Consider the following 55,989-nt stretch of genomic DNA (forward strand, 5'->3'; position numbering starts at 1 on the left):
GCGTGTCGGCCAGCAGATCCGCGACCTCGAGGTCGCGGAGGCGCACGTCGATATGGCGCAGCGTGTAGATCGGGTCGCCGCCCGCCGTCGCGAGATCGCCGACGGGTGTCGGGTCGAACGAGAAGAGGCTTCCGACGTCCGGATTGGACGCCGCCTCGATGTAGACGTCCACGTGGCCGTCGTGGTCCACCGCCTCGGCGACGGCGTTGTTGAGCGGGGCGATCCCTCGAACGGGTCTGCCGGCCGCATCCCACACCATCGCCTCGCACTGGAATCCCGGCTGTCCCTCGGTGAAACCGAGATCGACCACGAGCTCGGCGCGCGTGCGCGACGGCAGAGAGCCCTCGGCATCCCGCCACGACGCGGGGACGACGCCCTGCAGGCGGAACCACGTCGTCCCCCACGGGCGCCCCCACAGGTCGCCGGGAGCGATCGGCGTGTACTCGCTGGCCGCAGCCTCCGCGAACGGCACCGGCTCGCCGGCGGCGTCCCAGCGTGCGGTTGCGATCGGCGCGGATGCACGGTGGATGCGAGTGCGCAGGCGCTCGCGGATGAAGCGATCGACGCGGAGGAGGGCGAGTCGGGAACGGTCGTGCATGGAGGCTCCTTAAGGAGGTGAGGGGTCGGGGTCAGCCCTTGACAGAACCGGCGAGCGCGAATGACGAGCCGGAGAGCTTCTGGACGATGACGTACAGGACGACCATCGGTGCCGCGTAGAGCACCGAGTACGCCGCGAGCTGGCCGTAGGCGATCGAGCCGTACTGTCCGAAGAAGTTGAAGATGGACACGGCGGCGGGAAAGCGGTCGGACGTGAACAGGAGCACGAACGGGACGAAGAAGTTCCCCCACGCGCCGGTGAAGACGAAGATGAACACCACGCCGATGCCCGGCCGCATGAGCGGCACCACGATGCGCGCCAGCGCCTGCATCGAGCTCGCGCCGTCGACCCAGGCTGCCTCTTCGAGCGAGATCGGCACGGAGTCCATGAAGTTCTTCAGCATCCAGATCGCCATCGGCAGCGACGTCGCCGACATGAACACGATGACGCCCCACGTGGAATCGAGCAGGCCGAACGACACGAACAGGGAGTACACCGGAACCATCATGGCCGTGATCGGCAGACCGGTGCCGAAGAGGATCGCGTACATGAACGGCTTCTGGTACCTGGCCGCGTACCGCGACAGCGGGTAGGCCGCCAACAGCGAGACCAGCACGGTGATGACGGCGGTCCCGAGGGATATCAGCACCGAGTTGAGCAGCGGCAGCCAGGTGAGCTCCCACGTCATGACACCCGTGTAGTTGTCGAGCGTCCACGACTCGGGCACCCGCATCGAGACCGTGGCATTCGCATCGAACGACGCGAACACGACCCACAGGAGCGGAACGAGGAAGAGCACGCCGATGATGCTCAGGATGATGGATGCCGTCACCGTGTGGGCTCGTCTGCGCGGGGCCGCCACACTCAGCGACTTCCGCCCGGGGGCGACGAGCGTGCGCGTCTCGGTCATGGTCTGAACGGCCATCTCAGTCGACCTCCGGCTTGAGCACACGAATGTAGATGATGGAGAAGACCGCACCGATCAGGAGAGTCACGGTGGCGATCGCCGTGCCGTAGCCCACCTGGGCGAATTTGAAGGCCTCCTGGTACGCGAGCACGGGCAGCGTCGCGGATGCCGTGCCGGGCCCACCGCCGGTCATCACCCAGATGAGCGTGAACACCCCGAGGGTCTGGAGGGTCGTCAGCAGCAGGTTCGTGGAGATCGATCGTCGGATCACGGGCAGCGTCACCTGGATGAACCGCTGCCAGGCCGACGCCCCGTCGATCGTCGCCGCCTCGATGAGGTCGGGCGGCACCTCGGCGAGCGCCGCGTTGTACACGAGCATCGAGAAGGCCGTGCCGCGCCAGATGTTCGCGACGATGACCGACAGCATCGGAAGGTAGTAGAGCCACGCGGTCTGCTCCATGCCGAACCAGCCGAGCACTGAGTTGAGCGTGCCGTCCTTCGCGAAGAAGGCGTAGAGCGCGAAAGCCGCCACGATCTCGGGGAGCACCCAGGCCAGGACGACGATCCCGCTGACGAAGGATCGCACGGGCCGCGCCGAGTTGCGCATGAGCACGGCCAGGAGCATTCCGAGCACGTTCTGTCCGATGACCGCTGACGCCAGGACGAAGACGACAGTGAGGACGACGGAGTTCCAGAACTCGGCGGAGCCCAGCAGCTCGATGTAGTTGTCGAGTCCGACGAACTGCGGGTTCGCCGCACGCGGTCCGGTGAGCGCCCGATCGGTGAGCGATCCGTACAGCGAGTACACGATCGGACCGAGCATGAAGGCGGCCAGCAGCAGCACCGCAGGGACGAGCGGCAGAAGGCGGAAGAGCGCGCGGCTCGGGCTGCGCCCGGGCCGCGCAGCGGCGACGGCGGTCATGAGACGATCAGCCCGCCTGCGTGTTCTCTTCGCCGACGATCCCGATGAGCGCCTCGTCGTACGCGCGTTGCGCGTCCTCCGGTGAGGACTGCCCCGTGATGACCGACTCGGTCGCCACCGGGATGTTCGATGAGATCTGCGAGTAGTCGGGCGTGGCCGGCCGGAAGTGCGTGTACTCGACAAGCGACGAGAAGAACTCGAAAGAAGGGTTGTAGTCGAGGTACTCCTGGCTCGAGGCCACGTCGGAGCGCACGGCGATCTGTCCTGCCTCCTGGTGGTAGGTGAGCGCGTTCTCGGGCGTCATCGCCTGGGCGATGAAGTCGAATGCCGCCTGCGGGTCGTCGGCATTGGCTCCCACGGCGAGCGTCCATCCACCTGACATGGAGGTGAAGCCGTCGCCACCGCCGTCCTGGGTCGGCATGGCGGCGAGCCCCATGGTGTCCTCCCACTCCGGCCATGCGTTGTCGCCTGCGATCCATCCGCTCGGAAGCCATGAGCCGTCGATCGCGATCGCCAGCTCGCCCTGCGGGATGAGCTCGTTCTGGACCTTGGATCCCCATCCGGGATCGAGTGCCTCCGCGGGATCAGGAGCCAGCCCCTCGTCGAAGGCGGTCTGGTAGAAGCCGAGGGCGTCGAGGAATCCGGCCGATCCGGTCACCCACTTGTTCGACGATGAGTCCATGAGTTCGTCGCCGGTGCCGTACATCAGCATCTCGAACCCCTGCATCGACGTGGCCTCCCCGAGGGTCTTCGATGCATAGATGTTCAGCGGTGTGACATCCGGATTGCTCTCCTTGATCGCGCGAGCCGCGTCGAGGATGTCCTCCCAGGATGTGGGCTTCCAGTCGGTGGGGAGATCGGCGGACTCGAAGAGATCCTTGTTGAAGTAGATGCCGCGGGTGTCGGTGCCGAGAGAGACCCCGTACGTCTTGCCGTCATCGCCCACACCGGCCTGCTTGGCGCCGTCGTCGTACAGACTCCAGCCGTCCCACTCGGTCAGGTAGTCGTCGATCGGAAGGAGGTAACCGGCCGCGGCATCGGAGCGGATCTGGAACGTGTCCTCGTAGATGACGTCGGGTGCGGTGTCGGGCGAGCCGTTCATGAGTGCGAGTTTGGTGAAGTACTGATCCTGCTCGGCTTCGATCGGCACGAGCTCCACCTTGCGGTCGGGATACTCCTTCTCGTACTCGGCCTTGACCGTCTTCATGAGGTCGTCCATCGCTGTGAAGGACGAGGTCTTCTGGTACGCGATGCGCAGGGTGTCGTCGCCGCTCGACGCGCCGCCCGAGCAGCCGCCCAGGGCGATGGTCAGGCCGCCGACGGCGAGGATGCTCAGTCCGGTCAGTGATTTCTTCATCGGAGCTCCTTTGCTCACTCTTGGAACGCAACATCGCGCCTGCATTATTCAAACATATTTATATATTCTGTCAAGCCTCATCATGCGTGCGCAGCCCGGTGTCAGCGCGCGCTGATCATCAGACCCGATGCACGGGCGGTGAACGCACCATCCAGCACGAGGCAGGCCGCTCCCGCTGCGGCCAGATCCGTGCCCAATCGCGCCTCGACGAGGCGAAGGGGACGCGTCGTCGTGATCTGCGGGATCGTGGGCAGAACAGCGCGCAGCACCGGTTCCAGCTGTTCGCCGAGCCGGCTCCACACAGGGCCGCCGATCACGAAGGTGCCGGCATCGAGCACGTTGTTCATCAACACGATCGCTCGCGCCAGCACCTCGGCCGCATGGGCGCAGACCGCGAGCGCGCGGGAATCCCCGCCCTGTGCGCGGGAGCGGAGATCGTCGATGGCTTCGCGCCTCGCTCCCCAGGGGACATCGAGCGAGGTGGTCATCCCTGCTTCGAGGAGGAGTCGCTCCGGGGCCACGGTGACCCCGAGGCAGCCGTGCCGGCCGCAGTGGCAGAGGGGACCGTCCGGGTCGACGACGAGATGCGCGATGTCACCCGCATTGCCCGTCCGGCCTCGCACGGCGTCGCCGTCGATGGCCACTCCGAGGCCGATGCCCGCTCCGTAGTACACCAGCGCGGCATCCGTGAGCGCGTGGTCCGCATCCGCCCAGAGTTCGCCGACCATGGCAGCGACCACGTCCTTCTCCACGACGACCGGCAGCCCCGTCGCCTCGATCAGGAGATCGCGCACCCGGGTGTGGTGCCAGTTCGGGAGCAAGGGCGGCGTCAGCAGCATCCCCGTCGCATCGTCGATCGGGCCGGGCACTGCGGTGCCTATGCCGAGAACCCGCTCAGGCGGCACGTCGGCTGATCTCAGGAGCGCATCCGTGTTCGAAGCGAGGGCGGCGATCAGGTCCGGAGTCGAGTCCGTGTCCTCTGGCGGAACCTCCATGTGCGCGACGACCGTCCCCGAGAGATCGAGCACGACGTACGTGTCCATCGACGGGTCGAGATGGATGCCGACGGCGAACCGTGCGCTGCTGTTCAACCGGAGCAGGGTCCGCGGTTTGCCGGGGCCGGCGACGACCCGCTCGCCTTCGACGATCAGCTCTGCGTCGGTGAGCCTGCGGGCGACGTTGCTGAGTGTCTGCGCCGACAGGCCGGTGAGCTCCGCGAGCTCGATCCTGCTCACGCCGGACGGCGACCGACGGATCATGTCGAGCACGAGGGTCTGGTTGTACGTCCCGACGGCGGGCATGTTGGATCCGCGTCTCATGGTTCCTCCCGAGCGCGCACTGTCGCTCTCGCAGACACTACCGTCACGCGCGGAATCAGACGCGACGGCGGGAGTCGAACCCGCAACGCCCTCAGGTATGAACTGGAGCCCGGGACCACCCGGATCGCCGCGATGTCATCGACGTTACCCGGCCGTGACTTTTCTGACCAGGGTCCCAACCTGAGATAACCGTATGAGTCACCGGATGTCGGCGCATTTCGGTGCGATCTAGACTGGAGGGATGAAGTTGCCACCCCTCCTCGTCTACTCCGTGCTGCGGCTACTGGCGTTCCTCGTGCCGCTCGCGGTGATGTGGCTCTTCTTCCCGATCATGCGCGAGCTCTGGTGGCTCACGGCGATCTTCGCCGCGTTGATCGGCATGAGCATCTCGATCCTGTTCCTCCGCAAGCCTCTCTCAGGGGCGTCATCCGAGATCTACCAGCGTCGCGAAGCCCGCTCGACGCCCGGCAGGCAGAGCTCCGCCGCGCAGGATGCCGACGCCGAGGATGCTGCGCTCGACGACGCTGCGGGCGACTCATCCGGCACTGCATCGAGCAACGCCGCGAAGAACGAGTGACCGCTCAGCCCACGAACGCCCAGTAGAGCGCACCGGCGTATGCGAGCGCGGTGAGCGATGTGAGCCCGAGCGCGACGACGAGCTCGCGCGACTGCCGATACGTCCACACGATGATGATCGCGGGGATGCCGGCGAGCAGGGCCATCAGCGACAGCCACGCGATCGGGTACAGCAGCGCGATGAACGCGGCGATCAGGAACGGCACGACCATGAACAGCGTGTAGACGATCTTCGTCGCACGGCGGCCGATGAGCACGGTGAGCGTGCGCTTTCCGACCGCACGATCCTGGTCGATGTCGCGCAGGTTGTTGGCCAGCAGCACCGCGCATGCGAAGAGCCCAGCGGCGACGGCTCCGAGCCATGCCTCCTGCGGCAGCTGGAACGCCTGCACCCATGTGGTGCCGAGCGTCGCCACGAGCCCGAAGAACACGAACACGAAGACCTCGCCGAGGCCGAAGTATCCGTACGGGCGCTTGCCGCCGGTGTAGAACCAGGCCGCGACGAGGCACACAGCGCCGACCGCCAGCATCCACCACTGACCGGTGCGGATGACGATCGCGAGGCCCACGAGGGCCGCAAGCGCGAAGAACGCCAGGCCGATGATCAGTACGGTGCGCGGACGCACACGACCCGAGGCGGTGAGTCGCGCAGGCCCGACGCGGTGGTCGTCGGTGCCGCGGATGCCGTCGCTGTAGTCGTTCGTGAAGTTGACGCCGATCTGGATAAGCACTGCGACGGCGAGGCACGCGAGGGCTATGACCCAGTGCAGTTCACGGTCGGCGAGCTGTGCAGCGCCGGTACCGATCACTACTGGAGCGACGGCGAGCGGCAGGGTGCGCAGTCGCGCAGCTCCGATCCAGTCGCGGGCCGTGATCGGCGGAGCTTCGACGATGGGCCGGCGGGCCGGGTTGCCACTGGTGCGCACCGGCTTCCGCCTCGGTGCCGATCTCTTGCGCTTCGAGGATGCTGCCACTCTCGAGATCTTAGTCGGCGCGCCGATGCGCCTACTGGTTGGGGTTGCTGTCCTTGCCGTCCAGCCACAGGGTGTCCACGGCATCCGCGTGAGTGCCACCGCTTCCGACGTGCTTGGCGCTGATCTGCGGGCCCTTCGTGATCACATGCACGAGCGCCATGCCGTGACCGCGGCCGAGGTCGTAATCGGCTTTCAGCCATTCGAGGATGGGCGTCGCCTTGGTGGACGCGTCGAAGCCCTTCTCTCGTGCGATGTCGACGAGCTGGCGGGGAGTGAGCCCGGTCTTGGTCTCGACGGCGTCGAGGTAGGCCTGAAATGACATGTCGTGTTCTCCTGGTCAGTCGAGGAACGTCTGGATGATGGTGGGCGATGAGTGGATGCCGAGGATGCGGAGTGCGCCCTCGCCGATGTTGGTGAAGCAGTGCGGCACGCGCGCAGGACCTGTGGCCGTGTCACCTGCACGGGCGACGAAGCTCTTGTCGCCGACGGTGATGCGCGCGAGGCCCTCCAGCACGACCCAGGTCTCGGAGTAGGGATGCCAGTGCAGGCCGGGGCCCTCGCCGGGCTGATTCTCCACATAGAAGTATGAGACGTCTGCTCCGTGTTCCGCACCCTCGAACCGGCGCGAGCGACCGGTACCGATGCGGATGTCGCCCGCGGCGACGAGTCCTTGTGCGACTGATGCGGTGTTCATGCGTCCAGTCTCGACAGCACGACGGCGTCGCCCTAGAGTTTCGATGTGGATCGAAACATCTCGCTCGATCGTCCGATCGAGGGCGTCGAGTCTCCCGCGCATCGAGTCGAGTTCGAACTCAGCCCTGGCGACATCCAGTCCGTGCGCTTCGGCGTATCGCCCGGTCACGAACTCGCGCATGCCGTGCGCGTGCTGCTGCGGCCGGAGCAGCATCCGTTGCAATGGGGTTGGCTGCGCGAGGTGCGAGATCGACTCCCCCGCGAGAGCTTCGCACTGCTCGCGGCAGTCATCGGCCGCGACGGATATCTGCCGGACTTCCTCACCGCCGCACCGCGCTGGGACATGACCCCCGAGGCCGAGCTCGACGCGTTGCGGTCGGCACCCCTCGATCCGATGCGCGTCGACTTCGAGAAGATGGTGCGTCGATCGACCGGATCCCGCCAGCGCGCCCTGCGGGAGATGCAGAAGCGACCGGCGCGCGCGCGAGCGATGATCACCGAGGCATGGCGGGACGTCTGGGATGCCGTGATGGCACCGGTGTGGCCGCAGCTCGAACGACTGCTGCGCGCCGACATCGCCGTCCGGTCGCGCACCATCGCCGCATCCGGCATCTCCGCGATGGCCGACGGCCTGCATCCCGATGTCAGCTGGGGCGAGGGAGCCGTGCGAGTGAGACTGCGCAGGCACAGCGAGCATGTGGACTGCCGGGGCAGCGGACTCGTGCTCGTGCCCTCGGTCATGTCGTCATCGGGATGCATGGTGCTCACAGAACCGCCCGCGCAGCCGACCCTGTTCTACCCGGCGCGCGGAGTCACGGCGGGCTGGGCGCGCAGCGCGACCGAGACCGCTGACGCGCTCGGTGCACTGCTCGGACCCGCTCGCGCAGAGATCCTGCTCGCGGCCCGCGACGCACGCACGACGTCGCAGGTCGCGCGGGATGCCGGCATAGCCGTCTCCACGGCGTCCCACCATCTGACGGTCCTGCGTGCCGCCGGACTGATCGCCAGCGAGCGCGACGGCGCACGGATGATGCATCTGCGCACTCCGCTCGGGGAGGCGATGGTCGGGGCGGGACTATGAGCCGGACTATGAGCCGTTCGACGGCTCAGGATCGGCGGGTTCAGGGACCGCCGTCGACCGCGATCGGGCGATTCTCGTAATACGTCTGCAGCACGACGGTGGTGTGGGTGCGCACGTTCGCCGCCAGGCGCACCTCGTTCACGAGCTGCTCGAGCGCGCGGGGCGATGCCACCCGGACGAACAGCATGTAGCTGGCGTCTCCCGCTATCGAGTGGCACGCCTCGATCTCGGTGAACGGCTCGAGCAGCTCAGGGGCATTGTCGGGCTGGCCCGGATCGAGCGGCGTGATCTCGATGAACGCCGACAGCGGTCTGCCCAGCGCCTCGGCGTCGAGGATCGGACGGTAGCCGCTGATCACGCCGCGGGATTCCAGCCGGCGCAGCCGCGATTGCACCGCCGAGCTCGAGAGCCCGACGGCCTCTGAGAGCTGGGCGAGAGTCGCGCGGGCATCGCGCGAGATCTCCGTGATGATCTGACGGTCGACAGCATCCTCCATAGTGGAATAATATCGGCATACTCACTATTTCGCCGGATATTTTCCGCTGAGCCATCGATCGGAGGTCCCGATGTCCACTCCTCTTCACACCACTGCCATCATCGGCGAGCCCGAGGTCGTCGAGGACGCCACTCGCGCGGAGACGAGCGATGCCTGGCTGAGCGTGAAGAGCGCCGCGCTCGCGCTGCGCGAACTGCAGATCAAGGACGGTTCGATCCCCGTCGCCGACCACCATGCAGACGCCCGCGCGCACGTGGCGGCGATCGTCGCCGGGATCCGGGCCCTCGCGCCGGCGTTCCCGCACGACGCGGAGTACCTCGCAGCATCCGTCCTCGACTTCGAGCGCTGGGCATCCGAGGGATTCGGCGTGCCGGACTTCCTCGATTCGCTGGTCGCCTTCCAGCCGCAGCAGCATCGCGTCGACGGCATCCGCCACCTCGTGGTCTTCCCGATGTACACGCAGAACGGCTCGCCCGACAGGCTCGTCGAGGCGCTGATCGTCGAGGCGATCTGGCCCGGGTTCATCGCCGAGCTCGAGGCCGGCGACTACGGAAACAAGCTGTTCGTCTCGCTGCGGCTGGTCGATTTCACACCGGGGTACGACACGAACTCCGCGGTGCTCTTCCCTGAGACCGTCGCGATGCGTGAGATCCCCACGTTCACCTGGGGCGCCATCTTCCAGGACCGCGAGGCCGCCCGCTATCGGCGGGTGGTGCGCGCGGCAGCCGAGATCACCAAGCTGGACCTTCCGGAGCCGGCGGCGCGGATGCTGGATGACCACGATCTCACGGAGAAGACGTTCGTGATGTGGGACATCATCCACGACCGCACGCACATGCGCGGCGATCTGCCCTTCGACCCGTTCATGATCAAGCAGCGGATGCCGTACTTCCTGTACTCGCTGGAAGAGCTGCGCTGCGATCTGACGGCTTTCCGCGAGTCCGTCGCGATCGAGAAGCGGCTCGCCGTGCGCGACGATCTGACCGCGACCGAACGGGAGACGCTGGAGCACGCCGGGCTCGTGCAGTACGCGGTGATCTTCGACCGGATCTTCCGCTTCGCGATCACGGGCTCGCGCGTGCGCAACTACGACGGTCTCGGCGGGCAGTTGCTGTTCGCGTGGCTGCACCAGCGCGGGGTGCTGCACTGGACCGACACGCAGCTCGCGTTCGACTGGGCAGAGGTGCCGGATGCCGTGATCGCGCTCAGCGACGCGGTGAACGAGCTGTACTGGCGTTCGATCGATCGACCGAAGTCGGCGCACTGGCTCGCCGCATACGACCTGGTGCGCTCGGTGCTGACGCCGCATCCGGCATCCGTGTGGGCGCGCGGGCTGTCCGACGAGGTGCTCTCCGGAGCGCCCAAGGGGTACACCGACCAGGTGCTGGACGACGAGTTCCCCCTGTCGATGTTCTTCGAGGCGCTGGAGAAGAAGATGCGTCCGGTGATCGAGTCGACGGCGGGGATCAGGGCGTCGGATGCGTAGCCACGGCGTGCACGTTCTTCGGAGAACTGCAGCTTCTTCGGAGGAATCGGGCCGATTCGTCCGAAGCACGTGCAGTTCTCCGAAATTGTTGCGCGTGCGTGGGGACGCCGAACTCAGACCTGGTGTGAGGGAAGAGTAACCATGACAGTGAACGGACGCGTCGTCGTGCTCGCGGGGGCGACGAGTGCTTCAGGGCTCGCCGTCACGCGTGCGCTGGTCGCTGCCGGAGCACGGGTGATCGCGACCGGGCGCTCGGCCGACCGACTGGCGGCACTGGCGGATGCCGGAGCCGAGGTCGTGATGGCGGATGCGACCTCACTCGCAGACATGACGACCCTGGCCGCGGATCTGCGCCAGGTCGATGGTGTCGTGTCCCTCGTCGGAGGGTGGCGTGGCGGCGGTGGACTCGCAGGACAGACGGACGAGGATTTCGACGCACTTCTGCCCGCGCTGCAGGCGGTGCGGGCGACGAGCCGCGCCTTCGATCAGGCACTGCAGGCGTCGGATGCCGGGCGCTTCGCGATCGTGTCGTCCACCGCCGTCGCGCGCCCGCTCGCTGGCGGGGCGAACTACGCTGCGGTGAAGGCGGCGGCGGAGGCGTGGGCGCGCGCCGTGTCGCACGGGTTCGCGAAAGCAGCGCGAGATGCCGGAGAGCCACTGAGTGCAGCATCCGTCGTCTTCCGTGCCAAGGCATTGGAACCAGTGGCGCTCGCGCGCGCCGTCGTCGGGCTGTGGGATGCGGATGCCGCGGCGCTCAACGATCGGGTGATCGAACTCGATTGAATGCGGACGCTACGCGCTGCAGTTCGTAGCACGCGCGGCACCGATCGATGTAGCGCCTGTCACAAAGTGGCGCGCAGGCCAAGACGTCACACGTGACCTCAATCGCGTGGGCTCGGGAACTCGGGAGCGATTCCGCGCACGGGTGGCGGCGCTTCCAGTCCCGCATCGTGAGATCCCGGGGCGTCCGTCACTGCCCCGGTCTCGGCGCCCTCGACCACGGTCCCGCTTTCAGCACCGGCGTCTGCCCCGCCGACCGGCTGAGCCGGCGCGTGCGCGTAGAGCTCGGTGAGCTTGCGGTACGAGCGGGTGAGGAATGCCAGCAGCGCCGCGACGACCATGATGAGACCCGCGAACAGGCAGACCAGCGCGATGCCGCGCGCCTCGCCCTCGCCCAGCAGCCAGCCCCACTGCTGCTGCCCGGCGTTCGAATCCATGTACGGGATGATCGCGAACTCGGCGATCGGCGCGATGAGGAACGCCGTGACAGGGGCGGCCGCGGCCTCCATGGCCGCCGCGACGCCGAACACGCGCCCCTGACGCTGGAAGGGCACGACCTTCTGGATGATGGTCTGCTCCGACGCCTCGACCAGCGGTATCAGCATCATGTAGAGCCAGATGCCGGCCGCGTACAAGGGCCACCACTCCCTGATCATGAACACCGCGCCGAGCAGCCCCATCACGATGACCGCGAGCAGCAGCGTGCGCATCGGCCGTTTCCCCAGGCCGAACTTCGCGATGAGCGCCCCGCCGATGAGGAACCCGGTGGACGTGACGCCCAGCACGATGCCCCACATCTCGACCGAGAACAGGGTCAGACCGTAGGGGTCCATCAGTGCCATGTACACGCCGCCGATGAGGTTGTTGAACGTCGAGAAGATGATGAGGGCGAACAGTCCGGGTGCGAGGCGGATCGCCTTCACGCTGCCGCGAAAATCGAGAGCGCTCGGAGAATCGGGATCGGGTTCGGGAGTGCCCTCCGGGATGCGGACGAACAGCAGATGCACGAAGCTGACACCCATCGCCACGATCGCGATCACGAGGGTGCCGCCCATGCCGAGGAACCCGATCGAGAGTCCGGAGAACACGCTCGTGACCATGAAGGCGATGCCCTGCACCGTGCCGACGAGGCCGTTCGCGTTCGCCCGCTTGTCCTCCTCGACCAGGAGCGTCACGGTCGTGGAGAGCGCGATGTTGCGCAGCTGCTCGATCACGCCGCCGAAGAGGATGATGCCGGAGAAGAGCCAGAACCAGGGTCCGCCCAGATTCAGCAGGTCGCTCTCGGGGAAGGAGAGGTACAGCCCGCCGGCGATCGCGAACGCGACCGCGGAGACGACGCTGGACAGCAGCATGACCGAGTGCTTGCGGTGACGGTCGACGATCGTGCCGAACACCATCGCGAAGAAGGCCACGAACAGCATGTACGCGCCGCCGATGATGCCGGTGGCCAGCACGGACTGCGTCTCGATGTACACCCAGAAGGTCAGGGCGAACCAGAGGAAGCTCGTCGTCACGTTGGCGATGAGCGTGTTGATGAGGACGTTCGCGAAAGCCGTTCCTGCGGCGGTGCGCTTCATGGGACACAGCGTATTCGCCACCGCCGACATCCGACATAGGCTGGTGCGGTGAGCACACTGCATGACCCCGCGATCCGGGGATTCGCGTCGGACAACTACTCCGGCATCCACCCCGAGGTCCTCGCGGCGATCGCCGCGGCGAACGACGGCCATCAGATCGCCTACGGCGAGGACGAGTACAGCGAGCGCCTGCAGGAGGTCTTCCGCGGCCACCTCGGCGACGGCGTGGAGGCCTTCCCGGTCTTCAACGGCACAGGGGCGAACGTGGTCGGACTGCAGTCGATGCTTCCGCGCTGGGGCGCCGTGATCGCGGCATCCACCGCCCACATCCATGTCGATGAAGGCGGGGCTCCCGAGCGGATCGGCGGCATGAAGCTGCTCACGGTGCCGACGGACGACGGCAAGCTCACCCCTGAGCTCGTCGACCGCGAGGCGTGGGGATGGGGCGATGAGCACCGCGCGCAGCCGCTGGTCGTCTCGATCACCCAGTCCACCGAACTCGGAACCCTCTACACGGCCGACGAGATCCGCGCGCTCGCGGACCACGCGCACGGCCACGGCATGCACCTGCACATGGACGGCGCGCGCATCTCCAACGCCGCTGCCGCACTCGATGCTCCGCTGCGCGCATTCACCCGCGACGCCGGCGTCGATGTGCTGAGTTTCGGCGGCACCAAGAACGGCGCGATGCTCGGCGAGGCGATCGTGGTGCTCAACCCGGAGGCATCGACCGGGCTGATCTTCGGCCGCAAGTACAACATGCAGCTGTCGTCCAAGATGCGTTTCGTCTCCGCGCAGCTCATCGCGCTGCTCGAGGGCGACCTCTGGCTGCGTAACGCTCGGCACTCGAACGCGATGGCGGCGCGACTGCGCGCGGGCATCGAGGCCGGTCTCGCGAACGGCTCCATCCGGGGTGTCGGGTTCACGCAGCCGACCCAGTCGAACGGCGTTTTCGCGACGCTGCCCGAGGGCGTCGCCGACCGGCTGCGCGAGTCGTTCCGCTTCTACGACTGGGATGCCGCGCGCAACGAGGTGCGCTGGATGTGCAGCTTCGACACGCAGGAAGCCGACGTCGACGCGTTCATCGCGGAGCTCGGACGCCTCACGACTTTGTGACCCGATCCTCCTCGCCGAGGCCCCCTCTGAACGCCGACGCCCCCTCCTGTCCACGTCAGCCCGAGGGGGCGTCGGCGACAAGAGGGGGCGTCGGCGATGGGAGAGATGGCCGGCGGTCAGTGTCCCGGTGTCGGGGCCTTGTCGTCGAGCAGGGCGTCCGCCTTCGCGCTGAAGAAGCGCGTCGCCCACATCATAGCGGCGGCGAGGAACGCGAACACGCCGAGCGAGACCACACCCCATGCGCCGCTCTCGGTGGGGACGGCCTCGTTGAAGCCCGTGCGCATGATGGGCGCCACGAAGCCGCCGAGGTTGCCCAGCGAGTTGATCAGGCCGATCCCGGTCGCCGCGGCCGCACCGGTGAGGAACGACGTCGGGAACGACCATGTGATGGGTCCTGCAGCGAGGAACGCGGACACGGCGATCGTGATCGCGAGCAGACCGATCAGTCCCTGACCGTTCGCACCCGCCCACGCCGAGACGAGGATCGCGACGCCCGTGATGACGAAGAACCAGGCGCCCCATTCCCGGCGGCGCTTGATCGTGTCGGCGTGCTTGCCGGCGTAGTAGCAGGCGAACAGGCCCACCGCCCACGGGATGGCGGAGACGAGGCCGACCTGCCAGCCGACATCCTGCCCGATCAGGCCCGAGACCTGCTGCGGCAGGTAGAACGTCGTGCCGTAGACGGCGATCTGCAGGCAGAAGTAGATGATGGTGAAGTACCAGACCTTCCAGTTCACCATCGCCGCGCCGATGCCACGGGGGCCGTCGGTCTCCTTGACGGCGTCCTCGTGCTCCATCACGACCCGCAGCGCGTGCTTCTCGTCGTCGGTGAGGAACTTCGCCTTCTGCGGCGAGTCCACCAGGAAGAAGAACGCCGCGATTCCTGCCACCACGGCCAGCATGCCCTCCACGAAGAACATCACCTGCCATCCGGCCCATGGCGTGACCTGCTCGCCGAAGCTGATCAGTCCGCCGGAGAGCGGAGCGCCCAGCATCTGCGAGAAGGGCTGCGCGAGGTAGAACAGGGCGAACATCTGCACGCGCCGCTTGTTGGGGAACCACTGCGAGAGGAACATGATCACGCCGGGGAAGAGCCCGGCCTCGGTCACACCCAGCAGGAAGCGCAGGATGATGAACATCGTCTCGCCGTTGACGAACGCGAACGCCGCCGCGACGATGCCCCACGTGATGGCGATGCGGGCGAGCCAGAACCGTGCGCCGAACCTGTTCAGCAACAGGTTCGAGGGGATCTCGAAGAGCGCATAGCCGATGAAGAAGATACCGGCGCCGAGCGCGTACGCACCGGCGGAGATCCCCCGGTCGGTCTCCAGCGCCGCTTCGGCGAAGCCGACGTTCGTGCGGTCGAGGAAGGCGACGAAGTACAGGATGATGAGCATCGGCATCAGGCGGAAGGTCGCCTTCTTGATGCCGCTGGCGAGATGAGGACTCGCCAGCAGGGACGGCGCGGTGGCGCCGGGAGTGGATTCGGACACGAAGAACTCTCCTTTGAGCGGGGTTCGGTTGTACGGCGTCAGCTGCCCAGCGCGGGGATGATCATGAAGAGGCCGGCGGCCACGCAGATCACTCCGAGCACCAGGAAGGCGATGCGGCTCTTGGACCATGGTCGAGTCATGATGAAACCCTTCAGTGCATGTAGAGACCGCCGTCGACGTTCAGGGTCTGACCCGTCACGAAGCCGGCGTTCTCGCTGATGAGGAAGGCCACCGCTGCGGCGATGTCCGTCGGTGTGCCTATGCGCGGCAGCACACCGTCTGCCGCCATCGCCGTCTTGCGCTCCTCCGTGAGGGTGCCGCCCATGATGTCGGTGTCGATCGGACCGGGCGAGATGACGTTGGCTGTCACGCCGAGCGGGCCGAGCTCGCGGGCGATCGAGCGCATGAGGCCGATGACGCCGGCCTTCGACGCCGAGTAGGGCGTCTTGGAGAACGTGCCGCCACCGCGCTGCGCGGACACGGATGAGATGCCGACGATGCGGCCGAGGCCGTTCTCGGCGAGGGTGCGGGCGACGCGCTGGGTGATCCAGTGCACGCCGTCGAGATTGATCGACTCCACGCGGTGCCATTCCTCAGGGGTGACCTCGAGGTACGGCACGGGCGATGACACACCGGCGAAGTTCACCACGGCGACGATCTGCGGAAGCTGGGCCTCGAGAGCATCGACGGCTGCGACCGCCTGCTCGCGATCGGCGACGTTCGCGCCGACGCCCACCGCGTGCACGCCGTGCGCCTCGGCGACCTCGGCGGCTGTCTGCGCCGCCGCCGCAGCGTCGACGTCGATGATCCCGATGCTCCAGCCGAGCTCGGCGAGGTGGAACGCCGTGGCGCGGCCGATCCCTCGGGGGCTCGCGGCGCCGGTCAGGATGACGGTTCGTTCAGCGGGGAATGTCGTGGACATCGATGGTGCTCTCAGTTCGAGGGGTGGATGGGCGCGGGGCCGAGCTCGTCCATGAGCTTCTTGATCGCGACGTACGCCTTGTTGCGGTACGCGATGAGCTCCGGCGTCCGCTCCGCCGGCACGTCGAGGAACCCGGCCCCGGACTTGGTGCCGAGCTTCCCGGCCGAGACGAGGTCGGAGAGCACCTTCGGCGTGGCGAAGCGCTCGGGGAACTCGGTCTGCAGCGAGGCGTAGCAGAACGAGTAGACGTCGAGTCCTGCCATGTCGGCGATCGCGAACGGGCCGAACACCGGCAGGCGGAAACCGAACGTCGTGCGCACGATCGTGTCGATGTCCTCCGCGGTCGCGACGCCCTCCTCGACCAACTGGGTCGCCTCGTGGAAGAGCGCGTACTGCAGACGGTTCAGCACGAAGCCTGTGGCGTCCTTGACCCGCGCCGTCTCCTTGCCTGTCGCCGCCACGATCGCCTCGACCACTGGGAGGATCGCCTCATCGGTCGCGGCGTGCGGGATCAACTCCACACCCGGGATGAACGGTGCGGGGTTGGAGAAGTGCACACCGAGGAAGCGCTCGGGGTTCACGACCGCTTCGGCGAGCTTTCCGATCAGGATGGTCGAGGTGTTGCTGCCGATGATCGCATCCGGCGCCGCCGCCTCCGAGATGCGCCGCAGTGTCGCGTGCTTGATCTCGATCTTCTCCGGCACGGCCTCCTCGATGAACGAGGCGCCGGCGACGGCATCCTCGATCGTGGCGGCCGTCACGCGCTCCGCGATGATCTCGGCTGCGCCAGCGGGGAACAGATCGTCGGCGACGAACTGTTCGGCCTCGGCGATGAGGCGGGCGCGGTTCTGCGTCGCGATCTCGATGTCGACGTCCGCGATGCGCACATCGGCGCCGGACATCGCGAGGCACTGGGCGATGCCGCCGCCCATGTATCCGCTGCCGATGACGGCGTAGACGGGGCGTTCCTGATCGGTCATGGTCTTCTCCTGGATCGAATTTCGGATGCGTCGAGTAGCGGGTGCGGCTCAGGCGCGAGCGGGCTCTGGCAGAAGCGTGCGCAGGTAGTCGCGGTTGGTAGCGCAGACGCCGAGGCTGTCGCCGCCGTACTGCTCCATGAGGAACGGACCCGTGAAGCCGAGTTCCACGGCACGCGCCACCATGTCGCGGTAGTTGATCAGGCCGAGTTCCATGCTGGTGGGCACGGCGGTCTGCCAGCTGCCGTCGCCGGCCTCATCGCGGATGTAGTTCTTGACGTGCCAGTAGTTCGCGTACGGGAGGGTCTTCTCGTGCATCTCGCGCCAGTCCTCGATCGGACGGTGCAGGCGCACGAGGTTGCCGATGTCGGGGTTGAGGCCGACGTTGTCCAGACCGATCTCCTCGATCAGCCGGACCGCGCTGTCCGCGGTGCCGAGGTAGGTGTCCTCGTACATCTCCAGCGCCATGGGCAGCCCGACGGATGCCGCGTGCTCACCGAGTTCGCGCAGTCGCTTCACGGCGAGCGCACGGGTCTCCGCGTCGTCGGGGTCGACAGGGCCCTGCGCGGTCCAGAACCACAGCGCCTTGCGCTGCGCGGCGCTGAACGGCTGGTGCAGACCGGTCGAGAACACCTGCATGCCGAGCTCGGCGGCGGCGTCGATGGCCTGGTGCGCATACGCGAGGTTCTGCTCGCCCTTGCCCGGCTCGATCACGCTCTGGCGCTGCACGTGCACCGAGACGAGCTGCACAGCGTGAGATGCAGCGATCGACTTGAGCTCGTCGCGCCGCTCCGGGGTGAGCTCGGACGGGCGGATGTGGCTGTCCGCGATCTCGATCGCGCTGAAGCCGAGTCCGGCCACGCGGCGGAAGACGCCGTCCCAGACCTCAGCCGGTGCATCGTGCAGGCGTGTGCCGTCGGCGGTGACGGGAGAGAACCCGTGCATGCAGACCGCGATCGGCCAGTTGTCGCTGTTGAGAGGGTGCGGCGTTGCGGTCATGACGACTCCATTGACGTGTTCATTCCGAAAGAAGATCTAAGCTTCCTAGATCCTATAGGAAATAGGCCACGCGTCAAGGCGTGCGAATCCGGCGCCGCCACGGGCGTGGCCCGCCGGCGGGATCAGCCGCGTTCGAGATCGAGAGAACGCGATCGCACCTGCTCGATGTGCCGGCGCATCTGACGCTCAGGCGCATCGTGGTCACCGCTCGCGAACGCGTCCACGATGGCCTCGTGCTCCGCGATCGCCTCTCGCACATCCGTGACGCCGTGCAGCACCGACTGCCGCATGCGGTGCAACTGCGCGCCGAGCGACTCGGACATGGCGTCGAGATAGCTGTTGCCGCAGTGCTGGAAGACGACACGATGGAAATCGGCATCCGCGGTGAAGTAGGCAGTGGTGAGCTCGACGGCCGGAGCACCAGAGCGCATCGAAGTGATCACCTGCTCCCCTGCGGCGCGATGCGCCTCCTCCGCTGCGCGCAGCTCCTCGAGCATCAGCGGTGCGGCCGGCGTGGCGAGCCGAGCAGCCGTCGACTCGAGCATGATGCGCGCCTCGAAGAGTTCGGCGAGCTGGCCCGCGTCGAGCGGCGGAGCGACACGGTACCCCTTGAGAGCCTCGCGGGTGACGAGGCCCGTGCGCTCCAGCAGCACCATCGCCTCGCGCACGGGTGTCGGCGAGACATCGAGTTGACGGGCGATCGTGTCGATCGACAGCCTCGCACCGGGCGAAGCGTCGCCGCTCAGCAGCAGCTGCAGGATGCGGTCGTATACGTGATCGCGCAGGCCGCGGCGCTCGATCGTCGCGTCCAGGCCCGACAGACGGCCCTCGAATTCGATCGTCATGTGTGCTTCTCCCTCGCCGTCGGCTTCTCAGGCGCCCAACAGTGCGGCTTCATCGAGAATGTCACGGATGGCCGTCGGATCGTGCGCGAACCTCCATCTTCAGGCTCACGCCGATGAGCATGGACGCGTCGGTTCTCAGGCGCCTTCGTAGGCGCAGATCTCCTGCACCTTCTCGGCCGAGGCACTGCTCGGATCGAAGGTGTACGTCAGCCACTCGCCGGCGAGGCGCCTGGCCAATTCGACGCCGATGACCCGCTGACCCATGCAGAGCACCTGCGCGTCGTTGGAGAGCACTGAGCGCTCGACGCTGAACGAGTCGTGCGCCGTGACAGCGCGGATGCCCGTGACCTTGTTCGCGGCGATCGCGACGCCGAGGCCGGTGCCGCAGATCAGGATCGCGCGGTCGGCGTCGCCGGCCGCGACCTTCTCCGCCGCGTTCGTCGCGATCCGCGGATAGTTCGTGTGCCCGTCCGCATCGACGCCGACGTCCACGACGGATTCGACGAGGGGGTTGGCGAGCAGGTCCGCCTTGATGCGTTCCTTGTAGTCGAAGCCCGCGTCGTCCGAGCCGATCACCAGTCGAAGTGCCATGTCAGTCATTCCCCTTCAGGATGTCGAGAACCGTGTGTGCGATGAGCGCGAACGAGACCGCGCCGGGATCGGGGGTGCCGAGACTCTTGTCGCCGTGCGAGCGGGCACGTCCGAGCTTGGCGGTGAGGTCTGCGGTGTCCTTGGCGGCTCGGTCAGCGGCCGCGGCGGCGTCGGACCAGGCGGCGATGAGCTCGGTACCTGAGCCGACGAGCTCATCGAGACGATCGGCGAACGGGACGATCGCGTCGATCATGGTCTTGTCGCCGACCTTGGCCTTGCCGAATGACATCACGGCGTCCTTCATGGCCGTGACGCCGGCGGCCGCGCGCACCGGGCCGACGTCGGCGTCGTCACCCAGCGTGGCGCCGAGCGCGACGAGCATCTCGCCCCAGATGGCGCCGGAGGTTCCGCCGCCCTTGTCAGCCCACGCGTCGCCGGCGTGCTGCAGCGCGGTGCGGGCACCGGCGCCTTCGGCCACGACGGCGGATGCCGCGGCAGCGGCCGCACGGCTTCCGCGCTGCATCCCTATCCCGTGATCGCCGTCTCCGGCGATGCGGTCGATCCGGCCGAGTTCATCGGCTTCGGCATCCAGCATGGTCGCGATCGCCGTCAGCGCGCGATCGATCGTCGCGGCCGCACGGCGAGAGTCATCGCTCGCAGGCCCGATCACGACCTCCTCCTCGACGACCTCGACCGCGTCGACCATCACGCGCCCTTCGACAGCGCCGCGCCGGAAGGCCGCGGTGTCGCACGATGCGTGCCAGAGCGGCTCGAGCTCGTCATCGAGCCACAGCAGCGTGAGGGAGGCGCCCGCCATGTCGAAGCTCGTGCAGAACTCCCCCACCTCGGGTGACACGACGACGACTCCTGCTTCCGTGAGCAGGCGGTCCACCTCGGCGTACACCACGTAGAGCTCTTCGTACTTGACGCTGCCGAGGCCGTTGAGGATCGGCACGACGCACGCGCCCTCCTGGGCGATGCCATCCGGGATCTCGGCCAGGAGCGACGACACGAACAGCTCAGCCAGACCGGCCGCCGTCGGCACGGCGACCTCGTCGATGCCCGGCTCCCCGTGGATGCCGAGGCCGACGGCCATCCGGCCTTCGGGAACGGTGAACAGCGGCTCGTCGGCACCGGGGAGCGTGCAGCCGCCGAAGGCCACGCCGAGCGTCCTGGTGCGTGCATTGGACAGCGCAGCCAACCTCTCGACCTCGTCGAGATCGAGACCGGACTCTGCGGCGGCACCCGCGATCTTGAAGACGACGAGGTCGCCGGCGATACCGCGGCGCTTGTCGATCTCGGTCGCCGGTGCACTGGAGATGTCGTCGGTCACCACGACCGTGCGGCAGTCGATCCCCGCCCCACGCATGCGCTCCTGCGCCTGGGTGAAGTGCAGCACGTCACCGGCGTAGTTCCCGTAGCTCAGCAGGACGCCGCGACCCTCGTGCGCCGCCGTGGCGACGCTGTGCACCTGGTGGGCGGACGGAGACGCGAAGAGGTTGCCCATGGCGGCGCCGTGCGCGAGCCCGGGGCCCACCAGGCCTGCGAACGCCGGGTAGTGGCCGCTCCCGCCGCCGATCACGACCGAGACGGTCGGCTCTGCGCCTCGCGTCGAACGCACGACTCCGCCAGTGACCGGACGCACCCAGCGAGCGGACGCCGCGGCGAAGCCCGCCGCGGACTCGGCGGCGAAGTCATCCGGATCGTTGAACAAGCGCGTCATTGCGGTCTCCTCTAGGCGAAAGGGGGGCGCATACGCACCCACACGCTCGATCCTATAGGAAATTGGATCAAATGGAACCAGTCGATCCGTCGCTCGAAGAGGTCAGCGCAGCAGTCCGAGACTCGCCAGCGCCATCCTCACGAGGGTGCCGCGGCCGCCCTCCATCTCGGCGGACACCGCGTCGGATGCCGCGTCCTCCGGCGTGAACCAGGTGATCTCCAGCGCGTCCTGGCGGGGCTCGCAGGTGCCGGTGACGGGGACGACGAAAGCGAGCGACACGGCGTGCTGCCGATCGTCGTGATACGCGCTGACGCCGGGCAGCGGGAAGTACTCGGCCACTGTGAACGGCAGCGGCTGCAACGGCAGTTGGGGGAAGGCCATGGGTCCGAGGTCGTTCTCGATGTGACGGAACAGTGCATCGCGCACGGTCTCGCCGTAGCGCACTCGGCCGGAGACGATCGTCCGCGTCATCTCGCCGAGGGGTGTGGAACGCAGCAGGATGCCGAGCTCGGTCACCAGCCCGGAGCCGTCGGCGCGCACGGGGATCGCCTCGACGTACAGCATCGGCAGGCGACGGCGCGCTTCGGCGAGTTCGAACTCGCTCAGCCACGCCGGGTTGTTCGCGTCTGCGGGCAGCTCGCTGAACCGGGAGAGGTCGTCGTCGCCCCCCTCGGGGTCAGGATCAGGTGTGCGCACCGACATGCCTCATTTCTATCAGTGTCTTCGCCTGCTGGCAGGATGGACGTGTGAGCGATGAACTCCGGATCGACGTCGACGCCACCAGATGGTCACCCGGCGAGCGCGCAGGGCTGCCGCTGGTCGTGCTGCTGCACGGGTACGGCGCTGACGAGCACGACCTGTTCGGCCTCGCGCCCTTCCTTCCGGATGGCATCGCCGTCGCATCCGTAGCCGCGCCCCTGGCTCCGCCCTGGCCCATGCCGGGCAGGTCGTGGTACGCGATCGACGGTCTGGACGGCCGCAGCCCGGACGGCGTGACCACCGCGGCGCACGCGTTCCTGCGCTGGCTCGACGACGCAGCAGGCGACGCGCCGTCGGTGGCGCTGCTCGGGTTCTCGCAGGGTGCCGCCGTGGCGCTGCAGGCGCTGCGCCTCGACGCCGCCCGCTTCGATGCCGTGGTCGCCCTCAGCGGTTACGCGTCGCCGGGAGATCTGCCCGATGACGAGGCGCTGCGCGAACGGCGCCCCAAGGTCTTCTGGGGTCGCGGTACGCACGACGACGTCATCCCCGGCGCCCTCATCGCCCATACGTCGCAGTGGCTCCCCGAGCACTCCGAACTCACCGGTCGCGTCTACCCCGGGCTGACGCACAGCATCTCCGAGGACGAGCTGGCGGATGTGCGCATCTTCCTCGAGAAATGGCGCGACGCCTCAGCCGGCTGAACCTGGTTCCTCGTCGGGCGCATCGCCTTCGATGTCCGGTTGCGCCCCATCGTCCACGGCATGCTCGCGCGCAGCATCCGCACGGCGTCCGACCATTGCCATCACCACCGCGAACGCGACTCCGATGGCGATGCCGAGCGTGATGCCGCGGCCCATGTCATCCAGTGCAGCGCCCAAGGCGACGCCGACTCCCATGCCGATCGCGATCCCCGCGCCCCAGGTCATCCGCTGACGCGCTTCGTGGCCACTCATCCGCTCGTCAGGCATGGCTCCACGCTAGCCAGTGCCGAACCTCGCGGCATCCCCCGTGAGACGGATTCCGCGCCGTGGCCGCGCCTCAGTGCTTCTTGCCGCCCCCGGGGACGTCGACGTCCGCCCAGACGAGCCGGTGGTCACTGGAGGGGAACGGATAGACGCCGGTCAGGCGCGAGAGCGGGTCGTCCGACGCCGGCCAGAACACGCCGGAGTCGATGATGCGGATCTGCCGGCTCGGCAGCACGTAGTCGACGCGGATGTTCCCCGGCGGCTCGGCGAAATCGGCGGTGTCCTGTGCCGGGTCGCCCACGTGCTCGAGGTTGATTCCGCCCTGCAGGTCGGCCGCCTCAGCGGCCCCTTCGCTCTCCGGCACGGATGCCGTGTTGACACGGGGGCTTTCGAGCAGCTGCTGGATGGCGCCGCCGGTGGAGTCCCCGTCGTTGGGGTCGGCGTTCTGGTCTCCGGCGATCACGAACAGCTCGCCTCGTCCGAGGCCTCCGCTGCGCCCCTGATCGTCGGTGATGTACGACCCGGTGCGGCCCCCGGCGACGTAGTCGGCCCAGAGGCGGATCTCGTCGTGATTGCGGCGGCCGTTGCGGTCCTCCGCACCGTCGAAGGTGGGCGGGGTCGGGTGCGACACGAGGAAGTGCACGGTCTTGTTCTTCGACACCTGGATCGGCACGTCCCAGTGCGACTTGCTCGAGAGCGGGAACTGCGCGAGCTCCTCCGGCGAGTAGAAGTCCGCGGGTTCCTCGGTCGCGGGGTCGTCTGGCAGGAGCGCGCCCGGCATGTCCGCCCAGAGGAGGTTCTGGAACGTGCGGACGGCGTCCTGGTCGATCGGATGCTTCGAGTACACGGCCATGCCGTACTGCCCGGGGAACAGACCGAAGCCCCAGGCGTCGTCACCTCCGGAGATCGCGCCGTCGTTGTTCAAGTCGAAACCGCTCTGCACACCGGTGTTGACGGGCGCGGAGTAGCGGTAGGCGTACTCGACGGGCTCGGCGTCGCCGTGCGCCACAGACAGGTAGTTCTCCTGGAACAGTCGCAGCGCCTCGCCTGCCGCGTCGTAGTCGAACTCGTTGATCAGCAGCACGTCGGGGTTCGCGCGCTGGATGACCTCGGCGATGACGTCGGCCTGCGGGTTGCCGGGGGCGGAGAGGTCTGCGACGAGCGCCCCCTCGGTGCCGCGGTTGAGGGAGGCGTTGAAGGTGGCGAAGCGCAGATCCGATCGGTCGCCTGCTTCGTGCGGAGGCGCGGCGACGGCCGGCGCTGCGGTCGAGACGGCGGCCCCGACGACCAGTAAGGCGGCGAGAGCTGCGGCTCGGGCGCGACGATGCGTGTTCATGCGAGCAACGCTAGCCCGCCACGATGACGCCGAGAAGACCGATCGATGAACGGATGACGACCACGACACGCCCGGGGGTTGCATGGAGCGACACGCCCGGGTATCGTCGTCACGTCCTGTCCGCCGTGTTTGGAAGTTCATTGATCTGATCCGTCGCCTCCGCGCTCTTCTTTCCGCGCGCTGACACGGATCCTTCCTCCGGTTCATCTCCGCCTCTCTCGGCGACGCCCTTCGACGGGCTCAGGGACCAGCGACCCGTGTCGGTGCATCCGCACATCCCGGGAGACACCCCATGTCATTGCAGAACACCCACGCATCGGTCACCCTCGACCGGCTCACTTTCACCTGGCCGGATGGCTCGACGGCCCTCGACGGCGTCACCGGCTCGTTCGGCACCGGCCGCACCGGCCTCGTCGGCCGCAACGGCTCAGGCAAGTCGACGCTGCTGCGCCTGATCGCCGGAGAGCTGCCTCCGACGGCGGGCGCGATCCACACCACCGGCGACGTCGCCTACCTTCCCCAGAGGCTGACGCTCGATGTCGATCGCCGCGTCGCCGAACTGCTCGGCGTCGCGGAACCGCTGGATGCCGTGCGCGCCATCTCCGCGGGCGACGTCGACCCTGCGCACTTCGACGCGGTCGACGACGACTGGGACATCGAGGCCCGAGCCGAGGCGTCGCTGGCCGAGGCCGGGCTCGATCCGTCGTTCCTCGATCGCCGCGTCGGTGAGCTCTCCGGCGGGGAGGCCGTGCTCGTCGCGATCTCCGGCATCCGTCTGCGGCGCGCGCCGATCACGCTGCTCGACGAGCCGACCAACAATCTCGACCGCGACGCCAGGGCTCGTCTGGGCGACATGGTGCGCTCGTGGAAGGGGACGCTCGTGGTCGTCAGTCATGACGTGTCGCTGCTCGAGTTGATGGACGACACGGCTGAGCTCTATGCGCACGCGCTCAGCACGTTCGGCGGCCCGTACTCCGAATGGCGTGCGTGGCTGGACGGCGAGCAGGATGCCGCGCGCCAGGCCGAACGCGATGCGAAGCAGTCGCTCAAGAAGGAGAAGCGCCAGCGCATCGAGGCCGAGACCAAGCTGGCGGGCAGGGCCCGCATGGCGAACAAGGCGTTCGTCGAGAAGCGCGTCCCGAAGATCATCGCGAACGGCAGGAAGATGGCCGCTCAGGTGTCGGCCGGACGACTGCGCACCGAGGTCGCCGAGAAGGAGAGCGAGGCGAGGGCCGCGCTCGATGAGGCCGGGCGGCGGGTGCGCGGTGACGCCTCGATGAAGATCGAGCTGCCGGATCCGGAAGTGTCGAGCGCACGGCGCATCGCCACCCTCGGCGACGGCGAACGGTCCTGGATCATCCAGGGACCGGAGCGGGTGGCGCTGATCGGTCGCAACGGCGTCGGCAAGACGACGCTGCTGGAGCGGCTGGTCGACGGCATCGCGGACGGCTCGCCCGCCGCGACCGCCCACACCGATCGCATCGGCTACCTGCCGCAACGCATCGACGGGCTCGACGATGCGCGCTCGGTGCTCGAAAACGTCGCGGCGGCCGCGCCCACGATCCCGGAGAAGGAGTTGCGCAACAGGCTCGCGCGATTCCTCATCCGCGGTGACACGACGGACAGGCCCGTCGGCACGCTGTCGGGCGGCGAGCGCTTCCGCGTCGCGCTCGCGAAGGTTCTGCTCGCCGACCCGGCACCGCACCTCGTGGTGCTGGACGAGCCGACGAACAACCTCGACCTCGACACCGTCGACCAGCTCGTCGAGGCGCTGCGCGCGTACGGCGGCGCTGTACTGATCGTCAGTCACGACGACGTGTTCCTGGATCGGCTCGACCTGGATCTGACGCTCGAGATCGTCGAGGACGGGCGGATGCAGGAGGTGCCGATGTGAGACGCCGTGGGGCTCGACGCCTGGGCGCCGGCGACGTCAGAGGATCGTCATCCACCACGGCATCTCGCCGATGGGCACGGCTGTGAAGGCACCGTCTTCGCCGAGGATGAGGAGCTGGTTCGCGTACCAGGTTCCCGTCGCGGTGGAGATGACCGCCGTCGCACCGCCGCCGGTGATCGCACGAACCGCTTCATAGGGCATCTCGCTGGATGAGACGATCTCGCCGGTCACGGCATCCACTGCGCTCAGCAGTGTCTGCTCGGCGTTGATCGATTCCCGATGCTGCACGAGCAGGAAGCCCTGCTCGATGCCGGCGGGTTCCGGTACCTCCGAGAGGTCGCCGGGGAGGATCGCGGCGTCCACGAACTCCGTGGACGCCGACGGCGGTCCTCCCGGCGGCGTGATCTCCAGGATGCTCCGCTGCACCGCTTCCGAAACGGATTCGATCGTGTAGACCGTTCCGTCAGATCCCTCTGCGACGTCGACGGTCTGCGTCAGGGCGCTGTCGTCGAAGTGCGATGACGTGCTCAGCACGTCCCGCCAGGCGCGCACGGTCATCAGGCCCGCCTGCTCCGCCTGCGTCCGCCCGACCGGAATCTGCAGGATCTCGCCCGTGCCGCTCAGAACAGTCACGACATCGGCGTCGAGGTCGTACCCGCAGGCGCTGGCGGCGAACACCGCGTCCGACCCGAGTCCGTCGACGTCCGCGCCTTCGGCGTGCACCTCACCGGATGAGGAATCGAGGATGACGAGTCCGTGATCCGTGCCGACGTAGACCCAGTCGGTGTCACCGGCGAGCACGACCGCGTCGCCGGCGAGATCGTCGTTGAGATGCGTGTCCCACAGCTGTTCACCGTCGCTCAGGCGGATGGCCGCGGCCCGCATCTGGAACGCCGGTTCGAAGAACCCGGGCCGCGACGTGTCCAGGTACGTGACGACCGCGACCTCTTCTTCGCCCATCGCGATGACGGCGGATGTCGCGGTGACCTCGACGTCCCGTGACGACGGAGTCGAGACGAGGACAGCGATGAGGATCGCACCGACGACGATGAACGGTGACAGGATGATCAGGGCGAAGATCCATCGATGCTTCTTCGACGAGCGATCCGGAAGCGATTGCACCGTGATGTCCATGGGCTGCTCCTCCTTTCACTGTCAGGATCGCACGACGGCTCCGCTCCCGATCACGGGTTGTGCCGGCGTCGCCGCGCCTGGCTAAGGTTGACGCATATGAGCCCGTCCACGAAGCTCACTCCAGCGAATGCAGCACCCTCTGAACCGGGTGCGCCGCGCCCGCGCGCCCTGGTGATCTCGGAGGCGTGGCTCGCCCTCGGCGACGGGGTCGCACCACTCAGCAACGGCTCCGGACGTCCGCTCGCACGTACGGTGAAGCTCATCCTCGAGCCGCTGATCATCCGCCCCGTGCAGAATCCGCAGCTCGCGGGATTCTCTCTCGCGCCGGATGCCGCGACCGAGCTGGCCGCGCGCATCGCATCCGCCGGCGACGATCTTCTGGCGACGGCGGAATGGTTCCTCGTGCTGAAGAGGGCCAGGCGCGTTCTGCGCATCACCGATGGCAACCCGCAGGAGAAGTACTTCCAACGGTGCTTCGAGCTGGCGCGCACCCTGGGCCGTCCCGCGGCCGCTACCGCCGACGAGACCGCGTCCGAGATCGTGTCGGAGATCGCGCACGCCGGCGGCGACGCTCTCATGAGTCGCATCCGCGCGCTGCTGCAGGATGCCGACGAGGTCGAACGTCTCGAGGGCGCGCTCGAAGAGGCGTGGAGGACGCGCCAGCGGCACGCGCCTGGACCGGACGCTCGAGAGATGCTCACCGCTGTGCTCGACGACTGCGGCGGTGCGCGCATTCCCGAGCTCGATGAGCTGATGGGCTCACGCGCCGGCAGTGCGGCGGCGGCGCAGCTGGAATCCGCCGACGTCGCGCGCCGGCTCGGCCTCACTGAACTCGAGCGCCCGGCGGCTCCGGCGCTCGGTGCAACGGCGTCCAAGCGCGCGCTGCCCCGTCCGTTCGATCGATCGGTGTTCGAGCGTCTGTTCGCCGCGCTCTCGGGCGGCGCTCCGCTCGACACGGCCATCGGAGCGGACGAGGTCGTGGAGGACGAGATCGCACGCACGGCGAGCGCGTGGGAACTCGCGAACGAGCAGAGCCGCGTCGTCATGCTGCTGGGTGTGGAGGCCAGTCACGCGCTGGAGCCCACCGAGTTGCTGCATCCGACGAACGCCCATCGGCTTCTCAGCGGGCGGTGGGAGCGCGAGGCCTACGTGCGCCGCGCGCTGCGTCTGCCCGGTGAGCTGAGCGGGGTCCCTGAAGTTGTGCGCGATGACATCCGCACGGTTCGTCTGGGCTATCTGCGCAGGCTGTGGGTGCGCCTGCACGGACGCGAACTGCGCGACCAGCAGACGACCGGCGCCGAGCTGTGGGACACCCTCGACGGCGTGCTCCGCTCTGTCGTGATGGATCAGCGACAGCGGCTGAAACTCGCGATCGGCCGTGATGTGGAGGGCGTGGCATGAGCATCTGGATCCGCATCTCCGACGGCTCGGCGCTCATCTCGCACTCGGCACCGGCCGTCGAGCGCGCAGCCATCCGCACTGCGTTGGTCGAAGCGCGCGGGGCGCTTCTCTCATGGGATGCCGCCTCTGACGAGCGTTTTCCGGATGCGGAGATCCACGACCCCGTGCAGGCTCTGGCGTGGCTCGCCGAGATCTACGGCGTCGACATCGCCGCCGCTGTCCGCGCCGCTGTCGACGCTTCGCTGCCCCTGCCGCAGAACGCCGAGCTCGTCGATGCCGCGCGTCGTCTCGCGACTCTGAGCTGGGCGCGTCACTGGTGGCCGGCGGGGATCTACACCCCGGCGTTGAACGGTGCGATCCTCGCCGCCGAGACGGTGCTCGCCGCCCATGCTGTGGAGCACCTGCTCGATGACGAGGATGCCGTCGAACGCGCACTGCACGATGCGGCGGGTGCTCCATCCGCGCTCGCCATGGTGCCGCCGCGATTGCGAGCCGACGCCGCTTCCCTCGTGGACGCCCTCGCGTCCCTCGCCGACGACCATGGCGTCGTACTGGATCCCGCGGTGATCTCCCAGCCCGAGGGCTGCGCGCTCGCCGCCGGTGCGCGTACGCGACTCGACGACGGCATCGAGATCAGCCACGGCACGTCTCCGGTGCGCTGGGCCGACGTCCCCGCCCAGACCGTCGCGGCCGACAGCGACGCGCAGTGGTCGCTGCGACACGTCGATGGCGTCCCGCACCTGCACATATCGGTGCCCGCCGTCCCTGGTTCGTCGGCCGACCTCTGGGCCCGATTCGGCCCGGAATCGCTCGATATCGACGTCCCGCTGCACGGCGACGGCAACCTGTTCACCGGCCACGCCCGAGTCGCCGCATCCGTCGCCCTCCTGCCTCTCGATGACCGCACGCTCTGGGTGCGCGACCCGATCCTTGCGCCGGTGCCGGGCCCGCCCGAGGCCGAAGACGACCGCGATGCGGTGCGCGAGCACGCCGTCGCACGGCTGGATGATCCGCAGTCGAGCCTCGCGGAGCGGGCGGCGGCGGAATGACCGACCGCGACGATCCGCGCGCCATCCGGGGGCGGGTGCCGACCAGCGAGCCATGGATCCCGGTGCGCGATCTCAACAACGACGGCGCGAATCTGCTCAGTCGGGGCCTGCTCGACGAAGCGGCGCAGAAGCTGGGTGAGGCGGTTGCACGCACGGAGGGCAGCGACGAGATCGATGCTCGGGATCTGCGTTCACGGGCGCTGCTCAATCTCTCCGGGGTCCACGACCACCGTGCCGAGCTCGACGAGGCACTGCGCCTGGTGGATGAGGCGATGGCGGTCGGCACCGCGCTCATGGAACAGATCGGTGATGAACGCGGCACACGCACCGTGCTCGTGAACGCCATGGTCTCGCGCACGCAGATCCTCGCTCAGAGCGACCATCTGCCCGAGGCGCTCGCCCAGATCGACGAGGCGCTGGCGACGCTCGACGCGCATGAGGTCGTCCAGGGAGACCTCATGCGCTTCCAGGCCCACCATCTCCGGTCCTCGCTGCTGCTGTTCGTCGGTCGGTTGGAGGAGGCAGCGTCCGAGGCTCGGCGCGCACTGGATCTCGCCGTTCGCGTGGATCCGCGCCTCGCCTCGCACGCTTACCTCACCCTTGCGGCCGTCTCGCAGCGCACCGGCGACCTGGTCGCCGCGAACGAGTACATCGAGCTCGCACACGAGGTGCAGGGCGAGGACAGCGACGCCGTCACCCGGCAGATCACCCTGGAGAACCGCGCGAGAGCCGCGATGCAGCAGGGGCGGTACGACGATGCCGGTGAGCTGTTCCGGCAGGCGACCGTGCTCGCCCACGATGCCGGGCTCGTCACACGCGAGACCGCCAGTCGCATGGGTGTCGCGGCGGCCTATCTGCAGACCGGGAATCCGGCGCTGGCGGCGAAGGTTCTGCGCACGCTCATCACTGCGCTCGGAACCGATGGCGCGGTGCACGATCGGTTCGAGGCGTACAGTCACCTCGGTGATGCGGAGTCGAAGCGCGGCAAGTTCGTTCGGGCCGATGAGGCGTATCTCGCGGCCCGCGACCTGACGCGCTCCGCGTACGAACGCTGCCGCGTCGACCTTCGTCGGGCCGAGATGCAAGCGGAGTGGGCGAGTTTCACCCCACTGCCGGGCAAGCGCATGGCGCGGCTGCGCGCGGGGCTCGACATGGCGATCCCCGTCCTGCTGGCGACCGAAGCGCTGCGCGGCGACTTCGGGCCCGGAGCGATCCGCGAGCGCTGGAGCCTTCAGGTCGCGGCGCCCGCACGAGAGCTCGCGTTCCGGCTGGCGATGACGCTGGGCGATGGACAGGTGCTGTTCGAGTTGATCGAGAATGCCGCAGCGTCGGCGACCCTGCAGGCAGAGGCGATAGAAGCTCAGCTGACGAGCGAGGTGCCGGACGACGCGGCGGTGGCTCCCATCGTCGATCTGTTCGCCGATGAGGCGATCGACTCGGACATCGAGCTCCCCGCAGCCGCATCCGGATTCGCCGGGGCCGCGGCCTCGTCACCGCCGCTGCGCTTCGCCCCTCCGCCACGGGTGGTGGCGCAGCCCGGGGCCGAGCCCGCGCTTGAGAAGTGGATCCGCATCGCCGAGGCCGAATACGGCGTCGCCGTGCGCTCTGAGACGGTCGTCGCGGCGTGGTGAGAGGTCTGACTCCGAAGAACTGGCGCGAGGCGAAGCATCTCGGGCCCGCCGCCCAGAGGGTGCAGGTCGACGGATCCGCGGTGCTGGCCGACCTGCCGGACGATGTGCAGCCCGTCGCCCGGCTGCGCTACGTCGACGGCGAGGATCTGTTCGTCAGTTGGATCTGGGATCACCAGCTCGATTCGCCGCGTATGACGGCGATCGAAAGGCATCTGGTCGCACCCGCGCTCGAGGAGCTGGCACGAGCGTTGCCCACGCCGATGCCGGGAGAGACCGGAGAGCAGGCGCTGAAGCGGGCGCTGACCGACGGCGTCCTGCTCGATCTCGAACGCGAGCAGCGCCTCGCCGAGCTGCTCACCTCAGCGCTGATCCCTGGCTGGCTCGGGGTCGAGCTGAACGCCCTCGAGATCGCGGGAAGACGCCCGCACCTGCGCATCCAGCTGTCCCCGTCGACGGCCCAACTGCCGTGGGAGCTGATGAGCACCTCCAACGGCGAGCGCGGCATCGACATGGTCGACGCGTCTGTGCTGTTGCCGGCGTCGCTGCGCAACGATCCGTCGCGGGTGGTCTCACCCTGGCATCCCGAATCCCCCGTCGTTACGGTGCTGGACCCGGTCGTTCCCGGCTTCGCGGCGGCGAGCGAACTGGGCAGCGTGCTCGGGCCCGTCGACGCCGGCTCACCGCTGGCCGAGATGGTGCGCGATCTCGGAGGTCGCGTGCTCCCGTCGGTGGGCGCCCCCGAGTCCGCGTTCCGGCGTCGTGATGTGGGCCGGGTGGAGCTCGTCGAGGCTGTGCGGGATGCAGGGCGTCTGATGTACGTGGGACACGTCACCTCCTCCACTCATGCACTGGATGCGCGCATGCATCTGTCGGATCGGGCGGATGCGCCAGGGTCGACGTCTCCGACCGGACCGCATCGCCCGTATTCTGCGGCGGACATCGCTCTGGGAACGCCCGGCCTCGAGCCGCTGCGCGCACCGAACCGTGTCGCACTGGTCGCGTGCGACTCCGGGAGCGACATGCGCTTCGCGGAACCGACCGGGCTCGTGGCGGCGTTCACTTCGCGCGGTGCGGAGTACGTGACGGCGACCCGTTGGACGCTTCCTACGGATGCCGGTCTGCGCCGCTTCGTCTCGGCTCTCGGCGACCGGGCGGAAGGGACGCTGGCTGAGGCGATCATCGCGGTGAACGCCGCGCATGAGACTCCCGACCCGGTCGCGGCGCTGGGTGCGTGGCAACGTGAGAAGCGTCGCTTGTGGACCTCGACCGGCGATCTTCGCCACTCCCCCATCATCTGGGGGACTTTGACGACGTCATGGGCGCCAGCGCCCGTGTCGTTCTGAATCGCGCTTCGTCGGGAATGCGTGATCGGGAGGCCCGATGCGTTGACCCATCCTGAAGCCGTGGCGAACCCGCAGCGGCGGGTCTGGCAGGAGGCGGTGATCTTCATGGTGAGCGGTCGGCGGATGCGACGGCTGGAGCGGTTCGCGTTCGCATACGGGATGCATTTCGCGGTCGAGCCCGCGGGAGAGCGCCGCGCAGCGAGCTTCTTCGTGCGATCCGACCATCAGGATGCCGTCGCATGGTTCGGCGTTCCCGGGACGAGGGGGTTCGAGGTCGCGCAGCACATCGAACGAGTCGACATCGGCGGAGCGGACAACAAGGAGATGAAGACCCGCTGGACCTGGGCGGTGTTCACCCTGCGTCAATCCGGACGCATCGCCGACGCGACGGCGGCGGGAGTCTGGTCGATGCTGCCGCGCCGCTGGAGCGTCGAGGTCGTCGGATCAGAGTTGTTCCTGGTGACGACCAGGTACACGCTCCTCACGTCTCCTCGGCTGTGGCGGATGCTGCGCGAGGTGCAGCAGGTACTGCATCCGGTGCTCGCGCATCCCGCGCGCACGTCGTCCATGGCAGAGCGCGAACGGCGCGGTGTCGAGTGCGAGATCACTGCTCAGAACGGCGCTTCGGACGGCATACGGTCGGTGACGTCGTCGAAGGTGACATAGGTGGCGACGCCGGGTGGGCGATCGACGTAGATCCTGCCGGTGGGGCTGGTCCATTCCAGCACGCCACCGCCGAGTTGTCGGACTTTCCAGGGCGTCTGATGCTTCGTCACATGATGTCGGCGGCAGAAATCGGCCAGATTGGCGACGGTCGTCGCACCACCGTGCGCGTGATCGATCGTGTGATCGTCGTCGCACAGCCTTGCCACCAGTCGGCATCCGGGAAACCTGCAGCGCCGATCTCTGGCTCGCAGATACCGACGCATCTCGGACGAGGGACGATACCTGTCGACTCCGAGCACCATCCCCGACGCCGGATGCGTGAAGACACGATCGAAACCGGAAGCGTTGCCGACCAGGATCCGCGCGGTCGCAGGATCGACCGGGCCGACGCCCTCCAGATGCGCAGGAGAAGCGATCTCGTCGGCGTCGGTCAGACTCAACGCCGGGACCGTGATGTCGATATGCGCACGGATCTCTCCAAGCAACCCGTCCTCGGTCTCATGCCCGGTCGGGGTGCCCGTGAGGATCAGATCGGCGAGCAGATCGAACCGCAGCTGATTCATCGACCTCTCGTCCGCGAAATCGTCTGCCCCCGCATCCGCCGCACCACCACCGCACTCCTTCGCGAGCCGCGCGTTCTCCGCCTTGACCTTCAAGCCCATCTGCGTCGCCCTGTCGTGCATGCCGTTGACGATCGCGCTCGGTCCGAACAGGGTGAGTTCGCTCATGCCGTCGTCGCGCCCGCGCACCCACGCTCCGCGCTTCTCACGCGCTTCGCGATGCCGCTCGGTGAAAGACGTCTCCCGGAAGAGTTCGGCCGTCTGCACGGCGAACGGACGCAACCTGTTCGGGGACTCAGCCTCGGCGCGCGCGACCACCACCGCTTCGTAACGCGCCCTGTTCTCCGCATCCTCGATCTGCTCACCGGCATCCATGATGACCCGCACATGCGCCTGCGAGATGTGACCCGCGCCGAACGATGCCGCCGTCGCAGGGAAGCGCTCCTGAAGCATCGCGGCGGTCCCCATGTGGGACTCGATCGTGCGATCGCTCAACCGCAGCGCGGCACCGATCTCGGTCGCGATCGCGCGCTGCGACATCTCCCGCGAATCGACAGAGTCGAACGGCTCATCATCGGCGATGCGCGAGGCCGTCGCCAACAACGCCGACTTCGTCGCCATCAACTGATTGATCGTCTGGTCCACGGATGAGAGCGTCGTGACGACATCTTCGAGCAGTGCGTTCAGCACCGGTGAAGTCATCGTCGAAATGTTCATATATACATTGAACTACTGGCCTCAGACATTCGAACTGATGAGCGGGAAGTGTTGCTTTAAATCCGGGTCCAAGTCGCCGACATCGCTGGGCTCCGGCTCACTTACGATCGCCGCCGCGAAAGTCGTCGCTCGAACTTGGTGATGGTCGCCAACATCCCTATCGACTTGAGCCCATCATCCGGAACCCGATGAGGACAAGCGCTGCGGCGACCGCTGCAGCGCCGAACCCGAGAATCGCGAGGCCTCCGATCGACGCCGCTGTGAACGACCCCCATACGGTCATCACTGCGCCGGCGACGAGCAGGACACCGACGTAAGTGTTTGCGACAGCGGTAGAGTTCACGATCTCCACAGTAGCGATCCCGCGAATCGGACGGCGACGAGCAGCAGTCAGAGGACTGCGATGGGCCGTACTCTCGTCGTACCCATCGCGGCTCCCCTCCGACCCTTCCAGCATCACGATTCACGTGCTCTCCCGATCACAGGTTGCGATCGTGCTCGGCCGACGGACCGAATGTCCCACCCAGAGACGATGATGGAGGGATGAGCGATGTGCTCGAACGCTTCACCCCTGCCACACAGGACTGGTTCCGGGGTGCGTTCAGCGCGCCCACATCCGCACAGGCGGGAGCATGGGACGCGATCTCGGCCGGCAGGCACGCTCTCGTAGTCGCCCCGACCGGATCGGGAAAGACGCTCTCGGCGTTCCTCTGGGCGATCGACCGCGTCTTCCGCGAGCGGACGGAGGCTGGAGATGCAGCCCCCGCGAAGGGCACCGCCCGCACACGCATCCTCTACATCTCACCGCTCAAGGCCCTCGGCGTCGACGTCGAACGCAACCTGCGCTCTCCGCTCGTGGGAATCGGCCAGTCCGCGCGCCGACTGGGCATGGCAGCCCCGTCAGTGAGCGTCGGCGTCCGCTCCGGAGACACCACCTCGAGCGACCGACGCAAGCTCGTCTCCGACCCGCCCGACATCCTCATCACCACTCCCGAGTCCCTCTACCTGATGCTCACCAGCCGAGCGGGCGAGACCTTGCGCGACGTTCACACCGTCATCATCGACGAGGTGCACGCGGTCGCCGCGACCAAGCGCGGCGCACACCTGGCCGTGAGCCTGGAGAGACTGGATGCCCTCCGCCGAGCAGGCCGAGAAGACACGCCACCCGCACAGCGCATCGGCCTCTCCGCCACCGTCCGCCCGATCGACGAGGTGGCCCGCTTCCTCGGCGGATCCGAGCCGGTCGAGATCGTCGCCCCGAAGGCATCCAAGACGTTCGACCTCTCGGTCGTCGTGCCGATGGACGACATGACCAACCCGCCTCCCCCACCCGGAGCACCGCCCACGGGCGACGACCCCGCCGAATACACCGAGGTCACCGGATCCGTGTGGCCGCACGTCGAAGAGGCGATCGTCGACCGCATCCTCGAGAACAAGTCCACGATCGTCTTCTCCAACTCGCGTCGCCTCGCCGAGCGCCTCACCGGCCGGCTCAACGAGATCTACGCCGAGCGCATCGGCGTGCCCGTCCCGGAGCCGGCGGGACCGCCCGCCGCGATGATGGCCCAGGCCGGATCCACCGCGGGTGCGGACGCGGTGCTCGCCAAGGCGCACCACGGCTCCGTCTCGAAGGAGCAGCGCGCCCTCGTCGAGGAGGAGCTGAAATCCGGCATCCTGCGCTGCGTCGTCGCGACCAGCAGCCTCGAGCTCGGCATCGACATGGGAGCCGTCGACCTCGTCATCCAGGTAGAAGCGCCGCCGTCCGCGGCATCCGGCCTGCAGCGCGTCGGACGCGCAGGACACCAGGTCGGCGAGATCAGCCGCGCCGCGCTCTTCCCCAAGCACCGCGGCGACGTGCTGCACACCGCGATCGTCACCGAGCGGATGCTGGCGGGCAAGATCGAAGCCATCGCCGTGCCGCGCAACCCGCTCGACATCCTTGCGCAGCAGACCGTCGCCGCCTGCGCGCTGGCGCCGATCAGCGTCGAGGAATGGTTCGAGACCGTCAGACGCAGCGCACCCTTCCAATCGCTCCCCCGCTCCGCCTACGAGGCGACGCTCGACCTGCTCGCGGGCCGCTTCCCGTCCGACGAGTTCGCCGAGCTCCGCCCACGACTCATCTGGGATCGGGATGCCGGCACCCTCACCGGACGGCCCGGGGCGCAGCGCATCGCCGTCACCAGCGGCGGCACGATCCCCGACCGCGGCCTGTTCGGCGTGTTCGTCGCCGGCGAAGGCGCCGGTAGGCGCGTCGGCGAGCTCGACGAGGAGATGGTCTATGAATCCCGCGTCGGCGATGTGTTCACCCTCGGCACGACCAGCTGGCGGATCGCTGAGATCACCCACGACCGCGTCAACGTGCTGCCCGCGTACGGGCAGCCGGGTAAGGTTCCGTTCTGGCACGGCGACGGCATCGGCCGACCCTACGAACTCGGCGAGGCGCTGGGGAAGTTCTCCCGCGAGGTCTCTGCAGCTGCCCCCGAGAAGGCGGCGCAGCGCCTGATCGAAGCCGGCCTCGACGAACAGGCACGCACGAACCTCATGGCGCACCTCAGCGAACAGCGCGAGGCCACCGGCACGCTGCCGACGGACCGCACGCTCACGGTCGAACGCGGACGCGACGAAGTCGGCGACTGGCGCGTCATCCTGCACTCCCCCTACGGCATGAAGGTGCACGCGCCCTGGGCGCTCGCGATCAACGCGCGCATCAGGGAACGACTCGGGGTCGAGGGGTCGGCGGTCGCGAGCGACGACGGCATCATCGTGCGGGTTCCGGATGCCGACGCCGAGCCGCCCGGTGCAGAACTGTTCGTGTTCGACCCCGACGAACTCGAACACGTCGTCACCGAGGAGGTCGGCGGCTCAGCCCTGTTCGCCTCGAGATTCCGCGAGTGCGCGGCGCGCGCTCTGCTGATGCCGCGCATGAACCCGAACAAGCGCACGCCCCTGTGGCAGCAGCGCCAGCGCTCGGCGCAGCTGCTCGAGGTCGCACGGCGCCACCCCACGTTCCCGGTCATCCTCGAGACGCTGCGCGAAGTGCTGCAGGACGTCTACGACCTCCCATCGCTGCGCCGGCTCACGAACGCCATCGCCGAGCGGAAGGTGCGCCTGGTCGAGACGGAACCCGCACAGCCGTCGCCGTACGCGCGCGATCTGCTGTTCGGCTACGTCGGCGCGTTCATGTACGAGGGCGACTCCCCGCTCGCCGAGCGTCGCGCGGCCGCGCTGTCGGTCGATCCGGCGCTCCTCGGCGAGCTCCTCGGCACCGTCGAACTGCGCGAGCTGCTCGACCCCGACGTACTCGCCCAGTGGGAGCGCGAGGCGCAGCGGCTCGACCCCGAACGCCGCGTACGCGGGCTCGAGGGCGTCGCCGACCTGCTGCGGATGCTGGGACCGCTCGACGCGGAAGAAGTGGCGGCCCGTCTCGAAGACGAGAGCGGCACAGCGCAACAGCACCTCGACGACCTCGTCACCGCCCGGCGGGCGATCCCCGTCACGATCGCCGGCACCGTCCGCGTGGCCGCGATCGAAGACGCCGGGCGACTGCGCGACGCGCTGGGTGTGGCCCTGCCCACCGGCATCCCGGTCGCCTTCCTCGAGCCGTTCACCGATCCACTCGGCGACCTCGTCGCCCGCTTCGCACGCACGCACGGCCCGTTCACGACGGATGCCGTATCGGGCCGCTTCGGCATCGGCTCCGCCGTCGCGCGCCACACGCTGCAACGCCTCGAGAACGCCGGCCGCCTCACCAGCGGGTACTTCCTGCCGGAAGCGGCGGGAAGCGGATCGGAGATCGAATGGTGCGACACCGAGGTGCTGCGCCGCCTGCGGATGCGGTCGCTCGCGGCCATCCGCGGCAGCGTCGAACCGGTCCCGCCAGAGGCGTACGCCAGGTTCCTTCCCGAATGGCAGCACCTCGGCCGCCCTCTGGAAGGGCTCGACGGCGTCGTATCGGCGATCGAGCAGTTCGCCGGCGTGCCGATCCCTGCGAGCGCATGGGAATCGCTGATCCTCCCGTCCCGAGTCCGCGACTACACACCTGCCCTGCTCGACGAGCTCACCGCGAGCGGAGAGGTCATCTGGTCGGGCCACGGCACGCTGCCCGGTCGCGACGGGTGGGTGTCGCTGCATCCCGCCGACCTCGCACCGTTCACCCTGCCCGAACCGGAGGACGAGGTCGCTCCCGACTCCCTCGAAGCCCGGCTGCTCGACGCCCTGAGCGCCGGAGGCGCGTACTTCGCGATGCAGCTGCGTGAGATGACCGGTGCCGAGAACGAGCAGTCGGTGCTCGAGGCCCTGTGGAACCTCACGTGGTCGAGCCGGGTCACCAACGACACGTTCGCGCCGATCCGATCGCTGCTCGCCGGCGGATCGCAGGCGCACCGGGTGACCCGCCGTGCGCCTCGCACGCGCACCTACCGCGGCATGTCGCTCTCGCGCACACCCGCCCGACCGACGGCCGTCGGCGGTCGATGGTCACTGCTCCCGTCGGCCGAGACGGATGCCGCGCGCCGCGCCACCGTGAGCGCAGGACTGCTGCTCGACCGGTACGGCGTCGTCACGCGCGGCGCCGTGCAGGCCGAGGGACTGCCCGGCGGATTCGCCCAGGCGTACCGGGTGCTCGCGGGGTTCGAGGAGGCAGGGCACTGCCGACGCGGATATGTCATCGAGAAGCTCGGCGCCGCGCAGTTCGCCGCCTCCGCCACGGTCGACCGCCTCCGCACGTTCGCGGCGCTGGCCGACCCGCCGCCCCGCAGGGCGGTCACCCTCGCCGCGACCGACCCCGCCAATCCGTACGGAGCCGCGCTCGCCTGGCCGCGCCGCGAGGGCGTGTCGCACCGCCCCGGCCGCAAGGCAGGTGGCCTGGTCGTGCTCGTCGACGGGTCGCTCGTGCTCTACCTCGAGCGCGGCGGACGCACCGTACTCGCGTTCGACGACGATCCGGAGCTGCTGCGTGCCGCGGCATCCGATCTCGTCTCAACATCGCGCGCCCGTCGCCTCGAGACGCTCACCGTCGAGAAGATCAACGGCGAGGCGATCTACGGCACCGACTTCGCGATGGCCCTGCAGGAGGCCGGATTCGTGGCCACCCCGCGCGGCTTCTCGCTGCGCAAGGCGATCTAGCGCCCGTACGATATAGCCATGATCCGCGAGTTCTTCACCGGCGTCAGGATCCTCGGACGAGGATTCGGGATGTGGCGCACGCATCCGAAGCTGCTCGCGCTCGGCCTCGTCCCCGCAGTCATCGCATTCCTGCTTCTCGCAGCCGCACTGATCCCCCTCGCGCTCACACTCGGATCGATCACCGACTGGATCACGCCGTTCGCCGACGGCTGGGTCAGCCCATGGCGGGAAGTGCTGCGCTTCAGCCTCGGCGCCGTCCTCCTCATCGCTGCGCTCGCGCTCGCCGGCGCCGTGTTCACCGCCCTCACCCTGACGATCGGCGACCCCTTCTACCAGCGCATCTGGCGCGGCATCGAACGCTCGCTCGGCGGCCCGGAGCCGGCCGGCGACACCGGAATGCTCACGACGATCGGCGAGGGCATCCGCCTGGTCGTCCTCGGCATCCTGGTCGCGCTGCTCACCCTCGTGATCGGCTTCATCCCCGTCGTCGGCGGCGTGCTCGCCTCGGTCATCGGTGTGATCCTGTCGGGGCGCCTGGTCGCACGCGAGCTCACCGGCCGCGCCTTCGACGCACGTGGCCTCACCACCCTCTCACGCTCAGAACTGCTCGGTTCCGGCCGGGCCCGAGTCATCGGGTTCGGCGTCGCGACGCAGCTGTGCTTCCTCGTCCCACTCGGCGCCATCGTCACGATGCCGGCCGCCGTGGCAGGATCCACCATCCTCGCGCGGTCGCTCACCGAGCGCGCGGCACCGTCACATGCCTGAAGGCGACACCGTCTTCCGCACCGCCCTGCGACTCGACGAAGCGCTGGCGGGCAGAACCACGACCCGCTTCGACCTGCGCGTTCCCGCCTTCGCCACCGCCGACCTGACCGGCGACACCGTGCACGGCTGCGCCGCGCGGGGCAAGCACCTGCTGCTGCGCATCGGTGAGATGACCTTGCATTCCCATCTGCGCATGGACGGCGCATGGCTCCTATACCGACCAGGCGAGAAGTGGCGGCATCCGGACTTCAAAGTGCGCGCGATCGTCGGCACTGCGGTACACGAAGCCGTCGGCGTCGACATCGCCGAGGTCGAACTGCTACCCACCTCCGCCGAGGAGCAGCTCCTCGCCCACCTCGGCCCCGATCCCCTCGCAGACGACTGGGATCCTGCAGAGGCGGCACGGCGTCTCGGCGCCGATCAGCGCAGCATCCACGTCGCCCTGCTCGATCAGCGCAATGTCGCGGGCTTCGGCAACGAGTACGCCGCCGAGCTGCTGTTCCTCCGCGGAATCCTGCCGACCACGCCCTCACTCGACGTCGACGTCCCCGCCCTCCTCGACCTCGGTGCACGCACGATCCGCGCCAACCGTCTGCGGGTGAACCGGACCTTCACCGGCGTCGATCGCCCTGGACGGAGCACCTGGGTCTACGGCCGCGCGAACCGGCCGTGTCGGCGGTGCGGGACGCGCATCCTCCGCGGCGCCCAGGGTGCGGATCCCACCCGTGAACGCATCACGTTCTGGTGCCCGAACTGCCAGCGCTGAAGCGGTGGCGGGTTCAGGGAACCGCCATCCCCGTTCGGGAATGAATCCGCCCCTCTCGTGGTTGTTCATATATCCGGAGATGTCCGGACACGGGAGGAATCTTGGGTAAGAACTACATCGATATCGAAGACGACCAGGGCAAGGCGCTGCGTTATCGCAAGCACGTCAACGGTCGCGGCCTCGTCGCGCATGGCGCGAAGGTGCACCCGAAGGCTGTTGTCGAAGCCGGCGCCTATATCGAACCAGGAGCGCGCATCGGCGCGGGAGCGAAGGTCGCCCGCGGTGCGTGGGTCGAACCGGATGCCGTGATCGGTGACAACGCGTACATCGACGCGCACGCGCACATCGGACAGGGCGCAGCCGTCGGAGACGGCGCACACATCGGTGTGCGCACCGAGATCGGCGCCGGCGCACGCATCGCCCGCGGTGCCCGTATCGGCGCAGACGAGATCGTCGCCGCCGGTCTGCGGATCGCCACCGACCGCAAAGGGCTCTGGCTGGCGGCCTGAGCCCGCTCCCGCCTCAGCAGGCAGCGCTACTTCAGCGCGCGCCGGATGAGGATGGAGGCCGCTTCGACGATCACGACCATGCCGATGATCACGAGCACGTAGGCGAGCACTTCGTCGAAGTGGCGCCCCTGCAGTGCGTTGAGCAGCAGGAATCCGATACCGCCTGCCCCGACGATGCCGAGCAGGGTCGCTGAGCGGATGTTCTGCTCGAGCAGGTACATCAGATGGCTGACGAGAGCCGGCACCGACATCGGCACGGTGGAGGAGAAGAACACCTGCGCACGGGTGCCCCCCGCTGCGGCCAGTGCACGCTCGGGGCCGTTGGGCACCTCCTCCATCGAATCGCCGATGAGCTTCGCGAGCAGCCCGACACCGCCGATGCCGAGAGCCAGCGCACCGGCCTGCGGACCGATGCCCGCGGCGATGATGAACAGGATCGCGACGACGAGGTCGGGGATCGCACGGATGACGAGGGCGATGCCGCGGAACAGGTTGCGCACCGTGCTGTTGGGCGCCACGTTCCGCGCCGACAGAGGCCCGACGACGGCCGAGATGATCGTCGCCATCAGCGTCGCGGCGAAAGCGATCTGGATGGTCGTCACGACCGCTGCGAGCACATCCGACCAGTCCCTGCTGCCGAAGTGCGGCGGCCAGATCGCACGGTCGCGCGTGGGGTCCACGATCTCGTTCCATGCCGGCGCGAACATCTTGGTGACATCGGGCGCGGTGTAGAGGAACGCTCCGACGACCGCGGCGACGCCGAGCCAGATCCACAGAGTGTTACCGACTCGGGTGCGATCCCACGGGCGGTGCATGGCCGCCTCGATCCTCGTGTGGCGATCCTGCGTCGTCGCCGACTGGGCGGCTGCGGCCTCACCGGCGCGTGCGCTCCTGCGCGCGACCGCGCGGGCCACGGTGTCACCGACGCTCTTGCCGGTCGGCCTGACGTTCAGGAGTCGGGTGCGCAGCAGTGACGAGACGATCTCGAACAGTACGCAGAGCACGATGATGATCACGACGAGCGGGATGACGCGGCGCATGCCTGCCGGCCCGCCGTGCAGTGCGTCATCCAGTTCGTAGCCGATGCCGACGACACCCACGACGCCCAGGATGACCGTGCCGCGGAGGTTGATGTCTGCACGGTGCAGCGTCACCGCGACCCATGCAGGCAGCACCTGCGGAACGATGCCCGACCAGAACTGCTGCGCCTTCGTGCCGCCGGCGGAGCGGATCGCGAGGCGCGGGCCCTCGTCGATCTGCTCGATCGCGTCGGCGAACATCTTCGAGATCATGCCGACCGAGTGGATTCCGATCGCCACGATCGCGGGAAGCGTCCCTGAGTTGAACCACAGGAAGGCGAGCACGACCACGAACACGACATCGGGAATCGCGCGGGCGACGACACCGATCCCGCGGCACAGCGCCATGACGGCGGTGTTGGGGGTCGTGTTGCGCGCCGCCCCGTATGCGACCGGGATGGAGAGCACGGCCGCGAGCGCCGTACCCGCGATGACCAGCGCGAGGGTGATGACGATCGTGAGGAACATCTCCCAGATCGGCTCGAAGCCGACCCACGTCGTGACGAAGACCTTCTCGCCACCGCCCCGGACCTCGGCCGTGACATCCCATCCCGGCCACTGCATCGGCGTCGCCATGCTGAGGAACCTGGAGAGATTGGCACCGGTGGTCTCGAGGCTCTTCAGGCTGTAGTCGAGTCCGATGAACGACCAGACGCCCAGGCCGAGAATGGCGATGATGACGCCGTACGAGACAACCGAAGACAGCCGCGGGGCGGGGCGCGGAAGCCGCGATATGCGATCGGCGAGGGCTGCGGGGCGCTCTGCGAGGGTGGTCACGCCGGTTCCTCGTTCGCGAAGTCCTCTGCGAGACGCTCGCGAGCCGCGGAGCGCTGGATCTCCTGCGCGAGAACCTGCTCGCGCGCCTCGGCGAGCTCGCTCTCGAGCGCTGCGATCTCGCTCGTGCTGGTGGCGACGCGCCCGTAGATCTCCATGACCTCTTCGCGGGTCAGATCGTCGGTGCGGGTGTCGAGCACGACGCTCCCTGCACGGAGGCCGATGATGCGGTCCGCCCAGCTCAACGCGAGATCGACCTGGTGCAGCGAGCAGATGACCGTGAGCGAGCGCTCGGCGGCGATCTCCCGGATGAGCGACATCACCTGGCTGCTCGACTCCGGGTCGAGCGAGGCGACCGGCTCGTCAGCGAGCAGGATCTCCGGATCCTGCATGAGGGCACGGGCGATCGCCACGCGCTGCTGCTGCCCGCCGGAGAGGTTGTCGGCGCGCTGGTAGGCGAAATCGAGCAGTCCGACGCGGTCGAGATGACCGAGCGCCTTCTCGCGCATGCGGCGGGGGTAGCTCAGGCTGCCGACCCGCGGGCCGCGAAGGGTGGACAGGCCGCCGGTGAGCACGTTCTCGATCACCGTCAGAGCGCCGACCAGCTCGAACTGCTGGAAGATGAAGCCGATCCGCCCGCGCAGGGCGCGAAGCGCCGGGCCCCGCAGTTCCGGCACGGCCTGGCCGAGGGAGACCACCGAGCCGGTCGACGGCGTCTCCAGTCCGTTGACGTGGCGCAGCAAGGTCGACTTGCCGGAGCCGGAGAGGCCGAGCAGGACGACGATCTCGCCCGGGACGACGGACAGCGACACCCCCTCCAGAGCCGGACCGGCGGCTCCTGGATATGTCTTCCCCAGATCGGTGATCCGGACTGCGGGGGCGTCGCTGTTCGTCATGTCATCTCTCCTACGGTGCGTGCGAGTGGGCTGAACGGGTCAGGCCTGGCAGGCCTCGACCTCGTCGGCGATCTCGGTGCACAGGGTGCGGATGAGGTCGTAGTACGCGTCGTCGACCGCACCGAAGCCGAACCAGCCCTCGGTGAGGAACTCGTTGAGCTCGACACCCGCGTCGGTCAGGTCGGACTGCGTGCTGTCGGCGAGCGCCTCGACGAGCTGGTCCTGGACGTCCTGGGGCAGCGCGGCCTGCATCACGATCGGAGCAGCGGGAACCTGAACGCGGGTGACCTCTTCGAGCTCACCCGACTCGATCAGCGGGTCGGCGTCGATGTCCTGTGCGAAGCCGACCTGGCAGTCGGTGCCCTCGGCGACCTTCTTGGCGTTGAGGTCGTGCTCCTCACCGAACAGGCGGTTGTCGTCGGCGACCGTGACGCCGGCCTCGAGCAGTCCGCCCATCGGAACGGCGAACCCGGAGGTCGACGTCGGGTTCACGAAGCACACGGGCTGATCGGCGAAGTCCTCGAGCGAGGTCACGTCGGTGGCTGCCGGGTTCTTGACGGCGACGGAGAAGTAGCCGGGCTCGGCACCCTCCTGAGTGATCTGCGCGCCGATCGGAATGATGTCCGCGCCGGCGTTCTGCGACTGGAAGTAGGTGAAGGCCGAGATCTGCGCGATGTCGATCTGGTCGGCTGCGAGGCCCTGCACGACGGCGGTGTAGTCGGTGGCCTGGAAGAGCTCGACCTTCTTGCCCGTGATCTCGGCGATCCAGTCGGCGATCGGCTGGGCGTCCTGGTCTGCGCCCTCGTGGTCGGGAAGCACGGCGAAGACGAGCGTCTCCGAGTCGCCCGATGCGAACGTGCCCTCGGATGCAGGTGCGTCGCCCTCCGTCTCGGAGGACGCAGGTGTGGGAGCACAGGCGGCGAGGCCGAACGCGAGCGTGAGGCCGGCGGCGACGGCGAGGCCGCGCGTGAAGGTGGACTGCATGGGGTGGACCTTTCGGTGACAGTGCAGGGTGAGGATCGGCGGGACGGCCGACTGCGACAGTCAAGGCGCGGGATGAGACACCTGCGGATCGAGAACGCAAAGGTCGTGTGAACGAGAAATGAATTCGCTGTGGCGCAGCGGCCCGTGGCGCACGGGTAGCCTGAATCCATGGCGAGACAACGCGGACGCGGAGGCGCGGCGAAGCGTCCCTCGACGGGGAGAGCCCCTGCGCGCACACCGGCGCCGTCGCGGAAGCCCGGCGCATCCGCCAAGAAGGTCGTCTTCGACACTCCACGCGTCGTGGAGGAGACGCGGAGCTTCCGCCTCGGCGCCGTCCCCGGAGCCACACCGGGCAAGTGGATCGACACGTGGAAGCAGCGCATGCCGCAGGTCGCCCTGGAGCTCGTGCCGATCGAGGCGGATTCGCAGCGCTCCGCGATCGACGAGCTCGATGCCGCCCTCATCCGCCTTCCGTTGAATGACGACACGCTCCACATCGTCGCGCTCTACGATGAGATCCCCGTGGTCGTGGCGTCCGCGGAATCGCATCTGCTGGCCGTCGACGAGCTCGACCCGGCAGATCTCGAGGGCGAGGTGCTCATCACCCCGCTCGACGACGTGCTCGGCCCCCTCGACATCCCCGGCGTCCTGGCGCCGGCATTCCCTCCGCTCGCGACCACGGCCGACGCGATCGCCACCGCCGCCACGGGCGTCGGGATCGTGATCGTGCCGATGTCCCTGGCCAGGCTGCATCAGCGCAAGGACGTCGGCCACCGGCCCCTGCGTGGAGGCCCGACCTCGACGGTCGCCCTCGCGTGGCCCAGGGAGCGCACGACGGCAGACGTCGACGCATTCGTCGGCATCGTCCGCGGGCGCACCGCCAACTCCTCGCGCTGAGCGAAGGTAGGTTATCGTCATGGCTTCGCTTCTCTACGTCTGCGTGCGGCCGGAACGCGGAGCGGCCGACGCCGAGCACGTCTCGTTCCAGCGAGGGCTCGCCGTCCCGGAGCTGGACCAGTTCGATCTGCTCTCCGGCCCGCTCCCCGATGATGTGCTCGCGCGCCACGACGGCTTCGTCATCGGCGGCTCGCCGTTCAACGTGACGGATGCCGTGAAGTCGCCGCTGCAGCAGCGCATCGAGTCCGACCTCGAACGCATCGCCGCTCGCGCGCTCGAGAACGACGCCGCCGCCCTGTTCACCTGCTTCGGCATCGGTGTGGTCACTCGGATGCTGGGCGGCGCGCTGACCCTCGCCCATCCCGAGGCCACCCGCTCGACCGGGATCAGGACGACGGATGCCGGGGCCGCCGACCCCGTCTTCGGTCCCAGCGCCCCGGCGCTGAACGTGTTCACGGCTCACAAGGAGAGCGCAGCGGCCGTCCCGCCCGATGCCGTGCTGCTCGCGACGAACGACGACTGCCCCGTGCAGGCGTACCGCGTGGGCACGCAGTTGTATGCGACGCAGTTCCACCCTGAGCCGAGCCCGCGCGACTTCGCCGACCGCATGACCTTCTACCGCGGCAACGGATACTTCGACCCAGAGGCCTTCGACGCCGTGGAAGCAGAGATCCTCGCCGCCCAGGGTGTGGGCGGCGAGGACCTGCTGCGCAGGTTCGCTGAGAACTTCGCCTGAGCGAGAGGCGCTAGGCGACGGCGTGCACCGCCGACTCCACGACCAGTGCGTCGTCATCGGCGTCCACGCGCACGATGCCACCGTCCTCGAGGCTACCTGCGACCAGCAGGTCCGCGATGCGGTCGTCCACCTCGCGCTGGATCAGCCGGCGCAGCGGACGGGCACCGAACTCGGGCTCGTAGCCGTGCTCGCCGAGCCATGCGACTGCGGCATCCGACACGTCCAGGCGCATGTCGCGCTCCGCGAGACGTGCCGAGGTCGCCGCCAGCATGAGACGCACGATGCGCGCCAGCTCATCCTTGGTGAGCTTCTGGAACAGCACGATCTCGTCGATGCGGTTGAGGAACTCCGGCCGCATCGCCTCGCGCAGCTTGCCCATCACCCGGTCGCGCAGGTCCTTCATCGACGAGAAGCCGTTCGCCGAAGCATCCTGCGATGACACGAAGCCGAGCGCCCCGGAGCGCGAAGCGAGGAACTCGCTGCCGACGTTAGAGGTCATCACGATCACCGTGTTGCGGAAGTCGACCGTGCGGCCCTGACCGTCGGTGAGACGCCCGTCGTCGAGCACCTGCAGCAGCAGGTTGAACACGTCGGGGTGCGCCTTCTCGATCTCGTCGAACAGCACGATCGAGTACGGGTTGCGCCGCACGCGCTCGGTGAGCTGACCCGCCTCGTCGTAACCGACGTATCCCGGAGGGGCACCGACGAGACGCGACACGGTGTGCCGCTCGCCGAACTCGCTCATGTCGAAGCGGATCACGGCGTTCTCGTCGTCGAAGAGCCGGTCGGCCAGCGCCTTGGCCAGCTCGGTCTTGCCGACGCCGGTGGGCCCGAGGAAGAGGAACGAGCCGACGGGGCGACGTGCATCACCCATTCCGGTGCGGCTGCGCCGGACGGCGCGCGCCACTGCGGTCACGGCGTCCTCCTGACCGATCACCCGCGCGTGCAGGTCGTTCTCCAGGTCGCCCAGGCGTTCGCGCTCGCCTTCGGTGAGGCGGCTGGCGGGGATGCCGGTGGCTCGCGCGATCACCTCGGCGATCTCGCGCTCATCGACGACCGCCGGTGCGCCGGCGTGCTCGCCGGAGGTCACCGCGTCGATCCGTGCCTGAGTCCGGACGATCTCGTCACGCAGGCGCGACGCCTCCTCGTAGTGCTCGGCGCTGACTGCGGCGTTCTTCCGGGACTCGAGATCAGCGAGCTCCGTCATGAGCGCAGACGTGTCGGCGGGCAGGCCGAGCTTCAGGCGCAACCGGGCGCCGGCCTGGTCGATCAGGTCGATCGCCTTGTCCGGCAGCACGCGGTCCGGCAGGTAGCGGGCACTCATCGTCACGGCTGCACGCAGCGCTGCATCCGTGTAGGTCACCCGGTGGTGGTCCTGGTAGGCGTCCGCCAGCCCCTCGAGGATGAGCACGGCGTCGTCGATGCTCGGTTCGTCGACCTTCACCGGCTGGAAACGGCGCTCCAGCGCAGGGTCCTTCTCGATCTGGCGGTACTCCTTGAGCGTCGTCGCGCCGACCATGTGCAGGTCGCCGCGTGCGAGACGGGGCTTCAGGATGTTGCCCGCGTCCATGCCGCCCTCGCCGGATCCGCCGGCACCCACGACCGTGTGCGCCTCGTCGATGAACACGATGACCTCGTCCTTGTGCGCGGCGATCTCGTCCATCGTCTTGGTCAGACGCTCCTCGAAGTCACCGCGGTAGCGGGTACCGGCGAGCATGGCCGGCAGATCGAGCGCGATGACCCTGCGTCCCTCGAGCTGGGCGGGGACAGTGCCGTCGACGATCGCCTGCGCGATGCCGTCGACGATCGCGGTCTTTCCGACACCGGCCTCGCCGATCAGAACAGGGTTGTTCTTCGTGCGGCGGCTGAGGATCTCGATGGTCTGCTCGATCTCATCGCTGCGACCGATCACGGGGTCGAGCTCGCCGGCACGCGCCCGCGCGGTCAGGTCGATGCCGTACTTGTCGAGCATGGTGGAACCGGATGCCGCAGCTCCCGCGTCGGGGGCATCAGCGCCGACCGGCGCATCGACGTGCTCGCGCGCGGCGTCGGTGAGCGCATCGGCCGTCACACCCATCTGCGCGAGCACCTGGCCCGCCGGGACATCCTGTCCGAGCACGAGGGCGAAGAAGACGTGCGCGGGCTCGATGTACGTCGCACCGGACGAACGGGCCACCTGATAGGCGTGGAACAGCGCGCGACTGGCGCTCGGCGTGATCGTCGCCGCATCGGCCTCGGCGCGGGGACCGGGGGCGGGCAGCCGCGTCTCGACCGCGTCGACGATCTGCTGCGGTGTCACGCCGATGCGCTCGATCGCCTGCGCGACGGTGGCGTCCTCGACGATCGCGCGCAGCACGTGCAGCGCGTCGAGCTCGGTCTGGCCGCGTTCGAGCGCGAGACGGCCGGCGTTCTGCAGGATCTCCTGCGTGCGCGCGGTGAGGAATCGGCTGAGGTCGATCGACCGGGTCTGCCGGGCTCGCTCGCCTGCCAGATAGCGGGCGAGGAACTCATCGAACGAGTTCGCGCCGTTGTCGCTGAAGTCGTTGGGCATTGCGTTCTCCTAAAGTTGAGCGTGCTTCACTCAACTTCAACGCACGACGTATCGGAGTATTCCCGGTGTCTCAGATCCCGCGCATCAGATCGATCCGCTCACGCAGATAGGCCTCGAGCGGCATGTACGCGCCGGCCCCCGACCACCGCACGGACGGCACGCCGTCGCGCAGTGCGAGCGGCCCGGACGCCTCGCCGGCATCCACAGCATCCGCATCGATGACCGACCAGCTGACATGGACGACCTCGCCCTCGCCGAACCCGCCCCTCAAGGCCAGCTGTCGACGCGCCGCCCTCGCCCTCGCCGACTCGGCCGTGTACCCGCGGCACCCCTGGTCGGCGGCGCGCAGCACCTCAGCGGTCGCGAGCACACCGGTGTCGGTGAGCAGCAGCACTCCGACGTGCCACGCCTCCCCCACGCGCACGATCCGCTCACCGCGCCAGCGCGAGGAGCGCTCCTCGCCGAGCCCCTCTTTCGGTATCCCCACCAGCGACGTTCGCGCGGCATGCAGGATCTCGGTCGTCGTCGTCACAGTTCCCCCTGCGGCAGCATCTGCTCCTCGGCATCCAGTCGCTCCCGGTCGCCGCGCAGGATCATCGCGACGAGCGGATAGACCAGCACCGACAACATGCCTGCTCCGACCAGCGCGGCCGCGATCGCGGGATCGAGGACGCCCTCGTCCACGCCGATCGCCGTGACGGCGACGATGATGGGCAGGCCGGTCGCCGCGAGCATCCCGAGCGCAGTGCGTTCGCGCAGACCCGCCCCGCGTGAAGCCGAGATCTGGGCAGCGGCACCGCGGATCACGAGCAGCGAGATCAGGAACAGCGGCACCAGTGAGAGCGCGAGCGGAGAGGAGGCGAGCCGGCCGAGGTCGAATGTGACGCCGGTGTACAGGAAGAAGATCGGCACCAGGAATCCGAACGCGATCGCCTCGAGCTTGCTCTCCACTGCCGCGGCATCCGGCTCCGGTGCGCGGGCCATGATGATGCGCCACACGGCGCCCGCGACGAAGGCGCCCAGCAGCATGTCCAGGTCGAACAGCACGCTGAGCCCGACCAGCCCCGCGATGAGCATCAGCACGAACCGCACCCCGAACTGGTCGGACGTGTGCAGAGTGGCGGCGACGAACGTGTGCAGCCTGCCGTGCGGTGCGCGACGCGCGATGAGGATCACGAGTGCGGCGAGCACGACGAACATGAGCAGGATCGCCGCAGCGACCGGTGGGCGGCGTGTGCTGAGGAAGACCGAGATCGCGATCAGCGGCAGGAACTCGCCCGCCGCACCGATCGCGGTGACGATCTTCCCGAACGGCGAGTCCAGTTCGCGCGCATCGCGCAGGATCGGCATCAGGGTGCCCAGCGCGGTCGAGCTCAGCGCGATCCCGATCACGATCATGCCCTCGCCCGGTGCGATCAGGAATCCGACGCCGACGCCCAGCGCCAGGCCGAGCAGCCACCCGAGCGAGGCCCGCACGAGCGGCCGACCGGCGATCGCCCGGAAGTCGATCTCACTGCCCGCCATGAAGAACAGCATCGCCAGCCCGAGGTCGCTGAGCTTGTCGAGCACCTCCCCCGGTGCGACCCAGCCGAGCACGGCCGGCCCGACGATGATGCCGAGCACCAGTTCGAAGACGATGATCGGCACCCTCAGCACAGGGCGGACACCGCGAGCCAGCAAGGGAGCGGCCACCGCGAGCAGCGGCAGCAGCACAAGCCCGATCTCGCTCGCAGTCACCCGCTCAGAGTATCGACACCGTGCCCTTCCTCATGCGGATTCGTCACCGCGGGCGCACACACGAGAGAATCTACGAACACCCTGCAAGGAGCATCCATGTCCCAGACCGACACCGCACGCCTGCTCATCGCCTGCGATGACCAGCCCGGAATCGTCGCCGCCGTCGCCGGCGTCCTCGCCGAGCACGGCGCGAACATCGTCTCGCTCGATCAGCACTCGACGGATGTCGGACGTTTCTTCCAGCGCACGGTCATCCAGCTGGCGGGCCTCGCCGCCGCGCGTCCTGCGCTCGAGGCCTCGATCGAGAAGGTCGCAGGGCGGTTCGGGATGGAGTGGTCCCTGCACGACGTCGCCAAGCGCAAGCGCGTGGCGATCTTCGTATCCAAGTACGACCACTGCCTGATGGAGCTCCTCTGGCGCACGCAGCGCGGCCAGCTCGACATCGACATCACGATGGTGATCTCCAACCACCCCGATCTCGCCGAATCGGTGCGCACGTTCGGGGTGCCGTTCGTGCACATCCCTTCCACCGACAAGGCCGCGATGGAGCAGCGTCAGCTCGACCTCCTGCAGGGCAACGTCGACCTCGTGGTGCTCGCACGCTACATGCAGATCCTCACCGACGACTTCATCGAGAACGTCGGGGCGCCGATCATCAACATCCACCACTCGTTCCTGCCGGCGTTCATCGGCGCGAACCCGTACGCACGGGCGAAGGAGCGCGGCGTGAAGCTCATCGGCGCCACGGCGCACTACGCGACGGTCGACCTCGACGAGGGACCGATCATCGAGCAGGACGTCACGCGCGCCTCGCACTCGGACTCGGCCGCCGATCTGCAGAGCCGCGGCGCCGACGTCGAGCGCCAGGTCCTCGCCCGCGCCGTGCAGTGGCACGCAGAGGACCGCGTGATCGTGCACGGGCGCTCGACCGTCATCCTCTAGGTCGACCGCCCCGCGCGGGCAGCCCCGAGATGAGCTCTTCGAACACCTCGACCGCGTCATCGAACCGGGCGAGAGGCGCGGCCTGCCCGAGCCACAGCGACTGCAGCTCTCCGAGGTTCTGCTGCCCCGCCGCGGCACGGAACTTGCCCGTGAGCCAGTTCTGCATCGGGAACGGCGCGATCGTGCCGCTGGCCTCGATCGCCCTCACAGCGCGGTTGCGTGCACCGCGGGCCAGACGGCCGCTCATCGCCCTGGTCAGCACGCTGGCGTCGGCGGCGGTCTCGCGAATGGCCACCCGGTGCGCGTCGGTCGCGGCCGACTGCGTCGTGCGCAGGAACGCCGTGCCGACCTGCACCCCCTGCGCGCCGAGCGCGAATGCCGCGGCCACTCCACGCCGGTCCGCGATGGCGCCGGCAGCGATCACCGGCACGGACACGGCGTCCACCACCTGCGGCACGAGCGCGAAGGTGCCGACCAGCGACTCCTCGGCCGAACGCAGGAACGAGACACGATGCCCGGCCGCCTCGGAGCCCGAGGCGATGATCGCATCGACTCCACCGGCATCCAGCGCGATCGCCTCTGCGACCGTCGTCGCGGTGCCGACGACGCGGATGCCGCGGGTGTGCGCCTGTTCGACGATCTCGGCCGACGGCACTCCGAACACCACGCTCAGCACCGCGGGAGCGGCATCCCAGATCGCTCCGAGCTGCTCGTCGAGGGGCGGCAGATACGCCTCGGGGCGTGCGGGGACGTCGACGCCCACCGCCTCGTAGAACGGCTCGAGCGCCTGCGCGAACACCGTGTGCTGCGGGCCCGGTTCGACCTCGTCACCGGTGGGCAACCAGATGTTGAGCGCGAACGGCTGATCCGTCGCCTCCCGCATCGCCGCCGCCGTGGAACGGATGCGGTCGCCGTCGTATCCGTAGAGCCCGTAGGCACCCAGACCGCCCGCGTCGCTCACCGCGGCGGCCAGCGCGACGGACGACAATCCACCGAACGGTCCCAGAAGGATCGGATGCCGTACGCCGAGGATCTCGCTCAGTTCGCTCATGCCTCCGAGGCTACGCCCGCTGCGGGTCACCGCGGGCTGAGGGCGATGCGCAGCGGAGCGTCGGGAGCGGACGCCGCGGCGAGCGCGGCATCCACGTCATCCAGCTGGTGCACGGCCCCGACCACGTCCGCGAACGGATAGGCGCGGCCTCGCCCGGCGAGGAACCCGACGGCAGCAGCGAGCTCGGCGCCGGAGTAGTTGTGCACGCCGGTCACCGTCAGCAGCCGCCGCACGACGCTCTCCGCGTCGAGCGGCACCGGCTCCGCGGGGAAGACGCTGCCCACCAGCACCACCGTTGCGCCGACGTCGGCGGCCGCGATCGCGTCGCCCACGGCATGACCGGATGCCTCGATCACGATGTCGGCCGGCTCGCTCACCGCAGACGCCGCGGTCCCCCCGAACCTCTCCGCGAAAGTGCGCCTGGACACGGAGGGGTCGATGACCGTGACCTCCGCGCCCTCGTCGGCGGCGATCGCCACGGCCGAGAGTCCGACCAGGCCGGCTCCGTACACGAGCACCCGCCTGCCCTCGAGGCTGCGCCCCGCCGCACCTCGGGCGACCGCCGCCCACGCCGTGGCTGTGGCGCATGAGGCCGGCGCCAGCACCGCGGCCGGCAGAGCCTCCGGCACCCGCACGATGGTGGTGCCCGCACGCAGATGCACGTGGCTCGCGAATCCGCCGGTCAGCTCCCAGCGCGGACCGATCCGCTCGTGACCGTACTTCACCAGTGCGCGGCACTTCTGCGTCACGCCGGCCGCGCATCGATCGCACGTGCCGCACGACACCGTCACCGACCACACGACGCGGTCGCCGATGCGCAGCGGCGCACCGTCCGCGGCTGTCGTGCCGCCATCACCGATCGCGATGACCCGCCCGACGCTCTCGTGCCCCAGCACGAGCGGAATCGGTGCCGCACGGTGCCCCTGCACGGTGTGAACGTCCGAGCCGCAGATGGTCGAGAGCTCGATGGCGATCAGCACATCGCCGTGGCCGAGGCCCACCCCCGGCACCGCGACCGTCTCGTGCTCCTGACCGACACCGAGCCACACCTTCGCCGTCGCCGCGGGTCTGAGCGTCACGTCCTGGCGCTCATCGTGCGGCAGCAGAGTGCGCATGTCAGGAGCTCCGGGCCAGCGCAGTGCCGAGAAGAGCACGCTCTCGAAGGGCAGGCAGCAGTGCCGTGACATCGTCGAGCACCGCATCCGCTCCAGCGCTGTCCAGCGTCGCGCGATCGTGCGCACCGCTGAGCACGCCGGCGACGAAACCGGCGCCGGCACGCCTGCCCGACTGCACATCGCTGCTCGTGTCGCCGGCGACCGCTACGGCCGACACTGAGGACGCCCCGGCCCGCAGCAGCGCAGTGAGCACGAGATCGGGAGCGGGACGTCCGCGACCGGCGTCCACGGGAGACAGCGCGAGGTCGACGAGATCGCGCCACCCGAGGCCGTCGAGCAGTGCATCCCTGGTGACGGGGGCGAAGCCCGTCGTGAGCGCGACCTTGAGCCCTGCGTCGCGCATCTGCGCGATCGCCTCTGCCGCACCCGCGATCTCCTGCACACCCTGCTCGGCGACGATCTCCGAGTACGCGCCCTCGAACGCCGCAGTGGCCGCGGCGGCCGCGGCCACGTCGCCGCCGGCGAGATGGGTGAAGACATCGATCTTCGACATGCCCATGGTGTCGCGGACGTATTGCAGGGCATCCGCCCACGGCATCCGTTCGGCGACACCCGTGCGCTCGGCGGCGCGCTGGAAGGCCTGCTCGACGACGCCGTCGTCTCGGACGGTCGTTCCTGCCATGTCGAGGACGACGAGTTCGATGGCGGTCATGGGGTTCCTCCCTGTGCGGGCTGCGGTGCCCGGTCGAATGCAATCTGAAGCGTGCGCTCGGCGAGACCCAGCCCGGTCGTCATGCCGATCCCGGTGGTCGCGGCGATCACGTGCAGTCCGGGCTCCGGCTCCTCGATGAGGAAATCGGAGGCCGCGGATGCGTAGACGCCCTGCCAGCGCTCGAGCACCCGCATGCCGTCGGTCTCGAACAACGCCGAGGCCTCCTCGAGGAACGCCTCGAAGGCCCCCTCCGGCTGGAACGGACCGGGCTGCACGGCTTTCACGTGCGAATCGCCCAGGATGAGCGAGCCGTCGGGCAGCTGCGTGTACATCTGGTTGAGATCGAGGGCTGCGAGGTCGGGGCGCTCGGCATGCAGCCGTTCGCGCAGCGCGTCCGTCTCGGAGAAGGCGGCGAATCGTCCGTAGCGCAACAGCGACCAACCCGTCAGCAGCGGTGCGTCGAGCGCGCGAGGCAACGGTGCCGTCACGCGCATCATGTCGAGTGCGCAGCGCACGACGCCCGC

52 protein-coding genes and 1 tRNA gene (2 of these 53 cut by a window edge) are annotated in these 55,989 nt (G+C 68.5%); 19 read left to right on the forward strand and 34 right to left on the reverse strand.

Annotation, left to right across the window (positions count from 1 at the left end; translation table 11 throughout):
- From ACYVG2_RS10135 to ACYVG2_RS10160, 6 genes are all read right to left on the reverse strand, one after another.
- Positions 1 to 598: the beginning of an alpha-mannosidase gene (locus ACYVG2_RS10135; protein WP_460780854.1), read on the reverse strand. 2,453 nt of this gene lie to the left of the window's left edge; the window shows 598 of its 3,051 coding nt (coding positions 1-598); its start codon is at positions 596 to 598; the stop codon falls past the left edge of the window.
- Between the two features lie 31 nt (positions 599 to 629).
- Entirely contained in the window at positions 630 to 1,523 is an 894-nt protein-coding gene (locus ACYVG2_RS10140; protein ID WP_448964611.1) for a carbohydrate ABC transporter permease, read from the reverse strand.
- A gap of 1 nt (position 1,524) precedes the next feature.
- Positions 1,525 to 2,427, reverse strand: coding sequence for a carbohydrate ABC transporter permease (locus tag ACYVG2_RS10145; protein WP_448964612.1), 903 nt, complete (start codon positions 2,425 to 2,427; stop codon positions 1,525 to 1,527).
- 7 nt (positions 2,428 to 2,434) lie between these two features.
- Positions 2,435 to 3,784 carry an extracellular solute-binding protein gene (locus ACYVG2_RS10150; RefSeq protein ID WP_460780855.1) on the reverse strand — a complete coding sequence of 450 codons (1,350 nt, stop codon included), beginning with the start codon at positions 3,782 to 3,784 and terminating at the stop codon, positions 2,435 to 2,437.
- 101 nt (positions 3,785 to 3,885) lie between these two features.
- Positions 3,886 to 5,103, reverse strand: a complete 1,218-nt coding sequence (locus tag ACYVG2_RS10155; RefSeq protein ID WP_460780856.1) for an ROK family transcriptional regulator — start codon at positions 5,101 to 5,103, stop codon at positions 3,886 to 3,888.
- Between the two features lie 59 nt (positions 5,104 to 5,162).
- Positions 5,163 to 5,235 (reverse strand) — tRNA-Met (locus ACYVG2_RS10160).
- Between the two features lie 109 nt (positions 5,236 to 5,344).
- Here ACYVG2_RS10160 and ACYVG2_RS10165 point away from each other — a divergent pair.
- Positions 5,345 to 5,680 (forward strand): DUF4229 domain-containing protein, encoded by a 336-nt coding sequence (locus tag ACYVG2_RS10165; protein WP_460780858.1) that lies wholly within the window; start codon positions 5,345 to 5,347, stop codon positions 5,678 to 5,680.
- Between the two features lie 4 nt (positions 5,681 to 5,684).
- On the opposite strand, the gene ACYVG2_RS10170 is transcribed toward ACYVG2_RS10165, so the two are convergent.
- From ACYVG2_RS10170 to ACYVG2_RS10180, 3 genes are read right to left on the reverse strand one after another with little or no spacing between them, the layout of a single operon-like run.
- The gene (locus ACYVG2_RS10170) at positions 5,685 to 6,653 is read right to left on the reverse strand and encodes a 1,4-dihydroxy-2-naphthoate polyprenyltransferase (protein ID WP_448964616.1); all 969 of its coding nucleotides are present in this window, start codon (positions 6,651 to 6,653) and stop codon (positions 5,685 to 5,687) included.
- Positions 6,654 to 6,684: 31 nt separating this feature from the next.
- Positions 6,685 to 6,975, reverse strand: a complete 291-nt coding sequence (locus ACYVG2_RS10175) for a DUF4287 domain-containing protein (RefSeq protein WP_448964617.1) — start codon at positions 6,973 to 6,975, stop codon at positions 6,685 to 6,687.
- Positions 6,976 to 6,990: 15 nt separating this feature from the next.
- Positions 6,991 to 7,347 (reverse strand): cupin domain-containing protein, encoded by a 357-nt coding sequence (locus tag ACYVG2_RS10180; protein ID WP_460780859.1) that lies wholly within the window; start codon positions 7,345 to 7,347, stop codon positions 6,991 to 6,993.
- Between the two features lie 45 nt (positions 7,348 to 7,392).
- On the opposite strand from ACYVG2_RS10180, the gene ACYVG2_RS10185 reads away from it, so the two are divergent.
- Positions 7,393 to 8,427, forward strand: a complete 1,035-nt coding sequence (locus ACYVG2_RS10185; protein ID WP_460780860.1) for an ArsR/SmtB family transcription factor — start codon at positions 7,393 to 7,395, stop codon at positions 8,425 to 8,427.
- A gap of 40 nt (positions 8,428 to 8,467) precedes the next feature.
- On the opposite strand, the gene ACYVG2_RS10190 is transcribed toward ACYVG2_RS10185, so the two are convergent.
- A complete protein-coding gene (locus ACYVG2_RS10190) occupies positions 8,468 to 8,923 on the reverse strand; it encodes an Lrp/AsnC family transcriptional regulator (protein WP_448964620.1) in 456 nt (151 codons plus the stop codon).
- 70 nt (positions 8,924 to 8,993) lie between these two features.
- Between ACYVG2_RS10190 and ACYVG2_RS10195 the strand changes: the two genes are divergently transcribed.
- Both ACYVG2_RS10195 and ACYVG2_RS10200 read left to right on the forward strand, forming a co-directional pair.
- Positions 8,994 to 10,409 (forward strand): DUF6421 family protein, encoded by a 1,416-nt coding sequence (locus ACYVG2_RS10195; RefSeq protein ID WP_460780861.1) that lies wholly within the window; start codon positions 8,994 to 8,996, stop codon positions 10,407 to 10,409.
- Between the two features lie 141 nt (positions 10,410 to 10,550).
- The gene (locus ACYVG2_RS10200) at positions 10,551 to 11,192 is read left to right on the forward strand and encodes an SDR family NAD(P)-dependent oxidoreductase (RefSeq protein ID WP_460780862.1); all 642 of its coding nucleotides are present in this window, start codon (positions 10,551 to 10,553) and stop codon (positions 11,190 to 11,192) included.
- A 98-nt stretch (positions 11,193 to 11,290) separates the two neighbouring features.
- Here ACYVG2_RS10200 and ACYVG2_RS10205 read toward each other — a convergent pair whose 3' ends face one another.
- Positions 11,291 to 12,766, reverse strand: coding sequence for an MFS transporter (locus tag ACYVG2_RS10205; protein WP_460780863.1), 1,476 nt, complete (start codon positions 12,764 to 12,766; stop codon positions 11,291 to 11,293).
- Between the two features lie 48 nt (positions 12,767 to 12,814).
- Between ACYVG2_RS10205 and ACYVG2_RS10210 the strand changes: the two genes are divergently transcribed.
- Positions 12,815 to 13,882 carry a threonine aldolase family protein gene (locus ACYVG2_RS10210; RefSeq protein WP_460780864.1) on the forward strand — a complete coding sequence of 356 codons (1,068 nt, stop codon included), beginning with the start codon at positions 12,815 to 12,817 and terminating at the stop codon, positions 13,880 to 13,882.
- Between the two features lie 116 nt (positions 13,883 to 13,998).
- On the opposite strand, the gene ACYVG2_RS10215 is transcribed toward ACYVG2_RS10210, so the two are convergent.
- The 8 genes from ACYVG2_RS10215 to ACYVG2_RS10250 all read right to left on the reverse strand — a co-directional run bounded on the left by ACYVG2_RS10215 (position 13,999) and on the right by ACYVG2_RS10250 (position 22,134).
- On the reverse strand, positions 13,999 to 15,375 hold the full coding sequence (locus ACYVG2_RS10215) for an MFS transporter (RefSeq protein WP_460780865.1): 1,377 nt from the start codon (positions 15,373 to 15,375) through the stop codon (positions 13,999 to 14,001).
- 151 nt (positions 15,376 to 15,526) lie between these two features.
- Positions 15,527 to 16,297 carry an SDR family NAD(P)-dependent oxidoreductase gene (locus ACYVG2_RS10220; RefSeq protein ID WP_460780866.1) on the reverse strand — a complete coding sequence of 257 codons (771 nt, stop codon included), beginning with the start codon at positions 16,295 to 16,297 and terminating at the stop codon, positions 15,527 to 15,529.
- A gap of 11 nt (positions 16,298 to 16,308) precedes the next feature.
- Positions 16,309 to 17,277 carry a 3-hydroxyacyl-CoA dehydrogenase family protein gene (locus tag ACYVG2_RS10225; protein ID WP_448964629.1) on the reverse strand — a complete coding sequence of 323 codons (969 nt, stop codon included), beginning with the start codon at positions 17,275 to 17,277 and terminating at the stop codon, positions 16,309 to 16,311.
- A 48-nt stretch (positions 17,278 to 17,325) separates the two neighbouring features.
- Positions 17,326 to 18,273 (reverse strand): sugar phosphate isomerase/epimerase family protein, encoded by a 948-nt coding sequence (locus ACYVG2_RS10230; RefSeq protein ID WP_460780868.1) that lies wholly within the window; start codon positions 18,271 to 18,273, stop codon positions 17,326 to 17,328.
- A gap of 122 nt (positions 18,274 to 18,395) precedes the next feature.
- Positions 18,396 to 19,118 carry a GntR family transcriptional regulator gene (locus ACYVG2_RS10235; RefSeq protein ID WP_460780869.1) on the reverse strand — a complete coding sequence of 241 codons (723 nt, stop codon included), beginning with the start codon at positions 19,116 to 19,118 and terminating at the stop codon, positions 18,396 to 18,398.
- 135 nt (positions 19,119 to 19,253) lie between these two features.
- Entirely contained in the window at positions 19,254 to 19,709 is a 456-nt protein-coding gene (locus tag ACYVG2_RS10240; protein WP_448964633.1) for a ribose-5-phosphate isomerase, read from the reverse strand.
- A gap of 1 nt (position 19,710) precedes the next feature.
- The gene (locus tag ACYVG2_RS10245) at positions 19,711 to 21,432 is read right to left on the reverse strand and encodes a dihydroxyacetone kinase family protein (protein WP_460780870.1); all 1,722 of its coding nucleotides are present in this window, start codon (positions 21,430 to 21,432) and stop codon (positions 19,711 to 19,713) included.
- 102 nt (positions 21,433 to 21,534) lie between these two features.
- Entirely contained in the window at positions 21,535 to 22,134 is a 600-nt protein-coding gene (locus ACYVG2_RS10250) for an NUDIX hydrolase family protein (RefSeq protein ID WP_460780871.1), read from the reverse strand.
- Between the two features lie 44 nt (positions 22,135 to 22,178).
- Between ACYVG2_RS10250 and ACYVG2_RS10255 the strand changes: the two genes are divergently transcribed.
- A complete protein-coding gene (locus tag ACYVG2_RS10255; RefSeq protein ID WP_448964636.1) occupies positions 22,179 to 22,832 on the forward strand; it encodes an alpha/beta hydrolase in 654 nt (217 codons plus the stop codon).
- On the opposite strand, the gene ACYVG2_RS10260 is transcribed toward ACYVG2_RS10255, so the two are convergent.
- Together ACYVG2_RS10260 and ACYVG2_RS10265 are read right to left on the reverse strand one after the other, a co-directional pair.
- Complete coding sequence (locus ACYVG2_RS10260; protein ID WP_460780873.1) at positions 22,821 to 23,099, reverse strand: hypothetical protein; 279 nt, start codon at positions 23,097 to 23,099, stop codon at positions 22,821 to 22,823. The two genes, ACYVG2_RS10255 and ACYVG2_RS10260, sit on opposite strands and share 12 nt — an antisense overlap.
- A gap of 70 nt (positions 23,100 to 23,169) precedes the next feature.
- Positions 23,170 to 24,432, reverse strand: a complete 1,263-nt coding sequence (locus ACYVG2_RS10265) for an endonuclease/exonuclease/phosphatase family protein (protein ID WP_460780874.1) — start codon at positions 24,430 to 24,432, stop codon at positions 23,170 to 23,172.
- Between the two features lie 292 nt (positions 24,433 to 24,724).
- Here ACYVG2_RS10265 and ACYVG2_RS10270 point away from each other — a divergent pair, with 292 nt between their 5' ends.
- Positions 24,725 to 26,326, forward strand: coding sequence for an ABC-F family ATP-binding cassette domain-containing protein (locus tag ACYVG2_RS10270; protein WP_460780875.1), 1,602 nt, complete (start codon positions 24,725 to 24,727; stop codon positions 26,324 to 26,326).
- Positions 26,327 to 26,362: 36 nt separating this feature from the next.
- On the opposite strand, the gene ACYVG2_RS10275 is transcribed toward ACYVG2_RS10270, so the two are convergent.
- The gene (locus tag ACYVG2_RS10275) at positions 26,363 to 27,460 is read right to left on the reverse strand and encodes a PA2928 family protein (protein ID WP_460780876.1); all 1,098 of its coding nucleotides are present in this window, start codon (positions 27,458 to 27,460) and stop codon (positions 26,363 to 26,365) included.
- Positions 27,461 to 27,556: 96 nt separating this feature from the next.
- On the opposite strand from ACYVG2_RS10275, the gene ACYVG2_RS10280 reads away from it, so the two are divergent.
- The 5 genes from ACYVG2_RS10280 to ACYVG2_RS10300 are packed head-to-tail and all read left to right on the forward strand — an operon-like array spanning position 27,557 to position 33,550.
- Positions 27,557 to 28,861, forward strand: a complete 1,305-nt coding sequence (locus ACYVG2_RS10280) for a hypothetical protein (protein WP_460780877.1) — start codon at positions 27,557 to 27,559, stop codon at positions 28,859 to 28,861.
- Complete coding sequence (locus tag ACYVG2_RS10285; RefSeq protein WP_460780878.1) at positions 28,858 to 29,910, forward strand: hypothetical protein; 1,053 nt, start codon at positions 28,858 to 28,860, stop codon at positions 29,908 to 29,910. The genes ACYVG2_RS10280 and ACYVG2_RS10285 overlap by 4 nt, the downstream gene beginning before the upstream one ends.
- Positions 29,907 to 31,541 carry a tetratricopeptide repeat protein gene (locus ACYVG2_RS10290; RefSeq protein WP_460780879.1) on the forward strand — a complete coding sequence of 545 codons (1,635 nt, stop codon included), beginning with the start codon at positions 29,907 to 29,909 and terminating at the stop codon, positions 31,539 to 31,541. The genes ACYVG2_RS10285 and ACYVG2_RS10290 overlap by 4 nt, the downstream gene beginning before the upstream one ends.
- Positions 31,535 to 32,884 (forward strand): CHAT domain-containing protein, encoded by a 1,350-nt coding sequence (locus ACYVG2_RS10295; RefSeq protein ID WP_460780880.1) that lies wholly within the window; start codon positions 31,535 to 31,537, stop codon positions 32,882 to 32,884. Before ACYVG2_RS10290 ends, ACYVG2_RS10295 begins: the two co-directional genes overlap by 7 nt.
- Positions 32,885 to 32,926: 42 nt before the next feature.
- The gene (locus tag ACYVG2_RS10300) at positions 32,927 to 33,550 is read left to right on the forward strand and encodes a hypothetical protein (RefSeq protein ID WP_460780881.1); all 624 of its coding nucleotides are present in this window, start codon (positions 32,927 to 32,929) and stop codon (positions 33,548 to 33,550) included.
- On the opposite strand, the gene ACYVG2_RS10305 is transcribed toward ACYVG2_RS10300, so the two are convergent.
- Both ACYVG2_RS10305 and ACYVG2_RS10310 read right to left on the reverse strand, forming a co-directional pair.
- Entirely contained in the window at positions 33,496 to 34,827 is a 1,332-nt protein-coding gene (locus ACYVG2_RS10305; RefSeq protein ID WP_460780882.1) for an HNH endonuclease signature motif containing protein, read from the reverse strand. The two genes, ACYVG2_RS10300 and ACYVG2_RS10305, sit on opposite strands and share 55 nt — an antisense overlap.
- 157 nt (positions 34,828 to 34,984) lie before the next feature.
- A complete protein-coding gene (locus tag ACYVG2_RS10310; protein ID WP_460780883.1) occupies positions 34,985 to 35,170 on the reverse strand; it encodes a hypothetical protein in 186 nt (61 codons plus the stop codon).
- 200 nt (positions 35,171 to 35,370) lie between these two features.
- On the opposite strand from ACYVG2_RS10310, the gene ACYVG2_RS10315 reads away from it, so the two are divergent.
- The 4 genes from ACYVG2_RS10315 to ACYVG2_RS10330 all read left to right on the forward strand — a co-directional run bounded on the left by ACYVG2_RS10315 (position 35,371) and on the right by ACYVG2_RS10330 (position 41,991).
- Complete coding sequence (locus ACYVG2_RS10315) at positions 35,371 to 39,951, forward strand: ATP-dependent helicase (RefSeq protein WP_460780884.1); 4,581 nt, start codon at positions 35,371 to 35,373, stop codon at positions 39,949 to 39,951.
- Positions 39,952 to 39,969: 18 nt separating this feature from the next.
- Positions 39,970 to 40,716 carry an EI24 domain-containing protein gene (locus ACYVG2_RS10320; protein ID WP_448967287.1) on the forward strand — a complete coding sequence of 249 codons (747 nt, stop codon included), beginning with the start codon at positions 39,970 to 39,972 and terminating at the stop codon, positions 40,714 to 40,716.
- Entirely contained in the window at positions 40,709 to 41,482 is a 774-nt protein-coding gene (locus tag ACYVG2_RS10325; RefSeq protein ID WP_460780886.1) for a DNA-formamidopyrimidine glycosylase family protein, read from the forward strand. Before ACYVG2_RS10320 ends, ACYVG2_RS10325 begins: the two co-directional genes overlap by 8 nt.
- A 101-nt stretch (positions 41,483 to 41,583) precedes the next feature.
- Positions 41,584 to 41,991, forward strand: coding sequence for a transferase (locus tag ACYVG2_RS10330; RefSeq protein ID WP_448967289.1), 408 nt, complete (start codon positions 41,584 to 41,586; stop codon positions 41,989 to 41,991).
- Positions 41,992 to 42,017: 26 nt separating this feature from the next.
- On the opposite strand, the gene ACYVG2_RS10335 is transcribed toward ACYVG2_RS10330, so the two are convergent.
- The 3 genes from ACYVG2_RS10335 to ACYVG2_RS10345 are packed head-to-tail and all read right to left on the reverse strand — an operon-like array spanning position 42,018 to position 45,724.
- Complete coding sequence (locus ACYVG2_RS10335; protein WP_460780887.1) at positions 42,018 to 43,847, reverse strand: PhnE/PtxC family ABC transporter permease; 1,830 nt, start codon at positions 43,845 to 43,847, stop codon at positions 42,018 to 42,020.
- Positions 43,844 to 44,740, reverse strand: coding sequence for a phosphonate ABC transporter ATP-binding protein (phnC, locus tag ACYVG2_RS10340; protein ID WP_448967291.1), 897 nt, complete (start codon positions 44,738 to 44,740; stop codon positions 43,844 to 43,846). Before phnC ends, ACYVG2_RS10335 begins: the two co-directional genes overlap by 4 nt.
- Before the next feature lie 39 nt (positions 44,741 to 44,779).
- A complete protein-coding gene (locus ACYVG2_RS10345) occupies positions 44,780 to 45,724 on the reverse strand; it encodes a PhnD/SsuA/transferrin family substrate-binding protein (RefSeq protein ID WP_460780888.1) in 945 nt (314 codons plus the stop codon).
- Between the two features lie 168 nt (positions 45,725 to 45,892).
- Between ACYVG2_RS10345 and ACYVG2_RS10350 the strand changes: the two genes are divergently transcribed.
- Positions 45,893 to 46,621 (forward strand): LysR substrate-binding domain-containing protein, encoded by a 729-nt coding sequence (locus ACYVG2_RS10350; protein ID WP_460780889.1) that lies wholly within the window; start codon positions 45,893 to 45,895, stop codon positions 46,619 to 46,621.
- A 19-nt stretch (positions 46,622 to 46,640) separates the two neighbouring features.
- Complete coding sequence (locus tag ACYVG2_RS10355) at positions 46,641 to 47,357, forward strand: glutamine amidotransferase-related protein (protein ID WP_460780890.1); 717 nt, start codon at positions 46,641 to 46,643, stop codon at positions 47,355 to 47,357.
- A gap of 10 nt (positions 47,358 to 47,367) precedes the next feature.
- On the opposite strand, the gene ACYVG2_RS10360 is transcribed toward ACYVG2_RS10355, so the two are convergent.
- The 3 genes from ACYVG2_RS10360 to ACYVG2_RS10370 all read right to left on the reverse strand — a co-directional run bounded on the left by ACYVG2_RS10360 (position 47,368) and on the right by ACYVG2_RS10370 (position 51,645).
- Positions 47,368 to 49,908, reverse strand: a complete 2,541-nt coding sequence (locus ACYVG2_RS10360) for an ATP-dependent Clp protease ATP-binding subunit (RefSeq protein WP_460780892.1) — start codon at positions 49,906 to 49,908, stop codon at positions 47,368 to 47,370.
- A 70-nt stretch (positions 49,909 to 49,978) separates the two neighbouring features.
- The gene (locus ACYVG2_RS10365; RefSeq protein WP_460780893.1) at positions 49,979 to 50,440 is read right to left on the reverse strand and encodes a glutaminase; all 462 of its coding nucleotides are present in this window, start codon (positions 50,438 to 50,440) and stop codon (positions 49,979 to 49,981) included.
- On the reverse strand, positions 50,437 to 51,645 hold the full coding sequence (locus ACYVG2_RS10370; protein WP_460780894.1) for a cation:proton antiporter: 1,209 nt from the start codon (positions 51,643 to 51,645) through the stop codon (positions 50,437 to 50,439). Before ACYVG2_RS10370 ends, ACYVG2_RS10365 begins: the two co-directional genes overlap by 4 nt.
- Positions 51,646 to 51,741: 96 nt before the next feature.
- Between ACYVG2_RS10370 and purU the strand changes: the two genes are divergently transcribed.
- Positions 51,742 to 52,587, forward strand: a complete 846-nt coding sequence (gene purU, locus ACYVG2_RS10375) for a formyltetrahydrofolate deformylase (protein ID WP_460780895.1) — start codon at positions 51,742 to 51,744, stop codon at positions 52,585 to 52,587.
- Here purU and ACYVG2_RS10380 read toward each other — a convergent pair.
- The 4 genes in view from ACYVG2_RS10380 to ACYVG2_RS10395 are tightly spaced (at most 26 nt apart) and all read right to left on the reverse strand, a layout consistent with a single transcriptional unit that may run on beyond the window.
- Positions 52,577 to 53,638: an NAD(P)H-dependent flavin oxidoreductase gene (locus ACYVG2_RS10380; RefSeq protein WP_460780896.1), complete on the reverse strand. Its 1,062-nt coding sequence runs from the start codon at positions 53,636 to 53,638 to the stop codon at positions 52,577 to 52,579. The genes purU and ACYVG2_RS10380 overlap by 11 nt on opposite strands.
- Before the next feature lie 26 nt (positions 53,639 to 53,664).
- Entirely contained in the window at positions 53,665 to 54,753 is a 1,089-nt protein-coding gene (locus ACYVG2_RS10385) for an alcohol dehydrogenase catalytic domain-containing protein (protein WP_460780897.1), read from the reverse strand.
- Between the two features lies 1 nt (position 54,754).
- Entirely contained in the window at positions 54,755 to 55,465 is a 711-nt protein-coding gene (locus tag ACYVG2_RS10390) for a phosphonatase-like hydrolase (RefSeq protein ID WP_448967304.1), read from the reverse strand.
- Positions 55,462 to 55,989, reverse strand: the 3' portion of a protein-coding gene (locus tag ACYVG2_RS10395; protein WP_460780898.1) for a TIGR03364 family FAD-dependent oxidoreductase. It continues 618 nt past the right edge of the window; 528 of the gene's 1,146 nt are visible here — the last part of the coding sequence; its start codon lies beyond the right edge, outside the window — the gene reads right to left on this strand; the stop codon is at positions 55,462 to 55,464. The genes ACYVG2_RS10390 and ACYVG2_RS10395 overlap by 4 nt, the downstream gene beginning before the upstream one ends.

The organism is Microbacterium shaanxiense (genome assembly GCF_054779995.1).

What these genes read in the sequence shown, in the direction of transcription:
- ACYVG2_RS10305 (WP_460780882.1), bottom strand. Translation starts at nt 34,827, where the DNA reads ATGAACATTTCGACGATGACTTCACCGGTGCTGAACGCACTGCTCGAA.
- ACYVG2_RS10140 (WP_448964611.1), bottom strand. Translation starts at nt 1,523, where the DNA reads ATGGCCGTTCAGACCATGACCGAGACGCGCACGCTCGTCGCCCCCGGG.
- ACYVG2_RS10325 (WP_460780886.1), top strand. Translation starts at nt 40,709, where the DNA reads ATGCCTGAAGGCGACACCGTCTTCCGCACCGCCCTGCGACTCGACGAA.
- ACYVG2_RS10145 (WP_448964612.1), bottom strand. Translation starts at nt 2,427, where the DNA reads ATGACCGCCGTCGCCGCTGCGCGGCCCGGGCGCAGCCCGAGCCGCGCG.
- ACYVG2_RS10150 (WP_460780855.1), bottom strand. Translation starts at nt 3,784, where the DNA reads ATGAAGAAATCACTGACCGGACTGAGCATCCTCGCCGTCGGCGGCCTG.
- ACYVG2_RS10320 (WP_448967287.1), top strand. Translation starts at nt 39,970, where the DNA reads ATGATCCGCGAGTTCTTCACCGGCGTCAGGATCCTCGGACGAGGATTC.
- ACYVG2_RS10175 (WP_448964617.1), bottom strand. Translation starts at nt 6,975, where the DNA reads ATGTCATTTCAGGCCTACCTCGACGCCGTCGAGACCAAGACCGGGCTC.
- ACYVG2_RS10290 (WP_460780879.1), top strand. Translation starts at nt 29,907, where the DNA reads ATGACCGACCGCGACGATCCGCGCGCCATCCGGGGGCGGGTGCCGACC.
- ACYVG2_RS10250 (WP_460780871.1), bottom strand. Translation starts at nt 22,134, where the DNA reads ATGTCGGTGCGCACACCTGATCCTGACCCCGAGGGGGGCGACGACGAC.
- ACYVG2_RS10270 (WP_460780875.1), top strand. Translation starts at nt 24,725, where the DNA reads ATGTCATTGCAGAACACCCACGCATCGGTCACCCTCGACCGGCTCACT.
- ACYVG2_RS10220 (WP_460780866.1), bottom strand. Translation starts at nt 16,297, where the DNA reads ATGTCCACGACATTCCCCGCTGAACGAACCGTCATCCTGACCGGCGCC.
- ACYVG2_RS10240 (WP_448964633.1), bottom strand. Translation starts at nt 19,709, where the DNA reads ATGGCACTTCGACTGGTGATCGGCTCGGACGACGCGGGCTTCGACTAC.
- ACYVG2_RS10180 (WP_460780859.1), bottom strand. Translation starts at nt 7,347, where the DNA reads ATGAACACCGCATCAGTCGCACAAGGACTCGTCGCCGCGGGCGACATC.
- ACYVG2_RS10245 (WP_460780870.1), bottom strand. Translation starts at nt 21,432, where the DNA reads ATGACGCGCTTGTTCAACGATCCGGATGACTTCGCCGCCGAGTCCGCG.
- ACYVG2_RS10235 (WP_460780869.1), bottom strand. Translation starts at nt 19,118, where the DNA reads ATGACGATCGAATTCGAGGGCCGTCTGTCGGGCCTGGACGCGACGATC.
- ACYVG2_RS10385 (WP_460780897.1), bottom strand. Translation starts at nt 54,753, where the DNA reads ATGCGCACTCTGCTGCCGCACGATGAGCGCCAGGACGTGACGCTCAGA.
- ACYVG2_RS10280 (WP_460780877.1), top strand. Translation starts at nt 27,557, where the DNA reads ATGAGCCCGTCCACGAAGCTCACTCCAGCGAATGCAGCACCCTCTGAA.
- ACYVG2_RS10165 (WP_460780858.1), top strand. Translation starts at nt 5,345, where the DNA reads ATGAAGTTGCCACCCCTCCTCGTCTACTCCGTGCTGCGGCTACTGGCG.
- ACYVG2_RS10205 (WP_460780863.1), bottom strand. Translation starts at nt 12,766, where the DNA reads ATGAAGCGCACCGCCGCAGGAACGGCTTTCGCGAACGTCCTCATCAAC.
- ACYVG2_RS10390 (WP_448967304.1), bottom strand. Translation starts at nt 55,465, where the DNA reads ATGACCGCCATCGAACTCGTCGTCCTCGACATGGCAGGAACGACCGTC.
- ACYVG2_RS10195 (WP_460780861.1), top strand. Translation starts at nt 8,994, where the DNA reads ATGTCCACTCCTCTTCACACCACTGCCATCATCGGCGAGCCCGAGGTC.
- ACYVG2_RS10285 (WP_460780878.1), top strand. Translation starts at nt 28,858, where the DNA reads ATGAGCATCTGGATCCGCATCTCCGACGGCTCGGCGCTCATCTCGCAC.
- ACYVG2_RS10355 (WP_460780890.1), top strand. Translation starts at nt 46,641, where the DNA reads ATGGCTTCGCTTCTCTACGTCTGCGTGCGGCCGGAACGCGGAGCGGCC.
- ACYVG2_RS10265 (WP_460780874.1), bottom strand. Translation starts at nt 24,432, where the DNA reads ATGAACACGCATCGTCGCGCCCGAGCCGCAGCTCTCGCCGCCTTACTG.
- ACYVG2_RS10260 (WP_460780873.1), bottom strand. Translation starts at nt 23,099, where the DNA reads ATGCCTGACGAGCGGATGAGTGGCCACGAAGCGCGTCAGCGGATGACC.
- ACYVG2_RS10190 (WP_448964620.1), bottom strand. Translation starts at nt 8,923, where the DNA reads ATGGAGGATGCTGTCGACCGTCAGATCATCACGGAGATCTCGCGCGAT.
- ACYVG2_RS10230 (WP_460780868.1), bottom strand. Translation starts at nt 18,273, where the DNA reads ATGACCGCAACGCCGCACCCTCTCAACAGCGACAACTGGCCGATCGCG.
- ACYVG2_RS10360 (WP_460780892.1), bottom strand. Translation starts at nt 49,908, where the DNA reads ATGCCCAACGACTTCAGCGACAACGGCGCGAACTCGTTCGATGAGTTC.
- ACYVG2_RS10200 (WP_460780862.1), top strand. Translation starts at nt 10,551, where the DNA reads ATGACAGTGAACGGACGCGTCGTCGTGCTCGCGGGGGCGACGAGTGCT.
- ACYVG2_RS10275 (WP_460780876.1), bottom strand. Translation starts at nt 27,460, where the DNA reads ATGGACATCACGGTGCAATCGCTTCCGGATCGCTCGTCGAAGAAGCAT.
- phnC (WP_448967291.1), bottom strand. Translation starts at nt 44,740, where the DNA reads ATGACGAACAGCGACGCCCCCGCAGTCCGGATCACCGATCTGGGGAAG.
- ACYVG2_RS10345 (WP_460780888.1), bottom strand. Translation starts at nt 45,724, where the DNA reads ATGCAGTCCACCTTCACGCGCGGCCTCGCCGTCGCCGCCGGCCTCACG.
- ACYVG2_RS10225 (WP_448964629.1), bottom strand. Translation starts at nt 17,277, where the DNA reads ATGACCGATCAGGAACGCCCCGTCTACGCCGTCATCGGCAGCGGATAC.
- ACYVG2_RS10350 (WP_460780889.1), top strand. Translation starts at nt 45,893, where the DNA reads ATGGCGAGACAACGCGGACGCGGAGGCGCGGCGAAGCGTCCCTCGACG.
- ACYVG2_RS10380 (WP_460780896.1), bottom strand. Translation starts at nt 53,638, where the DNA reads ATGAGCGAACTGAGCGAGATCCTCGGCGTACGGCATCCGATCCTTCTG.
- purU (WP_460780895.1), top strand. Translation starts at nt 51,742, where the DNA reads ATGTCCCAGACCGACACCGCACGCCTGCTCATCGCCTGCGATGACCAG.
- ACYVG2_RS10155 (WP_460780856.1), bottom strand. Translation starts at nt 5,103, where the DNA reads ATGAGACGCGGATCCAACATGCCCGCCGTCGGGACGTACAACCAGACC.
- ACYVG2_RS10315 (WP_460780884.1), top strand. Translation starts at nt 35,371, where the DNA reads ATGAGCGATGTGCTCGAACGCTTCACCCCTGCCACACAGGACTGGTTC.